Below are 57671 nucleotides of genomic sequence, written 5' to 3'. Positions count from 1 at the left end.
GCCGGCAGCGTTTCCGTGGCCTCGGCGTAGGCCGCGGCTTCCACGCGCACTAACTGACCCTGCGCATCGCGTTGCACGTAGAACATTGAGCATCCCTCAGAAATGGACCAGCGTCATGCTGTCAGCAGCATAGGCCAACTGGAACGCGAGTATGCGGTGCGGCGACGAAATCGTCACCCGGGGGATAGGCGCAAACGTGACGGCCGCCCCATAAGGGCGGCCGTTTTTCGTTGGATCAGCTGTTGTTGTGATCGACTTTGATGGTCGGGTCGCTGCCGGCAATCAGCGAGTGGATATTCGCACTGGACCAGTTGTTGCCGTCCAGTTTGATCGTCACATCCGGCGTCGCGGCTGCCGCATCGCCCGAGTTGAATTTGCCGCTGGAACTGACTTGCAACGACGAAACGCCATCCACCGTGGTGATCTTCAGGAAGTTATCGATGGTGCTGCCGCTTTCGCCTTGCAGCAAGTCGCGCAGGTCGATGCGGTCACCTTCGCTGGCCTTGAAGTCCTTGATCACGTCGTTCCCGGTGTCGCCAGCCTTCCAGACGAAGGTGTCAGCGCCCGAACCGCCAATCAGGATGTCGTTACCCTGACCACCCATCAGCGAATCGTTGCCCGTGCCGCCGAGCAAAATGTCATTGCCTTTGCCGCCGTCGAGCACGTCGTTACCGCCCGAGCCGAAGAGAATGTCATTGCCCGCACCGCCCAACAGCGTGTCATTGCCGTCATGGGCGCCGGACACATCGAACGCGGTGTAGTGCTCGGTGATGAACTGGTGCACGTTGCTGGTGGTGACTTTGCTGACGTCGACGCCGGTCTGCTGCGCGACGAACGCCTGCATCGCCTGGTAACCCTCGCCGGAAATGCCGTTGAAGCTCACCAGGTCGCCGAACAGGATGTCGTTGCCATCGCCACCGCTGACAGTGTCGTTGCCCGGCATCGTCGCTTCGGTGTGGCCGATGATCGAGTTGGCCAGGTCTTTTGGATCGATGTTGGTTTGCGGCGTCTTGTCAGTGTCGTACGGTTTCAGGTCGGAGAGGCTGACGTCCTTGTTCAGGCCGATGGCCTCGACATTCGACAGGTTGCCCAGCAGTGCGAAACTGCTGTTGGCATTGTCGGTGGTATTCGAACCGGAGCTGTTGCCGCTGCCCGCCAGGCTGGACAGCTCGTAGGTACCGTCGCCTTGAGCGTGAACGGTGCCCAGGTTGCTGGAGCTCCAGCCCCACCACGAATTGTAGGTTTGCAGCGTCACGGTGCCCGAACTGTTGATGTTCAGAATGTGCGTGCTGTCGATGTACGTGGAGAACGCATCGCCCGGCTTGTAATTGCTGGTTTTCACCACGTCATCGAGCTTCACGTTGCCGTACAGCGTCGGGTTGGTCTGCTCGCCGCTCTGGTAATAGGTCGGCTGGCCATCGGTGATGAAGTAGGTCAGGTTCTTGGCCCCGGTGTTGGCCACCGCGTCGGCACTCTGGAACCAGTTGGCCGTGGTCTTGAACACGTCCTCGTAGTTGGTACCGCCGCCGGACGACATCGAGTCCAGCACCGACTTGAGCAGGTTCAGCGCATTCGGATCGTTGAGGTTGACCGATACCGATTTGTTGACTTGGGTATCGAAGTCCACCAGGAAAATGTTCACCGTGCCCGAGTTGCCGCCCATGCTTTGCTTGAGCGTGTTGAACACCGAGGTAAGCGAGTCTTTGGCGGCGCTGATCGACGACGAACTCATGCTGCCCGAACTGTCGACCATGAACGCGATGTTGTAGTTGGTGCCCGGCACCACGGTCAGCCCGCCGATGTCGGCGACGATGATGTCGTTGCCGTCAGTGCCGGTGACGGTGTCGTTGGCGGCGGTGGCGGTAATCGCGTTGTAGACCGACGGGTAGACTGTGACCGGGATCGTCGCCGTGCTCAGCGCCGAACCGCCCAGGGCCTCGGTGGAGGTCGAGGTCACCGTCAGATTGAACTGGCCGTTGTAGTACGACGGCGGGGTCACGGTCAGGGTGCCCAGGTTCCAGCCGGTGACGTTGGCTTCGCCGGAGGTCGCCGTCGCGGTGAACGTGTGGCCCGCGCCATCGGTGAGAACCGCACCCGCCGGGATGCCGCCGATCTTCACGCTCAGGCTTTCGGAACCGTCTGTGTCGGTCAGGGCCGTCTTGATCGCGGTCAGGTGAACGCTGGTGCCTTCGGCGCCGGTGTTGAGTTTGTAGCCGTCGTAGTAACCCTCACCGTTGGTGCCGTGCAGGTCGGAGACGGTCACGCCGGAAGCCGCCAGATCCGCCACGCCGGTGTACAGCGGCACGCCGGCACTGCTCAGGTCGACTGCCGCGCCGCCGTTGACCGACAGGTTGACGTCATAGTTGCCCGGGCCGCTCTGGTTGTGGTGGTAGATGTCCAGCGTGTAGTAACCGCTGGTGGTCGGGGTGAACGAGCCGTTCAGGTTGCCGCCCGCGCCCCATGTGATGGCCGCCACGTTTTTGCCGCCGATGGTCACCAGCAGGCTGTCATCGCCGGTGCCGGTAAAGGTGTAAGTCTTGCCTGCTTCGAGGTAGATCAGGCCGGAGGTTTTCGAGGCGGTGCCAACGGCCACGTCGCCATTCGATTGCACGTTGCTGACGGTGCTGCTGGAGTTAGGTGTGCCCGCGCCGTCGATGACACTTTTCAGCGTGCTCGAAGACGCGCCGCTGCCATCGGTGCCGAGACCCGACAGGCCAGTCCAGACCTCTTTGATCAACCCGGTGGATTTTACGCTGTTGTCCGCAACGCTCAGCGATGGCGCGTCGGCCACAGGGGTGATGTCGATTTTGATCGTGCCAGTGTTGCCCAGCGCCGAGCCGTCGGTTGGCTGGAACTTGATCTGCGCATAGTCCGCCAGATTGTTGCCCATGCCCGTGCCGCCGTAACCATTTGCACCGGATTCGTTGGCATCCGGCAGGAAGCGCACTTTACCCGCGTCGATGTCCGCCTTGGTCAAGGTCTGGTTGTTCGTGACATCGGTCCAGGTCGAACCATTCAGGTACTGCAACTTGCCTTCGCCCGGCAGGCCGGTGATTTTCACGCCGAGGCTGGCAGCGGGACTGTCGACGTCACTGACGCCGAAGGTCGACCAGTTGAGGATCAGCGGTGTGTCTTCGGTCCCGGTGACGTTGACCGGTGCGGCGGTCGGCGCATCGTTCACCGCCACCACGTTGACGGTGGTGGTCGCGGTGTTGGAGTAGTTGCTGCCATCGGTCACCGTCACGGTGATGATCCGCGGCACGGTGCTCGGGTCTTCACTGCTGTTGGTGAAGCTGATGTTTTTGATCTGCTGCATGTAGTCGGCCAGCGTCGCGTTGCCGGACAACGTCAGCGTGACGGTGCCGTCCTTGCTGTTGGCATTGATGGTGATGCCGTTGACGCTGTTGCCCAGGTTCAGCGCATCGCCCGGCTGACGGTTGGTCAGCACGATGGTCGCGCCGGTCAGCATGGTGCTGTCGGGGTCGGTGATTTTCAGATCGGTGTCGCCAATCGACACACCTTGGCCCGTGGTGCCTTCGGTGAAAGTCACGTTGTAATTGGCACCGGTGGCACCGCTGGAATTATTGGCGTCCAGGTCGAGAACCGGCGGCGCATCGTTGTCGACGATTGCAGTGCTGATGCTGCCATTGGTCGCGCTGATCGCCAGGTTCTCGAAGTTGCCTCCGGTGGCCGAGTCGATCTTGACCACGAAGTTTTCGGTGCTTTCAGTGATCCTGTCGTCCAGCGTCGCGACGTTGAAATTCGCTGTGCTGGCGCCGGCCGGAATCTTCACGGTGTAAACACCGGTGAAGTCCGAACCGTCGGCCGCAGTGCCGCTGTAGGTGATCTTCAGGGTGACTTCGGTCTGTGCCGGGTTGGTCAGGCTGACGGTGTAGCTGGCGGTCTGGCCTTCAATCACCGAGGTGCTGCCGGTGATGCTGACTTCGGTCTTGTCGAGGGTGTCGGTGACGTTGGTCACTGCCGCAGCCGGGTCTTTTACCAGGTTTTCAAAATTGCCACCCGTGGCGGTGGCGATTGTGGCGCTGACCTTGCCGGCGTCGATATAGGCGTCGTCTTTAGGCGCATCAACGGTCACGGTGCCGGTGGTTTTGCCCGCGTCGATGTGGATCACGGCGCCGTTGCTCAACGTCACGCTCACCGGCGTCCCGGCGGCATTGGTAAGGGTCGCGGTGTAGATGATCGAGCCGCCCTCGGCCACCGAGTTGCTGGCGCTGAGCGACAGGTTGGTGGTGTCGGTGGTATCGGTCACAGTGGTGCTGACCGGAGTTTTGTCGGCGACCAGGTTTTCGTAGTTGCCGCCGCTGACGTTGGTGATCGAGTTGGTCAGTGGGGCGTGACCGGTCAACGCATCGTTCGGCGCCAGGGTGGTGACGAAGCCCGTGGTTTTGCCGATGTCGATGGTGATGGTCTGGCCGTTGGCCAAGGACACGGTCACTGGCGAACCGGTTACGGGTGCACCGACGGTGGCGGTGTAAGTGACGACGCCGCCTTCGGCCGCGCTGCCGGTGGCAGTGAGTTTGACGGTCGAGGTGTCGAGGGTGTCGGTGACGTTGGTCACTGCGGCAGCCGGGTCTTTCACCAGGTTTTCGAAATTGCCGCCGCTCGCTTCCTTGATGGTCGTTTCGACCTTGCCGGCGTCTTTGTAGACGTCATCGGCTGGCGCCTTGACGGTCACGGAGCCGGTCGTCGCGCCAGCGGCGATGTTGATCACCGCGCCGTTGCTTAGGGTGACAGTGACCGGGGTGCCGGCCGCATTGGTCAGGTTCGCGGTGTAGACAATCGAACCGCCTTCGGCCACGGAGTCGGTGGCACTCAGGCTCAGCGTCGTGGTGTCGGTGGTATCGGTCACGGTGGTGCTGACCGGGGTTTTGTCGGCGACCAGGTTCTCGAAGTTACCGCCCGTGGCCTCCTTGATGGTCGTTTCGACCTTGCCGGCGTCTTTGTAGACGTCATCGGCTGGCGCCTTGAAGGTCACCGAGCCGGTCGTCGCGCCGGCAGCGATGTTGATCACCGCGCCGTTGCTCAACGTCACGGTCACCGGCGTGCCGGCGGCGTTTGTCAGGTTCGCGGTGTAGACAATCGAACCACCTTCAGCGACCGAGCCGGTAGCGCTCAGGCTGACCGTTGTGGTGTCGATGGTATCGGTCACGCTGGTGCTGACCGGAGATTTGTCGGCGACCAGGTTTTCGTAGTTGCCGCCACTGACGTTGGTGATCGAGTTGGTCAGTGGTGCATGACCGGTCAACGCATCGTTCGGCGCCAGGGTGGTGATGACACCCGTGGTTTTGCCGATGTCGATGGTGATGGTCTGGCCGTTGGCCAAGGACACGGTCACTGGCGAACCGGTGACAGGCGCACCCACGGTGGCGGTGTAAGTGACGACGCCGCCTTCGGCCGCGCTGCCGGTGGCAGTGAGTTTCACTGTCGAGGTGTCGAGGGTGTCGGTGACGTTGGTCACTGCGGCAACGGTGCTCGGAACCAGGTTCTCAAAGTTGCCGCCCGTGGCGGTGGCGATTGTGGCGCTGACCTTGCCGGCGTCGATGTAGGGGTCGTCTTTAGGCGCATCAACGGTCACGGAGCCGGTGGTTTTGCCCGCCTCAATGTTGATCACGGCGCCGTTGCTCAACGTCACGGTCACCGGAGTGCCGGCGGCATTGGTCAGGTTCGCGGTGTAGACAATCGAACCACCTTCAGCGACCGAGCCGGTAGCGCTCAGGCTGACCGTCGTGGTGTCGATGGTATCGGTCACGGTGGTGCTGACCGGAGTTTTGTCGGCGACCAGATTTTCGTAGTTGCCGCCGCTGACGTTGGTGATCGAGTTGGTCAGTGGTGCATGACCGGTCAACGCATCGTTCGGTGCCAGGGTGGTGATGAAGCCCGTGGTTTTGCCGATGTCGATGGTGATGGTCTGGCCGTTGGCCAAGGACACGGTCACGGGCGAACCGGTGACAGGCGCACCAACGGTGGCGGTGTAAGTGACGACGCCGCCTTCGGCCGCGCTGCCGGTGGCAGTGAGTTTGACGGTCGAGGTGTCGAGGGTGTCGGTGACGTTGGTCACGGCAGCAGCCGGGTCTTTCACCAGGTTTTCGAAATTGCCGCCGCTCGCTTCCTTGATGGTCGCTTCGACCTTGCCGGCGTCTTTGTAGACGTCATCAGCTGGCGCCTTGACGGTCACGGAGCCGGTCGTCGCGCCAGCGGCGATGTTGATCACCGCGCCGTTGCTCAGCGTCACGGTCACCGGTGTGCCGGCCGCATTGGTCAGGTTCGCGGTGTAGACAATCGAACCGCCTTCGGCCACGGAATTGGTCGCACTCAGGCTCAGCGTCGTGGTGTCGACCGTATCGGTCACGGTGGTGCTGACCGGAGTTTTGTCGGCGACCAGGTTCTCGTAGTTGCCGCCGGTTACTTCCTTGATGGAGTTGGTCAACGGCTCGTGGCCGACCAAGGCATCGTTCGGTGCTTTGACGGTGATCGAAGCGGCGCTTTCACCGACCGCAATGGTGATTTTTTCGCCATTAGCCAACGTGACGATTACGTCTTTGCCAGTCACCGGCGCGGTGACGGAGGCGGTGTACACCACGTTGCCGCCTTCGGCCGCGCTGCCGGTGGCAGTGAGTTTGACGGTCGAGGTGTCCAGGGTGTCGGTTACGTTGGTTACCGCCGCAGACGGGTCTTTCACCAGGTTTTCGAAATTGCCGCCGCTCGCTTCCTTGATGGTCGCTTCGACCTTGCCGGCGTCTTTGTAGACGTCATCAGCTGGCGCCTTGACGGTCACGGAGCCGGTCGTCGCGCCGGCAGCGATGTTGATTACCGCGCCGTTGCTCAGGGTCACGGTCACTGGCGTGCCAGCGGCGTTGGTCAGGTTCGCGGTGTAGACAATCGAACCGCCTTCGGCCACGGAGTCGGTGGCGGTGAGGCTCAACGTGGTGGTGTCGGCGACGTCGGTCACTTTGGTAACGACAGCCGAGCGGTCCGTGTCGAGTTTTTCGAAGTTGCCGCCAGTGCTGTCCGCAATCGCTGCCCTGACCGGCGAAGCACCGGTGTAGACGTCATTGGGCACGGTGTACAGCGCCGAACCACTGGACTCGCCAGCCTTGATGTTGATCACCAGGCCGTTGTTCAGGGTGACGGTCATCGCTGTGTCGGCCGGATTGCTCAACGTGGCGGTGTAGGTGATCTGGCCACCTTCGCCGACAGTGCTCACATCGGAACTGAGCTTCAGCGTGGTGGTGTCCACTGTGTCGTTGACAGTAGTGGTGTGCGTTGTGTTGCTGACGTCGAGTTTCTCGAAGTTGCCACCGTCAGTGCTGGCGATGCCAACGGTGATCTTGCTGCCATCCTTGTAGACGTCATCGGCCGGCGCCGGGATGGTGATGGAACCCGACTTGTCGCCAGCCTTTATCACGACGCTTTCGCCGTTGCTCAGTTTGACCGTCATGTCAGTGCCGGCGGCATTGCTGAGGTTGACGGTGTAAGTGATGGTGCCGCCTTCGACCACATAGTCGCTGGCAGTCATGGTCACTTTGGTGGTGTCCGGAGTGTCGCTGATGGCGGTTGAAGTCGGAGTCTTGTCGGCGACCAGATTCTCGTAGTTGCCGCCGGTTACTTCCTTGATGGAGTTGGTCAACGGCTCGTGGCCGACCAAGGCATCGTTCGGTGCTTTGACGGTGATCGAAGCGGCGCTTTCACCGACCGCGATGGTGATTTTTTCGCCATTGGCCAACGTGACGATTACGTCTTTGCCAGTGACCGGCGCGTTGACGGAGGCGGTGTACACCACGTTACCGCCTTCGGCAGCCGTGGGCGTCGCCGTCAGGCTGACGGTCGAAGTGTCGAGGGTGTCGGTAACGCTGGTTACAGCGGCGGCCGGGTCTTTCACCAGGTTTTCAAAGTTGCCACCGGTGGCATCCTTGATGGTCGTTTCGACCTTGCCGGCGTCTTTGTAGACGTCATCGGCTGGGGCTTTTACGGTCACGGAGCCAGTCGTCGCGCCGGCAGCGATGTTGATTACCGCGCCGTTGCTCAGCGTTACGGTTACTGGCGTGCCAGCGGCGTTGGTCAGGTTCGCGGTGTAGACAATCGAACCGCCTTCGGCCACGGAATCGGTGGCGGTCAGGCTAACGGTGGTGGTGTCTTTTACATCGGCCACCGAAGTGACCGCCGGGGTTTGATTCGCCACCAGATTTTCGTAGTTGCCGCCAGTGGTGCCGTCGATCTTCACGCTCAAGGAGCCGCCGCCAGCCAGGGCGTCATTCGGTGCGGTGAAGTTCACATGGCCGCTGCTTGCACCGACCGGAATGGTGATGGTCTGGCCGTTGGACAAGGTCACAACCACCGGCGAGCCGGTGACGGGCGCGTTGACCGATGCGGTGTAAACCACCACGCCGCCTTCGACCGTGCTGGCCGTAGCGGTCAGGGATACGGTGCTGTTGTTGATCGTATCGGTCACGTCGGTGACGGCTGGCGTCTTGTCGGCCACCAGGTTCTCGAAGTTGCCACCAGTGGTTTTGGTGATGCTGGCTTCGACCTTTCCGGCATCTTTGTAGACGTCATCCGATGGCGCGGCGTAGTTCACCGAACCGCTGGTGGCGCCTTTGGCGATGTGGATTACAGCGCCGTTGTTCAGCGTCACGGTCATGGCGCTGCCGGCCGCATTGGTCAGGGTCGCGGTATAGACGATCGAACCGCCCTCGGCGACCGAACCGGTTGCGCTCAGGCTCAGGCCGGTGGTATCGGCAGAGTCGGTGACGGTGGTGACCGCTGGCGAATGATCGGTGACGACTTTCTCGAAGTTGCCGCCACTCTGGCTGGTAATCGTTGCCTGGACTTTGCCGCCATCCACGTAGGGAGTATTCGCCGGGGCGGCGAAGTTGACCGAACCGCTGGAGGCGCCGGCGGCGATGTTGATTACCGCGCCGTTGCTCAGCTTCACGGTCATGGCCGTGTCCGTCGGGTTGCTCAGGGTCGCGGTGTAGGTGATCTGGCCACCTTCGCTCACGGTGTTGCTGGCCGACAGGGACAGGGACGTGCTGTCGATCGTGTCTTTGACAGCGGTGGTCACCGACGTCTTGCTGACGTCGAGATTTTCGAAGTTGCCACCGCTGGCGTCGGTGATCTTCACGGTGAGCTTGCCGGCGTCCTTGTAGACATCGTCGCCCGGCGCCGCGATGGTCACCGAACCGCTGGTCTGGCCGGCGGCAATGGTAATGGTCTCGCCATTGCTCAACTTCACGGTTACCGGCGTCTGCGCGGCGTTGGTCAGGGTCGCGGTGTAGGTGATGTGCGAGCCTTCAAGTACCGATTTGTCGGCGCTGAGGGTCAGGTGTGTGGTGTCGTTGGTGTCGGCCACGTTGGTCACGGCCGGCGCCGGATTCTTCACCAGGTTCTCGAAGTTGCCGCCGGACGTGTCTTTGATGGTGACTTCAACTTTGCCAGCGTCTTTGTAGACGTCGTCCTTCGGCGCATCGACTTTAACCGTGCCGGTGGTTTTACCGGCCTCGATGGTGATGGTCGCGCCGTTGCTCAAAGTGACTGTGACGGGTGTGCCGGCCGGGTTGCTCAAGGTCGCGGTGTAGGTGATCGCTCCGCCCTCGTTGACGTTGCCGGTGGCGGTCAGCGATACGGTGGTGGTGTCGACGGTGTCGGTCACACTGGTGTTGACCGGGGTTTTATCGGCGACCAGATTTTCGTAGTTGCCGCCGCTGACGTTGGTGATCGAGTTGGTCAGTGGTGCGTGACCGCTGAGCACGTCGTTGGAAACAACGGCATTGACCGTGCCGCTGCTTTTGCCAATGTCGATGGTAATGGTCTGACCGTTGGCCAGAGTCACGATGACCGGCGAACCCGTGACGGGTGCGCCCACCGAGGCGGTGTAAACCACAGTGCCGCCCTCGGCCACGCTGCTGGTGGCGGTCAAGGTGACGGTCGAGGTGTCGAGGGTGTCGGTAACGCTGGTTACAGCGGCAGCCGGGTCCTTTACCAGGTTTTCAAAGTTGCCACCGGTGGCATCCTTGATGGTCGCTTCGACCTTGCCGGCGTCTTTGTAGACGTCATCGGCCGGGGCTTTAACGGTGACGGAGCCCGTCGTCGCGCCAGCGGCGATGTTGATTACCGCGCCGTTGCTCAGGGTGACGGTCACCGGGGTGCCAGCGGCGTTGGTCAGGTTCGCGGTGTAGACGATGGAACCGCCTTCGGCCACGGAGTCGGTCGCGCTCAGGCTGACGGTGGTGGTGTCTTGGGTGTCGGTGACCGAGGTAGTGGCCGACTTGCCGTCGACGTCCAGCTTCTCGTAATTACCGCCCTTGGCTTCATCGATCTTGACGCTTAGGGAGCCGCCTCCAGCGAGGGCATCGTTCGGCGCAACGAAATTGACGCTGGCACTGCTGGCACCCACCGGAATGGTGATGGTCTGGCCGTTGGACAGGGTCACCACCACTGGCGAATCGGTGACCGGCGCGGTGACGGACGCGGTGTACACCACGGTGCCGCCTTCGGCGACCGAGGATGTTGCGGTCAGGCTGACGGTCGAGGTGTTGATCGTGTCGGTGACGTCGGTTACAGCCGGAACAGTGCTCGGCACCAGATTTTCAAAGTTGCCACCGCTGGCATCCTTGATGGTCGCTTCGACTTTACCGGCGTCTTTATAGACGTCATCGACTGGGGCTTTTACGGTCACGGAGCCCGTCGTTGCGCCAGCGGCGATGTTGATCACGGCGCCGTTGCTCAGCGTCACGGTCACTGGCGTGCCGGCGGCGTTACTCAGGCTCGCGGTGTAGACGATGGAACCGCCTTCGGCCACGGAGTCGGTCGCGCTCAGGCTGACGGTGGTGGTGTCTTGGGTGTCGGTGACGGAGGTAGTGGCCGACTTGCCGTCAACGTCCAGCTTCTCGTAATTACCGCCCTTGGCATCATCAATCTTGACGCTCAGGGAACCGCCACCGGCCAACGCATCGTTTGGCGCAACGAAATTGACGCTGGCACTGCTGGCGCCAACCGGGATGGTGATGGTCTGGCCGTTGGACAGGGTCACCACCACTGGCGAATCGGTGACCGGCGCAGTGACGGACGCGGTGTACACCACGGTACCGCCTTCGGCGACCGAGGATGTTGCGGTCAGGCTGACGGTCGAGGTGTTGATCGTGTCGGTGACGTCGGTTACAGCCGGAACAGTGCTCGGCACCAGATTTTCAAAGTTGCCACCGCTGGCATCCTTGATGGTCGCTTCGACTTTACCGGCGTCTTTATAGACGTCATCGACTGGGGCTTTTACGGTCACGGAGCCCGTCGTTGCGCCAGCGGCGATGTTGATCACGGCGCCGTTGCTCAGCGTCACGGTCACTGGCGTGCCGGCGGCGTTACTCAGGCTCGCGGTGTAGACGATGGAACCGCCTTCGGCCACGGAGTCGGTCGCGCTCAGGCTGACGGTGGTGGTGTCTTGGGTGTCGGTGACGGAGGTAGTGGCCGACTTGCCGTCAACGTCCAGCTTCTCGTAATTACCGCCCTTGGCATCATCAATCTTGACGCTCAGGGAACCGCCACCGGCCAACGCATCGTTTGGCGCAACGAAATTGACGCTGGCACTGCTGGCGCCAACCGGGATGGTGATGGTCTGGCCGTTGGACAAGGTCACCACCACTGGCGAATCGGTCACCGGCGCCGTGACGGACGCGGTGTACACCACGGTGCCACCTTCGGCGACCGAGGATGTCGCGGTCAGGCTGACGGTCGAGCTGTTGATCGTGTCGGTGACGTCGGTCACGGCTGCTGCCGGGCTGGTGACCAGGTTTTCAAAATTACCGCCGCTGGCATCCTTGATGCTGACTTCCACCTTGCCGGCATCTTTATAGACGTCATCGGCCGGCGCCGGGACGCTCACGCTGCCGGTGGTGGCGCCGGCAGCGATGGTGATCACCGCGCCATTGCTCAGCGTCACGGTGACTGGCGTGCCAGCCGGGTTGGTCAGGCTCGCGGTGTAAACAATCGAACCGCCCTCGGCCACTTCGGTGGACGCCGACAGGCTCAGGCCGGTGTCGTCCTTTGAGTCGGTGATGGTGGTGACCGCCGGCGTAGTGCTCGGCACCAGGTTCTCGAAGTTGCCACCGGTAGCGCCGGTGATCGTGGTGCTGACGGCACTGCCGTTTTGATAAACGTCATTGGCCGGGGTGTCGACGTTCACGGAGCCGGTGGTTTTGCCGGCTTCGATGGTAATGGTCGAACCGTTGGAGAGGGTGACAGTCACCGGCGTCTGCGCCGGATTGGTCAACGTCGCGGTGTAAGTGATCTGGCCGCCTTCGGTGACGCTGGCGCCTGCGCTCAGGGTGACCGTGGTGGTATCGACGGTGTCGGTAACCTGGGTTACGGCCGGAGTCGTCGGCGCAGTCACTACGATGCCATTGCCGCCCGTGGTGCCGGTGACGGTCACGTCGATTTGGGTGGCGTCGTTATAAACAGTGTCGTTTGGCGCGAGCGGGACGTTGACGGTGCCGGTCAACTGGCCGGCCTGGATCACGATCACCGAGCCATTGGACAGGGTGATGCTCAGGTCAGTCAGCGGCGCCTGGCTCAGGGTCGCGGTGTAGACAAGTACGCCGCCAGCCTCGGTGATGGTTGGCGTGGCGCTCAGACTCAAGGTCGACTCACGCGCCGCGTTGGCGTTGGCCGTTTGCCCGCCAGTGGTGTTCTGTGCCGCCTGTGCCGCGGCGTTGAGGCCCGCAGTCGGGAAACCAATGGTCGGGTCCACCCGGCCAGCGGTTGCATCCAGCATCACAAAACTGTGGCCACCACCGACTGCACCGCCCGTGCCGGCGGCCGCTGGGCCCGCTGCTGTGGCTTCGAGGTCGGTAGTCGGGTCGGCGCCCGCCGCGATGGCTTGCTGCAATTCTTCAACGGAGGGTGCGGCCTGCGCTGTGGCTTGTGCCAGGTCAGCGCTGGAGTCCGGGCTGCTGGCGCTCCACTGAGTGTCGCGGCCCAGGTCCAGGGTTCGGCCATCAGCCAGTTCGAGCGTCACGGCGCCTGCCGCGCCAGTGTCTACCTGATCGCCGACAAACAACCGGTCGCCTTCAACGAGTACGCGACGAACGCCTTCTGGGGACACCGCGAAAACCTGACCAACAATGCTTTTGACGATGGCAACAACACTGCTCATTGAAGACTCTCCGGGTGTCACGTTCAGTTGACTTCCATGGACCTGATGGCGCACTCGCCAAAACTGTCTGGACGTACTTTCAAAATATTCGAGGCGTAACGTTGACGCGTTTGGTCGTCAAACATTTGGCTATGCTTTTTCGCTATTAACTATATGCCAAAGTATTGACCTTGCACTTCTCATCCTAAACACTCGCTCCCGTAATGTCACATTGATATTGAAGTGGCTATCTGCCCCGCAGAAGGCAGCTCGGTTACAAGTTCAACATTTCCGACATACGGTAATCACGATGACAATCATCCGATGCAGCGGCACGTTCTGCAGTGATTCAAGACAAGTAATTCCGGGAAATTCCAACCATGCGTTTGCAGCTGCTCAAGGCTTTACCTTTCGCCATAACCGCCGGTTTTGTTCAGGCGCAGTCACTTCCGGAGGCCATGCAACAGGCGTTGGACGTCCATCCCGAAATTCAGGCAGGTGTTAACAGTCGATTGGCGGCGGATTATCAATTAAAGGCAGCAAAAGGTGGATACCTGCCACGGGTCGATCTGCTGGGCGGTTATGGTCGCGAGGGAGCGGACAACGTCAATACGCGGTCTGCCGGCAATAATAATCACTGGGAAACTTTGAACCGAGGCGAGTCAAGTTTGCGGTTGTCGCAAATGGTTTTTGACGGTTTTGCGACGTCCAGTGAAGTGGGGCGTCAACAAGCCACCGTTAACTCCCGGGCTTATTCTTTATTGGGCACCTCGGAACGCACTGCACTGACCGTTGCACAGGTCTATCTCGATGTCCTGACCCGTCGCGAGTTCGTTCGTCTGGCCACCGACAACTTGAAGAGTCACGAGCGGATTTTTGACCAGATCAAGTTACGCACCCAGCGTGGCGTGGGCAGCGGCGCCGACCTCGATCAGGCAGAAGCGCGCATGGCCCAGGCCCGCAACAACTTGATCACCGAACAGACCAACCTGGCGGATGCCGAGACCAACTTTCTCAGTGCTGTGGGCCAGATGCCCGATCAACTGGAGCGCCCAGCCGAATTCCTCGCGCTGTTGCCGGCCAACTTGAATGAAGCCCGCGCGCAGATGCTGGAAAACAGCCCGATCCTGCGTTCCGCCGAGTCCGATATCGCCGCTGCCGAAAAGCAATACGACACCGCCAAATCGTCCTTCTACCCGCGCTTCGATGCCGAACTGGGTCGCACCGCCGACAACGATCTCGACGGGCAGAACGGTCACACCAACGAATGGCAAGCCATGCTGCGCATGCGCTTTAACCTGTATGCCGGTGGCAGTAACAAGGCTGATCTGGAGTCCAAGTCCTACCTGTCGAACCAGGCCCTGGATATCCGCAATAATGCCCTGCGCGTATTAAATGAAGAGTTGGGCCTGGCCTGGAATGCGCTGAACAATGCCAACGCCCAAGTGCCGATCGCCCAGCAATATGTTGATCACAGCACCAGTGTGCGCACTGCGTATCAGCGGCAGTTCAGCCTGGGCGAACGCACTTTGCTCGACTTGCTCGACAGTGAAAACGAACTGTTCACCGCTTCCCGTCGCCTGGCGGAGATCAAGAACATTCAGTTATTTACTCAATATCGAATCAAGGCGACCATGGGCGAGTTACTCAAAAGCCAGGGAGTGGTCGCACCGTTGGCATCCGTTGTGCAGAACGATGTGAAGCCCAGGGTCCTGCTACCCGGGATGAATTGAGTCTTCCTTATTCAACTGTTTGCCAAGAGTGCCGAGCGTGGAATCAGAAGTCAGTCGAGTTCAACTCATTCATGATCCACGCGCGCTGCACGACGATCCGTTACTGGATGGTTTGCTGGCCCTGTGCACGTTGCATCAGAAGCCAGCCAGCGCCGCGATGTTGACCACCGGCTTGCCATTACCCAAGCAACGCCTGAGCGTGGAACTGCTGCCCCGCGCGGCAGCCCGCGCCGGCCTGCAAGGGCGGGTGCTGCAACGCAAGCTTGAGCAGATCCCAACGATTGCCATGCCGGCACTGCTGCTGCTCAAGGACGGTCGAAGTGCCGTCCTGCTCGGTTGGCAAGGTGAGGATCAGGCCCGCGTATTGCTCAGCGAAAGCGACGGCGGTGAAAGCGTGGTCAGTCGCGAACTGTTGGCCGACGACTACATCGGCAAAGTGTTCTTCGCCCAGCCCCAACACAAATTCGACGTCAATCACGGCACGCTGATCCCGCGTGCGCGCTCGTGGTTCCGCGACACCCTCAAGCGATCGCGCTGGCTGTACGCCGATGCCATTGCCGCCAGTTTCCTGATCAACATCATCGCCATGGCCGCGCCGCTGTTCGTGATGAACGTCTACGACCGCGTTGTGCCGAACCAGGCCGAATCGACTCTCTGGGTGCTGGCCATCGGCATCACGGGCGCCTACCTGTTCGACCTGATCCTCAAAAGCCTGCGCAGCTTGTGCCTGGATCTGGCCGGCAAGAAAACCGACCTGATCATCTCGGCCACGTTGTTCGAGCGCATTGTCGGCATGGCCATGAAGTATCGCCCGGCCCGGGTCGGCAGCTTTGCCCAGAACATCCATGAGTTTCAGAGCCTGCGCGACTTCCTCGCCTCGCTGACCCTGACCAGCCTGATCGACCTGCCGTTTACGCTGCTGATCTTTTTGGTCATCGCGATCCTCGGCGGTCACCTTGTGTGGATCCCAGTGCTGGCGTTCCCGATTGCGTTGCTGATCGGTTATGCCTTGCAGAAGCCGTTGGTGGCGACCATGGAACGAACCATGGCCCTGGGCGCCGAGCGTCAATCGAGCCTGATCGAAACCCTCGCCGGCCTCGACGCGGTGAAGGTCAACAACGCTGAAAGCGAACGTCAGTACCAGTGGGAACAAACTATCGGCACCCTCAGCCGCCTCGAACTGCGGGTGAAAATGCTTTCCGGCCTGGCGATGAACATCACCTTGCTGATCCAGCAATTGGCTGGCGTGATCATGATCGTATTCGGCGTGTACCAGATCATCGACGGGCACCTGAGCATGGGCGGTTTGATCGCCTGTTATATGCTCAGTGGCCGCGCGCTCAGCCCGCTGGCTTCGTTGTCGGGCCTGTTGACCCGCTACCAGCAAGCGCGGGTGACCATGACCTCGGTCGATCAAATGATGGAGTTGCCGCAAGAGCGCAATTTCGATGAACGTCCGTTGAGCCGCAAGGTGCTGCAAGGCGCTATCGAATGCCGGCAGCTGAACTTCACCTACCCGAATCAGCAAAACGCGGCGCTGAAAAACATCAACCTGATCATCAAGCCTGGCGAGAAGATCGGCATCATCGGTCGCAGCGGCTCGGGCAAAAGCTCGCTGGCCAAACTGCTGGTCGGTCTCTATCAACCGGACGACGGCGCACTGTTGGTGGATGGCGTCGATATTCGCCAGATCGATGTCAGTGAATTGCGCTACAACATCGGTTATGTGGCGCAGGACATCCAGTTGCTGGCCGGCACGTTGCGCGACAACCTGGTGTCAGGCGCGCGCTATGTCGAAGACGAAATGGTCCTGCAAGCGGCCGAGCTGGCCGGAGTACACGAGTTCGCCCGTCTGCACCCGCAAGGCTATGAGCTGCAAGTCGGTGAGCGCGGGCAGAACCTGTCCGGCGGTCAGCGCCAGAACGTCGCCCTGGCCCGGGCGTTGCTGCTCAACCCGCCGATCCTGCTGCTCGATGAACCCACCAGCGCCATGGATAACACCGGTGAAGAGCGTCTCAAACAACGTCTCGCCGCCGTCGTCGAGAGCAAAACCGTGGTGCTGGTCACGCACCGGGCGTCGCTGTTGTCGCTGGTGGATCGCTTGATCGTTATCGACCGTGGACAGATTCTCGCCGATGGCCCGAAAGCCGCCGTGATGGAAGCGTTGAAAAAGGGGCAGATCAGTGTTGCTTAAGTCCGGGGTCAAGAACTCCATTCGCCGTTACTTCAAAGGCTCCGAGTCGCTGCATGGCCAGCCACTGCCCGAGGTCAATAAAGCGCTGATCGAAGACGCCCCACGTGTGGTGCGGCTGACGATCTGGGCGATCATCGGTTTCTTCGTGTTCCTGATGCTCTGGGCCAACTACGCGGTGATCGACGAAGTCACCAAGGGCGACGGCAAGGCTATTCCGTCGTCGAAGATCCAGAAAATCCAGAACCTCGAAGGCGGTATCGTCTCCGAGCTGTTCGTCACCGAAGGGCAGATCGTCGAAGCGGGCGCACCGTTGATTCGCCTGGACGACACCCGTTTCGCCTCCAACGTGGGCGAAACCGAAGCCGATCGACTGTCGATGCTGCTGCGCGTGGAGCGGCTGAGCGCTGAAGTCGATGATCGTCCGTTGAATTTCCCCGCCGATGTGCTCAAGGCTGTTCCTGGCCAGGCTGCCAGCGAGGAGTCGCTGTACATCAGCCGCCGCCAGCAACTGCACGATGAAATCGGAGGGTTGCAGGAGCAGTTGATCCAGCGTCAGCAGGAGCTGCGCGAATTTACTTCCAAGCAGTCGCAGTACCGCAACGGACTGTCGTTACAACGTCAGGAAATCGCCATGTCCGAGCCGCTGGTGGCTCAGGGCGCGGTGTCGCCGGTTGAAGTGCTGCGGCTCAAGCGCGCCGAGGTCGAAACCCGTGGCCAGCTGGACGCCACGACGCTGGCGATCCCTCGCGCCGAATCGGCGATCAAGGAAGTGCAGCGCAAGATCGACGAGACGCGCGGCAAGTTCCGCAGCGAGGCGCTGACGCAACTCAACGAAGCGCGCACGGACCTGAACAAGGCCCAGGCCACCGGCAAAGCGTTGGAAGACCGTGTCAGCCGGACGCTGGTCACTTCGCCGGTACGGGGCATCGTCAACAAGTTGCTGGTGAACACCATCGGCGGTGTGATCCAGCCGGGCAGTGATCTGGTGGAAATCGTGCCGCTGGACGACACCTTGCTGGTGGAGGCGAAGATTCGTCCGCAGGACATTGCGTTCCTGCATCCGGGGCAAGAAGCGACGGTGAAATTCACGGCGTACGACTACACCATTTATGGTGGGCTCAAGGCCAAGCTGGAGCAGATCGGTGCCGACACCATCACCGATGAAGACAAGAAGACCACGTACTACATCATCAAGCTGCGCACGGAGCGCAGCCACCTGGGGACAGATGAGAAACCGTTGCTGATCATTCCGGGGATGGTGGCTTCGGTGGATATCATCACTGGCAAGAAAACTATTCTGAGCTACCTGCTCAAACCGATCATTCGGGCGCGGGCAGAGGCGTTGCACGAGCGGTAAATCTTCTTTGCGGCTTAGGGCCTCTTCGCGAGCAAGCCCGCTCCCACATTGGTTATGTGATCGACACAAATCCAATGTGGGGGCGGGCTTGCCCGCGATGGCGGCCTCAAGAGCGGCACAACCCAAAAGCCATATCGTTATTCGCTAACGGTATTTAAATTTCAGTTCTTATATCTATAAAGTCACTTTCCTGCGTACCTGCCGACCAATCGGCGCGCCGCACGACACGAACCAACACGGGACCTCCGTGAGTTTCTTGATCGACGTGCGCGCCCATGAGCGTGCCGTGCGTGGGAGTGATTTTTATGTCAGCCGTCTCTGCGTCACCCGCAATCGCGCCACAAACCTTCGACATCCGCCCGTTCAGCGGCGCCGTCGGTGCCGAGATCATCGGCCTCGATCTGTCCCGACCGATCAACGATCAGGACTTCGCCCGCATCCACCGCGCGCACCTTGACCATCACGTCGTGGTGTTCCGCGACCAGCGCATTACCCCCGAGCAGCAGATCGCCTTCAGTCGCCGATTCGGCGTGTTGCAGATCCATGTGCTCAAGCAATTCCTGCTGGCCGGGCATCCGGAAATCCTCATCGTTTCCAACATCATCGAAAACGGCCAATCCATCGGCCTCGGTGACGCCGGCAAGTTCTGGCACTCCGACCTTTCCTATAAAGAACTGCCCAGCCTGGGCTCGATGCTGCACGCCCAGGAGCTGCCATCCGAAGGTGGCGACACGCTGTTCGCCGACATGCATAAAGCCTGGGACAACCTGCCCGAGGCGCTGCGCAAGGCTGTCGAAGGTCGCTCGGCTGCGCACTCATATACGGCGCGCTACAGCGAGACCAAATTCGAAGGCAACTGGCGTCCGACGCTGACGCCGGAGCAATTGGCTCAGGTCGCCGAAGTCATCCATCCGATCGTCCGTACGCACCCGGAAAACGGTCGCAAGGCGTTGTTCGTCAGCGAGGGTTTCACTACCCGCATCGTCGGTTTGCCGGAAGACGAGAGCAAGCAACTGCTCGCCGAGCTCTATGCCCACAGCGTGCTGCCGCAAAACATTTATCGCCACCAATGGCAGGCCCACGACCTGGTGTTCTGGGACAACCGCTCGCTGATCCACCTTGCCGCCGGATGCCCAAGTCATCTGCGCCGCAAGTTGTATCGAACCACCATCCAGGGCGACGCGCCTTACTGATTCCGTCGGAGATCGATCATGTCCAAACGTCTTCCATTCGCACCGCTGGCAGCTGCCATCGGTTTGGGTTTCAGCCTGATCGCCGGCAGCCTGGTGGCGCCGACCGTGGCCCATGCTGAAGGTGAAATCCGCATTGCCGAGCAGTTCGGTATTGTCTATTTGTTGCTCAACGTGGTGCGCGATCAGAACCTGATCGAGAAGTACGGCAAGCAGGAAGGCATCGACATCAAGGTCGACTGGACTCAGTTGTCCGGTGGCGCAGCGGTCAACGATGCGTTGCTCTCCGGTTCCATTGATATCGCCGGTGCCGGCGTCGGACCGCTGCTGACGATTTGGGACCGCACCCACGGCAAGCAGAACGTCAAGGCCGTGGCTTCCCTGGGCAACTTTCCGTACTACCTGGTGAGCAACAATCCCAAGGTCAAGACCATCGCTGACTTCACCGAAAAGGATCGCATTGCGGTGCCGGCGGTGGGCGTCTCGGTGCAGTCGCGTTTCTTGCAATACGCGGCGGCCAAACAGTGGGGGGACAAGGAATTCAATCGTCTCGACAAGTACACCATTGCGGTTCCGCACCCGGATGCCACAGCTGCATTGGTTGCTGGAGGCACCGAGTTGTCCGGGCACTTTTCCAATCCGCCGTTCCAGGACCAGGAACTGGCCAATCCTAATGTGCACGTGGTCTTGAATTCCTATGACGTCCTCGGCCCGAACTCGCCGACCGTGCTGTTTGCCACCGAAAAATTCCGCGATGAAAACCCGAAAACATATAAAGCCTTCGTCGAAGCGCTGACTGAAGCGGCCGAGTTCGCTCAGAAAGACAAAGGCGCCGCCGCCGACACTTACATCCGTGTCACCAAGGCGAAAATCGACCGCGCCGACTTGTTGAAAATCATCGACAACCCGCAATTCGAGTTCAGCGTCACGCCGAAAAATACTTACCCGTTGGCCGAATTCCTCTACCGCGTCGGCGCGATCAAAAACAAACCGGATTCGTGGAAGGACTACTTCTTCCAGGACGCCAAACCACTGCAAGGGAGCTGATTGCCATGAACGCCCCTTTGCAAGGCCACACGGTCAGCAAACCGAACGACACCGCCCAGGCGCTGCTGTCGGTCGGCAATGTCAGCCTCGAATATCGCACGCCACAACGAGTGGTTCGGGCGACGCATCAAGTCAGTTTTGAAATCGATCCGGCGGACCGTTTTGTGCTCCTGGGGCCGTCAGGTTGCGGCAAGTCGACGTTGCTCAAGGCGGTTGCCGGGTTTATCCGGCCCTGCGAGGGCGAGATCCGTCTTCAAGGGCAAACCGTCGATGCGCCAGGGCCGGACCGGATCGTGGTGTTCCAGGAGTTCGACCAACTGCCGCCATGGAAAACCGTCAAACAGAATGTGATGTTTCCGCTGCTCGCCTCGAAAACCCTCAAACGCAAAGAGGCCGAGGAGCGGGCGCTGCACTACCTGGACAAGGTCGGTCTGGCGGCGTTTGCCGATGCCTACCCGCACACCTTGTCCGGTGGCATGAAGGCGCGCGTGGCGATCGCCCGGGCGTTGGCGATGCAACCGAAAATCCTCTTGATGGACGAACCCTTCGCCGCCCTTGATGCGCTCACGCGCCGCAAGATGCAGGAGGAATTGCTGCTGCTTTGGGAGGAAGTGCGTTTCACGCTGCTGTTCGTCACTCACTCCATCGAAGAAGCGCTGGTGGTGGGCAATCGCATCCTGTTGCTGTCGCCACATCCGGGGCGTGTAAGGGCAGAAGTCCACAGCCATCAATACGATCTGCACAGCCTTGGCGGCGTGGCGTTTCAGGAGTCTGCGCGGCGCATTCACCGATTGTTGTTCGATGAAGGCCAGTCACCGGAAACCGAACGTGAGCTGGATTTCACTGATATCCGCATCGCTTATTGAGCCATTGAGAGGAGTGCCCGATGAGCCATTTATCATCCCCGCGTGAAGAATTCGAAACCGTTCTGCAGCCGCTCACGAGCGTGCCGCTGGAGCGTGAACTACCGCTCGGTCAGCGCCTGTGGCAGCAAGGCTGGATTCGTAAAAGCCTGATCCTGATTCTGCTTGCGGTGCTGTGGGAAGTGGTTGCCCGCGTGCAGAACAACGACCTGCTGCTGCCCAGTTTTTTACAAACCGCCAGTGCGCTGTATGACGGTTTGCTCAGCGGTGAGTTGCTCGGCAAGGTCTGGATTTCCCTGGTGGTGTTGCTCAAGGGTTACCTGATCGGCATTGTGCTGGCGTTTGCCCTGACCACGCTGGCGGTGTCGACGCAGTTTGGGCGCGACCTGCTGAGCACCTTGACCTCGATGTTCAATCCGCTGCCGGCCATTGCGCTGTTGCCGCTGGCGCTGTTGTGGTTCGGTCTGGGGCAGAACAGCCTGATTTTCGTGCTGGTGCATTCGGTGCTCTGGGCGCTTGCGTTGAATACCTATGCCGGATTTCTCGGGGTCTCGGAAACCTTGCGCATGGCCGGGCGTAATTACGGTCTCAAGGGCATGCGTTTCGTGTTGTTCATTCTGATTCCGGCGGCACTGCCGTCGATCCTCGCCGGATTGAAAATCGGCTGGGCCTTCGCCTGGCGTACGTTGATCGCCGCTGAACTGGTGTTCGGCGCCACCAGCGGCAAAGGCGGGTTGGGCTGGTATATCTTCCAGAATCGCAATGAGCTTTACACCGACAAAGTATTTGCCGGGTTGGCGGTGGTGATCTTGATCGGGTTGCTGGTGGAGAACCTGGTGTTTGATTCGCTGGAGCGGGTGACCGTCAAGCGTTGGGGGATGCAGCGCTGAGTTTTGTGGTGTCCGGGCTGATGCCATCGCGAGCAGGCTCGCTCCCACAGGTTTATGTGTTGAATACAAAGTCTGCATCCACTGGAAATCCCTGTGGGAGCGGGCTTGCCCGCGAAGGGGCCAGACCTGCCACCACATAAGTCAGGAGAATGTTTGTTAGCATTGCGTCTGAGTCAATCCACCTCAGATACGAGTGCTCACGATGCAACTCCCGGACATGAATCTTCTGGTCGCCCTCGACGCTCTGCTCGACGAGGGCAGCGTAGTCGGCGCGGCGCGGCGTATGAACCTCAGTCCGCCAGCAATGAGCCGCACCCTGACGCGGATCCGTGAGGCCATTGGCGATCCGATTCTGGTGCGCGCCGGTCGTGGCCTGGTGCCAACGCCCAAGGCGTTGGCGTTGCGCGAGCAGGTGCGCGATCTGGTCGAGCAGGCCGCGCGGCTGTTCCGCTCTGCCGATGACGTGGACTTGGGCAGTTTGCGTCGCCGATTCAGTATTCGGGCCAACGATTTTTTCGTTGGTGTTTACGGGGGCAAGCTTTTCGACACGATGGAGCGCCAGGCCCCGCACTGCGAATTGCGCTTCGTGCCCGAGGGCGATGGCGATGACGAGGCCTTGCGTGAGGGGCGAATCGACTTAAGCGTCAGCAACAATCGTCCGGTCATGCCGGAAGTGAAGGTGCAGAACTTGTTTTCCACGCACTTTGTCGGCTTGGTGCGTGAAGATCACCCCTTGTTTGCGCAGGAGATCACGGCTGAACGCTATGCCGGGTTCTCCCATATCAGCATGTCCCGCCGCGGGATCGCTCGCGGGCCGATCGATACGGCACTCAGCGCGTTGGGACTGGAACGGCGGGTGGCGGTGATTGCGCCGAGTTTCCATGCGGCAATGTTTGCGCTGCCGGATTCCGATTTGATCCTGCCGGTTCCTCAGGAAGCCATTTTGAGCGTGCGACGCCTGGGCTTGAAACTACGCTCCTTTACCCTGCCTGTGCCCTTGCCAACCCTGATGCTGACCCAGGCCTGGCACCCACGCTACGACAATGATCCAGCCCATCGCTGGCTGCGTGAAACACTCAAGGCCTGTTGCGACGAGACGTGGCTGGCCGCGCAACCCTCCGCAAGCTGATCACTGACTTGCTGTGGGAGCGGGCTTGCTCGCGAAGGGGCCATCACCTTCAACATCAATGGCGACTGATACGCCGCTTTCGCGAGCAAGCCCGCTCCCACACGTTCTTCATTGCTGCGTCCAGTGCACTTATAAGCTGCCGATAAGTCAATTTTCGTAATGTCCTGCACTTCTTAAAATGCCCCGGTGTTCAAACCCCGGAGCTTGCAGCAATGACTTCGCTTACGGTCACGGCACCGCTCGCCGTGGCCAGTCCGGCTGCCGCCGCGCCCCCGGCCTTCGGCCCACGAATCATCATCGGCCTGGTGGGCGTGTTGCTGGCGGTGCTGGTGTCGGGCCTTAATGAGATGGTGACCAAAGTCGCGCTGGCCGACATCCGTGGCGCGTTGGCCATCGGCTACGACGAAGGCACTTGGTTGGTCGCCAGTTACACGGCGACGTCGGTGGCCGCGATGGCCTTCGCGCCATGGTGCGCGGTGACGTTCTCGTTGCGGCGCTTCACCCTCTGCGCCATCAGCGCCTTTACCGTATTGGGCGTCTTGTGCCCGTTCGCGCCGAACTACGAAAGCCTGCTGCTCATGCGCACGTTGCAAGGCCTGGCCGGCGGCGCGCTGCCGCCGATGCTGATGACCGTCGCGCTGCGATTTTTACCGGCCAACGTGAAGCTTTACGGTCTGGCAGGTTATGCGCTGACGGCCACTTTCGGCCCAGGCCTCGGCACGCCGTTGGCGGGTTTGTGGACCGAGTATGTCGGCTGGCAGTGGACCTTCTGGCAAGTCATCGCGCCGTGTCTGATTGCCATGGCGGCGGTCGCCTACGGCTTGCCGCAGGATCCGCTGCGTCTGGAGCGTTTCAAGCAATTTAACTGGCGCGGATTACTCCTGGGTTTTCCGGCGATTTGCATGCTGGTGATCGGCATCCTGCAGGGCAATCGGCTGGATTGGTTGGAGTCGAACCTGATCTGCGGATTGCTCGGCGGTGGTCTGTTGCTGCTGGTGCTGTTCCTGACCAATGAATGGTCGCAGCCGATCCCGTTTTTCAAGATGCAAATGCTCGGCATCCGCAACCTGTCGTTCGCCTTGCTGACCCTGGCGGGCGTGCTGGTGGTGCTGTTGGCGGTGATCATCATTCCGTCCAGCTACCTGGCGCAGGTGCAGGGTTATCGCCCTGTCCAGACCGCGCCGATCATGCTGCTGGCGGCGTTGCCACAGTTGATCGCGCTGCCGTTGGTGGCGACGTTGTGCAACTTGCGTTGGGTCGATTGTCGCTGGGTACTGGGGATCGGTCTGAGCCTGTTGGCGCTGTCTTGCATCGGTGGTTCGCACCTGACGTCGGTGTGGATTCGCGACGATTTCTACGTCCTGCAATGGCTGCAAATCCTCGGTCAGCCGATGGCGGTGCTGCCGCTGCTGATGCTTTCTACCGGCAGCATCACGCCAATGGAAGGCCCCTATGCCTCGGCCTGGTTCAACACCGTGAAAGGCCTTTCGGCGGTGGTTGCCACCGGGGTGATCGAAGTGTTGACCACCACGCGTCTGCATTTTCACTCGACCATGCTGGTGGACAACCTCGGTAACTCGCCGCTGGCTGACAGAGACAATGCGGGCCTTGCTCATCGCCTGCATGAACAAGCCGTCGTGCTGACGGCATCCGATCTTTATCTGTGCATGGCGGGCGTCGCCGTGACGCTGATCCTGCTGATTTTCTGGTTGCCGACGCGGATTTATCCACCGCGCGCACCGACATGAACGTTTCACTGAGACAGAAGGTTTTTATGACGACTCAAGCAAAGCAAAAAATGGCGGTCAGCATCGTCGCTGTGGTGGCGGTCGGCGTGCTGGTTTACCTGCTGGCGCCAGGTTTTTTGGGCAAACGCACACAACAGAGCACCAACGATGCCTTCGTCTCGGCGGACTTCACCCTGGTGGTGCCTCGCGTGGCGGGTTTCATCAAGGAAGTGCTGGTGGAAGACAACCAACAGGTCAAGGCTGGTCAGTTGCTGGCGCTGATCGATGATCGGGATCTGCGTGCCGCCGCCCAAGCCGCCGACGCCGAAACGCTGGTGGCCAGGGCGCAATTGCAAAACGCGCGGGCCACCCTTGAGCGCCAGACATCGGTGATTGCTCAAGCGCAGGCGTCAGTGGTGTCGGCCAAGGCTGAAATGGACTTTGCCGCACACGAGTTGAATCGCTACAACCACTTGGCCGGCGTGGGTGCGGGTACGGTGCAGAACGCTCAGCAAGCGCGCACACGCATTGATCAGGCCACTGCTCGATTGGCCAACGTGACCGCAGTGCTGGCGGCGGAACGCAAGCAAGTGGAGATCCTCACCGCTCAGCGCGACGCGGCCGAAGGTGGACTGAAGCGAGCGCAAGCGGCGCTGGAAATGGCCAGCTACGAGCTGTCTTACACGCGCATCGTTGCGCCGCAGGACGGCATGGTTGGCGAGCGCGCAGTGCGGGTTGGCGCTTACGTGACGCCGGGCAGCAAAATGCTGGCGGTGGTGCCGCTGGCCCAGGCTTACGTGGTGGCCAATTTTCAGGAAACCCAACTGACTGATGTGAAACCGGGTCAGGGCGTGCAAGTGCGTGTCGACAGCCTTGGCAGCGAAGTCCTGAACGGTCGCGTCGAGAGCATCGCCCCGGCCACCGGCGTGACGTTCGCGTCGGTGAAACCGGACAACGCCACTGGCAACTTCACCAAGGTGGTGCAGCGGATTCCGGTGAAGATTGTGCTGGAACCGGGGCAGGCATTGGCCGAGCGGTTGCGGGTGGGGATGTCGGTCGAAGCGAGGATCGATACGGCGAGCACCGCCTTGCGTGAGGTAGCTCAGCAATGAAGACCTTTGTTGACTGGACTGACGCCTTCGCGGGCAAGCCCGCTCCCACAGTTGACCGAATTTCAATGTGGGAGCGGGCTTGCCCGCGAAGAGGCCGGTGGCCTCAACTCACCTTTGGCACCCTGCTGGTCATGAGCCTTTGCGCTTGCACCGTCGGCCCCGACTTCCACAAGCCTCAAGCGCAGCAAATCACTGAATGGTCAAAACCAGTAAAAGCCGCTGCCAGCCAAACCGTCACAGAGACCATGGATGAGCGCTGGTGGGAAGTCTTCAACGACCCGAAACTTTCCGCCCTGAGCCAACGAGCCCTGACGGACAACCTCGACCTGAAACTCGCCAGCAGCCGCCTGCAACAAAGCCGTGCCGTGCGCCAGGTGGTTACCGCCGAGCGTTACCCCAACACCGCCGCCACGGGCAGTTACGGACGTAAACGCAACAGCGGCGAAGGATTGATGGACCCGTCCGGCCACAACGGCGACTCGGCGTTCAATCTGTGGGACGCAGGTTTCTCCGCATCCTGGGAGCTGGATTTATGGGGCCGTGTGCGTCGCGAAACCGAAGCTGCGGATGCGACCCTTGAAGTCGCGGAAAACGATCGTCGCGGCGTGCTGCTGTCGGTGCTCGCCGAAACGGCTCAGGACTACATTCAATTGCGCGGCGTACAAAGCACTCGTGCCGTCACTGAGCAAAACCTCGACGTCGCCCGCCACAGCTTGAAACTGTCGCAACTGCGTCTGGCCGACGGCGTTGCCACCGACCTGGACGTCGCCGAAGCGGCGGCTCAAGTCGCCGCCATCGAATCGCGCTTGCCCGCGCTTGAACAGCGTCAGTCGCAACTGATCAACGCCCTCAGCCTGTTGATGGGTGAACGACCGCAAGCGCTGTTCGCCGAGTTATCCACAGACGCCCCCGTGCCGCCAACCCCGCGTCAGGTCGCCATCGGCCTGCCGTCGCAATTGGCCGAACGCCGTCCGGATATCCGCCAGGCCGAAGCTCGCCTGCATGCCGCTACAGCGAGCATCGGCGTGGCCAAGGGCGATTTCTATCCACGGATTACCTTGTCCGGCAGCCTCGGTTCGCAAGCCCTGCAGCTCAGTGATTTCGGCACCTGGGGCTCGCGCTCCTTTGGCATCGGCCCACAACTGAGCTTGCCGCTGTTCGATGGTGGACGGTCGCGCGGCGTTCTGAACTTGCGCGAGGCACAGCAACAGGAGGCCGCTATCGCCTACCAGCAAACCGTACTACGTGCGTGGCATGAAATAGATGATCAACTGACCGCCTACAACGCCAGCCAACTGCGCCGCGACAGCCTCGCCGAAGCCGTGCGCCAGAACCAGATCGCCCTGCGCACCGCGCAGCAGCAATACGTGGAAGGGGTGGTGGATTTCGTCAACGTGCTGACTGTTCAAGGCGCGTTGCTGGCGACTCAGGAACAATTCGTGGAGAGCTCGACCGCGGTCTCGCTGGCGATGGTGGGTTTGTATAAAGCGTTGGGTGGGGGATGGGAGTCGGTGTATCCATTGGCCAATGCCGTTACCAATAATCCGGCTTGATTGCCGGCGTTTTACGGGTAGGCACGCGATCCGGGAACTGGTGTGATTGCAGCTCTTCTGCGGAGATGACTCGACGCATCCAATGGGAGTGTTCCTTTAGCGAACCTGGTGAAGGACAGTTCGATTCAGCTCGATGAGGAAGAATGACCCCGATAGTTATGTCAGGAAAATCTTCGCGAATAGCTTTAAGGGCTGGAGTCATGTCTGTGTCGCTGGAAACCAGTACGAGCTGTTCAATGCGGTCATGCACTTCTAGAGCCGCTTGCCTGGTAGCCGTGCGGTACATGCTGATTGCGATGTGAACATCCGTTTCTTTCTCTTCAAGCTTCCAAATGTCGACCTTATCTTGACGGGAAGCCCCTGTTTTCCTGTCTATGAAGCGCGGAGCTTTTGCCGGTTCGAGCGAATGTCGGCCGTAGTGCACTGCTACTTCGGTCGCTTTCAGTGCTCGCACATACGAGTCTTGAGCCTCTTTCGAGATTCTGCCCCGAGTGGCAAGTATCGGTTTGACGGAAGAAGTGAAGTAATCAACGGAGATGATTGAGCTTTGCGGGTTTTCGATATGTGCGACATGGGCCAGCAGGCCTTTGAGGTTGAGCCACTTATGGGGAGTGCCCGCGAGCAACCGGTAAAACAGATTGTAGCCATCAACAAAAAAAGCGGTGCGCACGAACTTAATCCTCAAAAACGAAAAAACCGGCCTAGGCCGGTTTCTTCACCCCAACTGCCAGAGAACTGAATCTCTGCGTACGGGGTTGAGTTGGAGCAATCCTAAGTCGTGCTCGCCACGCACGTCAATCACCGATTGACCAGGTGCTACACGACGGCATTCACTCCAGCGCCGGCGAGTCAGTTTTGATCACCGGCCTAGCTGATGGTCAAGGCGTTATTGGCTTGAGTTATTAGTGATTGCTACAGGAAGAGGGTTGAGGTGCTACGTTTCTATAAAAGTTTGAAGTGTCGACCGCCGCTCTCCGTATCGATTGAATGTATGTTCCCAATTTTATGTGGGATTTATTACTGAGAGGTTCCGAAGGAAAGCCTAAGTATCCGGGCTGAGTCATTTGGCTAATTTGAAACATCACATTTCCAACCAATAACAACCATCCACTTGACGCACACCCACCCTGTCATAGACTCCGCTCATCCGTCAGGGAGATACGGTTATGCAGCGTGTTCGTGGTTGGGTTATTGGATTGACCTTGGTGACATGCGCAGTTCAGGCGCAAACGCCCGTTCCAGACGATCCGTTGTTGGAAAACAGTGCCACTGGCAGCAGCACAACGGCCAGCAGTGAGGCTCGCGGCGTGTTGCGAGCCAGGGATCAAGCGGTGCTTGCCAGTGAGTTGTCCGGGCGCATTGTCGAGTTGCCGTTCAGTGAGGGCGAGTCGTTCAAGAAGGGCGATACGCTGGCGCGTTTTGATTGCTCGGCGTATCAGGCCCAACTCAATGCCGCTCAAGCAGCCAACCGTGGCGCGGGTGAAGAGCTGGCGCACAATAAACAGCTGGCGGCGTTGAATTCGGTCGGGCGCTTTGAAGTGGCGCGTGCCGAGGCCAAGGTCAGCGAAACACAAGCGCAGTCCCAGGTTTATCAGGTTCAGGTCAAACGCTGCAGCGTGTTGGCGCCGTTCGATGGGCAAGTGGTCGAGCGCAAGGTCAAGCGCTATGAAAGTGTTGCCGCTGGTGCCCCCTTACTGGACGTGGTCGACAACCGTACCCTGGAAATTCATTTGCTGGTGCCGTCGCGCTGGATGGCCCGGCTCAAACCCGGCCAGACCTTCAGTTTTGTTCCCGATGAAACCGGCCAACCACTGGATGCCACGGTCAAGCGCCTCGGTGCGCGGATCGATGAAGGTAGCCAGACTTTGCTGCTGGTCGCGACGCTTCCCAATGCCAACGGTTTGCTGGCGGGCATGAGCGGCACGGCGCGATTCGCGGAGCTTAAATGAACGCGCCGGTTGCCGGCGGCGCCGAACAAGTCTTCGCCAGGTTTCTTGATCTCGAGCGTCTGACCCGCGCGGCGCGCACGCCTTCGCAGCTGGCCTACAGCCTGGTCAATGACGGGCAGGCGTTGTTCGGCTTTCGCCACGCGGCGCTGTTGATCGCCGGCAAGGTGCAAGCGGTGACGGGCGTCAGCACGGTGGAGCCGAATGCGCCGTTCGTGGCGTTCGTCGAACAGGCCGTGGCTCAATTATTCAAGGCCGATCTGCTGAAACTGGCCCGGGTGATCCCGGCGAATGTGCTCAGTGAATCGATCCAGGCCGATTGGCAAAGTCTTTCGGCGGCCCATGTGTTCTGGCTGCCGCTGATCGATCACGAGGGTGAGGTGTTCGGAGGTCTGTGGCTGGCGCGGGATCTGCCGTGGAATCCTTCCGAACAGGTGCTGCTGTCGCAACTGGGCGACACCTACAGCCATGCCTGGCTGGCGCTGCAACCGCGCAAGCCGTGGCGACTGCGCTGGACCCGAAAACGCCAGGTGGCGTTGCTTGCCCTGGTGTTGCTCGCGTTGCTGATCCCGGTACGCCAATCGGTGCTGGCGCCCGCCGAAGTGGTTCCGTTGGGCGGTCGCGTGGTGGCTGCGCCGCTGGACGGGGTGATCACCGAGTTCCTGGTCAAGCCCAATCAGACGGTAAAAACCGGCGAGCTGTTGCTGCGCTTCGAAAGCACCACGCTCAAGGCTCAGGCCGATGTGGCTGAACGAGCGTTGGGCGTTGCCGAAGCGGAACTCAAGGCCAATTCCCAACGCTCGTTCGCTGATGCTGAATCAAGTTCGAAGATCGATCTGTTGGCCGCGCGAGTCGAGCAAAAACGCGCCGAACGGGACTACGCCCGCGAACTGCTCAAACGCAGCGAAGTGCGCGCCGAGCGCGACGGTATCGCAGTGTTCGCCGACGCGGAGCGCTGGACAGGAAAACCGGTGCAGACCGGCGAGCGGCTGATGGAAATAGCCGACCCGAATCAGGCCGAGTTGCGTATCGAACTGGCGGTGGGCGACGCCATTGCTCTGGCGCCCGGCGCGCAAGTCGCGCTGTTTCTCGACAGCGATCCGCTGCACCGGCATTTGGCAACACTTGAACGGTCGGCCTATGAGGCGCAACCCACGGCAGCCGGGCAACTGGCTTATCGTCTGGATGCGAATTTTGCGGGGGCGCCGCCGCGTATCGGCCTGCGCGGAACCGCCAAGATCTTCGGCGACCGTGCACCGTTGGCGTTGTACTTGTTACGTCGACCGCTGGCCGGATTGCGCCAGAGTGTGGGCCTTTAGATGAGCCTGCCGAACCTGCGCGCCGACTTGCAGCTGACGCCCGCTACTCCGGCGCTTGATGGCTCGCCGCGCTGGACCTTGGCCGACCCGGTGCGCGGCCGCTATTTCAAACTCGGCGCGACGGCGATGCGTTTGCTGCGTCATTGGTCCCTGGGCGATCCAGAACAAGTACTGCGTGCCGCCAACCGCGAACCCGGCTTGCCACTTGATGGCGCGGAGCTGGAGCAGTTGCTGGGCTTTTTGCGCAGCCACGATCTGATCAGTGCACTCGATCCGCAACAGCGCGCCAGTTACAGCCCCAAAGCCGCCGCCCAGCGCCAGACGTTGTGGCAAGTGCTGTTACACCAATACCTGTTCTTCCGTATTCCGCTGTGGCGCCCGGACGCTTTTCTCAATCGTGCCTGGCCTTGGCTTGAGCGCTTCGGCCCGCGAGCGCTGCGCTACGGATTCCCGGTCATCCTGGGGCTCGGGGTATTTCTGGTGTCCCGGGACTGGCAACGTTTTATCGCCACCTTCCCGCATTTGTTCAGCCTCGGCGGCGCGCTGGCGTTCGGCGTGGCGCTGTTCTTCGCCAAGCTCTGTCATGAGTTCGGTCACGCGTTCATGGCCAAGCGCGCGGGCTGTCGGGTGCAGAGCATGGGCGTGGCGTTCATGGTCTTGCTGCCGATGTTTTACACCGACGTCAGCGACGCCTGGCGGGTCAATGATCGCCGCGCACGGTTGCTGATCGGTGCCGGCGGTGTGCTGGCGGAACTGCTGCTGGCCTGCATCGCGCTCCTCATCTGGTCACTGCTGCCCGAGGGGCCCGGACGCACGGCGGCGTTCATGCTCGCCAGTGCCACCTGGATCACCACGCTGATGATCAATCTCAATCCGTTCATGCGTTTTGATGGCTACTTTTTGCTCAGCGACTTCTGGGAGGTGGATAACCTGCAAGGGCGAGCATTTGCCTTGTGCCGTTGGCGGCTACGAGAGTTTTTGTTTGGTTATGGCGCGGCGGCGCCGGAGCCTTGGTCGCCGAAGATGCAGCGCCGGTTGCTGATTTGGGGCTACGGCTCGTGGCTGTGGCGCGCGGCGTTGTTTTTCGGGATCGCCCTGGCGGTTTATCACCTGTTCTTCAAAGTGTTGGGGATTTTCCTGATGCTGGTGGAGCTGGTGTGGTTCATCTTCTTGCCCGTTTTGAGCGAGTGGCGGCAATGGTGGAGCCGAAGGGAACAGGCGTATGCCCCACGAGTTCTGCTCAGCGGCCTGGCGTTGCTTGGGCTGCTCCTGGCGCTGGGATTGCCGTGGCGCAGCGCGGTGGAGTTGCCGACGATGCTTGAGGCCGGACGCGCCAGTGCGCTGCATGCGCCGGTTGCGTCACGGGTCAAAACGGTGAATGTGCACGACGGCCAGGTGGTTGCACAGGACGAGGTGCTGATTGAACTGGAATCGCCGGACCTGGATTCGCGCCAGGCCATCGTCCGTCGCGAAATCCAGATCCAGCAATTGCAGATGCGCCGTCAGGCCAGTCGCAGCGAAACCGCTGCCGATGCCGGTATTGTCGAGCAACGTCTGGCAGAGGCCGTGGCTGAATATCGCGGATTGGCTGCCCAACGTGAACGTCTGCTGCTGCGCGCCCCTCACGCCGGCGCCGTGCGCGATCTGTTGCCACAACTGACGGTCGGTCGCTGGCTGTCGACCAAGGACCCCTTGGCACGCGTCGTTGAAGACGGAGCTCGGTTGCGTGGCTATCTGGCCGAAGCCGAACTGTGGCGCGTTGCCCCGGGTGCCACCGGACGGTTCATTGCCGATGATCCGATGCACCCGGCGATCGCGGTCAAACTGACCGAAATCGACACCAATGGCGCGGCTTATGTCGATCAGGAGGCGCTGACGTCCGATCATCACGGGCCGATCGCGGTGCGTCGTGACCCGCATCAACGGGCCGAACCGGTACAGGGACAATACGGAGCCAGGTTGAGCACCCTCGAAGAGGTGCCGACGCCGATGCAACCCTTGCGCGGCGTGGTGGTGTTGCAAGGACGCGGCGAGTCATTGCTGGGCGTTGCCTGGCGACGCATGGCGGCACTGGGTGTCAGGGAAAGCGGTTTCTAAGAGCAAACGACGCCGGACACTAGAAACATCCCGGCTCCGGCAATTCCAGCGAGCAAAAACCTTCGACTAACTCTGTGGAGCCCAAGCTCCAAAAATTTCTGTGGCCGGGTCACGCCGCGCCACAGCCTGGTTGATCCGCCTGATTGCCGAATGTCGTTGGTCGTAAAGCCAGCATCGACGACGGTACTGTCGCTGCCCTACAGTGAGCGCACGATCCAGTATTTGTCAGTGGCAATCTTGAGGGGAGCAATGGAAGTACGTAGAGAAACGCCGGTTGACGGCACCCAGGGCCCGCATGCTGCACCCCGCCCCTGGGCGCATGTTCAGCGTTTGCTGCGGTGGGTACGCGAGCATTGGCTGTTACCGATCCTGATTTTGGCCACGGCAGTGCGTTTCTACGACCTGACGGCGGCGGCTATTTGGGGCGACGAAGGTTCCAGTCTGCTATTGAGCCAGTATTCGTTAAGCGGGATCTGGCAGCACGCCGCCCACGATGTACACCCGCCGCTGTATTTCATGATCCTGCACGGCTGGATCGAGTTGTTCGGCGATGGCATTTTCTCGATCCGATGTCTCAGCGCATTACCCGGAATCGCCACGGTATGGCTCGGCGTATGGCTGATGGACTTGATCGCCACTCGGCGTGCCGCGCTGCTGACCGGTGTCCTGCTGGCGCTGCTGCCCACGGCGGTGCGCTACAGCCAGGAAGTGCGGATGTACTCGCTGCTGGGCCTGTGGTTGATCGGCGCGACGATTGCCTTGGTCTACTGGATCAGATACCCCCGGCGCACGCGTTATCTGGTCGCCTACGCCCTGCTGATGACGGCCGCGTTCTACACCCATTACTTCACGGCCCTGTGCGTTCTTTGCCACTGGCTGTACCTGGGGGTGATTCGTTTACAGCCAGGCTATCGATTGCGGCACATTCAGCGCCCTGGCTGGTGGCTGGCGAACGGGGCCATCGTGCTGTTGTACCTGCCGTGGGTGCCGAGCCTGATCGATCTGATCCAGCACATGGATCAGCTCAAAGCCAATGGTGATGTCGGGTGGGAAGATCCCGTCACGATCAGCTCCTTGCCTTCGATGATCTGGTCGTTCCTGATCCAGGACGATGGCGAAAAGCTTTCGACGCCGCTATTTATCGCCATGCCCCTGGCATTGCTGGCCTTGATGTGGGTGGCACTGGCCCGCGATCGCAGTGTTTTTCGTGGCAGTGCTTTGGTGACGATCTATAGCGTTGTACCGCTGCTGCTGGTGTTTGGGGTGTCCTATATTTCGCCGGTGTTCATCGAGCGTTACGTCACTGCGTACGCCCTCGGGCTGCCGATGATCGCTGCGCTGGCCATTGATCGCCTGTATTCGGGTTTTCGGGTGATTGCGCTGGTGGCACTGGTGCTGTTTGTCGGTGTCGAACTGGTGGGAGTGAAAAACAACGCCACGGTGGATACCAATGACCAGATCAGTGTCATGGTCGAATACGTCAACCAGCACTTCGTTGCCGGGGACCGGATCGTCACCAGCGACATGCTCTGGTACCTCAGCTATGTCTATTACAACCGCACCGACACCAAGCCGTTGCTATATACGCCCCCATTGCCCAATGGCACTTCGAGCCGGCCGAATGCCTACGGTTTCGGCACGCTGGTCACCCAGGACGTTTATCTCGACAGCCTTGGCAGCCTGCCCAAAGGCACCAGCCGCGTATGGTTGATCGGAACCGCCGAGGGGCCGGACGAATTTGCACCATTGCCAGCAGGGTGGCAGGGCGTTAGCAAAACCCAGGCGGGAGGCGCCAATGCGCGCTTGTTCGTGATGCATTGAGTCAGAAACAAAAATTACATTTTTAAAGGATTTAGCTTCGATTTGATATCAAAACACCACTACTTGTAAGGCCATTCTTCGTCTACGCTGCTCATACGTAAAGGACTTATGTGCAGGTGAACGGATGCAACAGTTCCATTTCATTTCAGGCTTGCCGCGGTCGGGTTCGACCCTGCTGTCGGCAATCCTGTTGCAGAACCCGCGTTTTCACGCAGGCATGACCAGCCCCGTTGGCACGCTCTTTACCAGTGTCCTCGAACAATGCAGCGCCGGTAGCGAGTTCGGTGCGGTGATCGACACGCCGTTGCGTCGGCGTCTGTTGCGCGGATTGTTCGACTCCTACTATGCCTATCAGGCCGACAAGCCGGTCATCTTCGATACCAATCGACAGTGGTGCTCGCGTTTGCCGGCGTTGCAGGATCTGTTTCCCAAGGCCAAAACCATTGCCTGCGTGCGCAACGTCGCCTGGGTGATGGACAGCCTTGAGCGTCTTTATCGCGCCAACCCGTTCGAGAACACCAAGCTGTTCAACGACGAAGTCGAGCGCAACACCGTCTACAGCCGTTGTGAAACCCTGGCCCAGCGCAATCGCCTGGTGGGTTTTGCCTGGACTGCGCTCAAAGAAGCTTATTACGGTGAAAACGCCGACTCGTTGCTGATCGTCGATTACGACCTGCTCAGCCAGGCGCCGGAGCGAGTTTTGCGGCTGGTCTACGAATTTATCGGCGAGCCGTGGTTCGAGCATGACTTCAACAACCTCATCTATGACGCGCCGGAGTTTGACCAGGCACTGGGCGTTTCGGGGCTGCATCGAGTCAAACGCCAAGTGGCGCTGGAATCACGGCGCACGATCCTGCCGCCGGACCTGTTCGACAAATATGCAGAACTGTCCTTTTGGCACGATGGGTCCTCCAGCGCCGCCAATGTCATTCGTATGAAATCCGAAGCCGCGATCAATTAATTGATCGCGGTTTTTTCCTGGCCGTCATAAAAGTTCGAGTTCGGGTGAGCAGCATGTGGTGGAACAACGGCAAATCGCAAAAGGTCCAGGGCGCGCCAGCACTGGCATCGCCGATGATCATGTCCCTGGAGCCGCGCATGCTGTTCGACGGCGCGGTCGCGGCCACGGTGGCCGACGCCGCCCAGCCCGACAGCCACCCCACGGCTGATGCTGCCAAGGCGCCGACGGTCGATCACCCGGCTGCCAGCAAAGACACCCATGGCCAGGCGGACAACGCTTCGGCTGCGACTCCCGCACCGGCGGCAACCCCCACTGCCGTACCCGGCCAAAGCGTGGTGTTCGTCGACTCGCGAATCAAGGATACCGACAGCCTGCTCACAGGTGTGGCACCAGGCACCCAAGTGGTGACGCTGGACGCCACCAAGGACGGCTTGCAGCAGATTGCCGCTTACCTGGACACCCATCAGGGTGTCAGTTCGGTGCAGATCATCGCCCACGGCAACGCCGGCGACCTGTGGCTCGGCAACAGCTACCTGTCGGCTGACAATGTCGCCGCCCGCAGCGAAGTGCTGGCCCAGATCGGCAAGGACATGAACGTCGGTGGCGATATCCTGATCTATGCCTGTAATACTGGTGCCGGGGAACGCGGCGTCAGCTTTGTCGATTCCCTGGCGCAACTCACCGGCCGCGATATAGCCGCGTCCACCAACCGTACCGGTGTGGGCGGTGACTGGGATCTGGAAATCGCCACCGGCAGTATCGAAAGCCGCAACGTGCTGTCATCCGCCTCCATGGCCGGCTACCAGTACAGCCTGGCGACACTGACCGTGCTCAATAACGGCGACTCGGGCGTGGGCTCTTTGCGCCAGGCCCTGTCCGATGCCGTGGCCGGTGACACAGTTACCTTCAACAGCAGCATGATTGTCGGGCTGAACTCGCAGCTGACCATCACCAAGAACGTAACCCTTGATGGTGACCTGAATAACGACGGCATTGCCGATGTCACCCTTAACGGCCAGTACAAAACCCGCGTGGTGCAGGTGACTTCCGGCGTCACTGCGACCTTTGACGGCCTGATCATCAAGCAAGGCATGGTGGCCGGTGCGGGCGCGGCGGCAGGGACGGACGGCGCAGGAGCGATGGGCGGCGGTATTTTCAACTCCGGTAACCTGACCCTTAAAAACGTTACCGTGACCGATAACGCGGCCTCGGGCGGCGGTGGCGGTGGCGGTGTGACCTCACCTTATGTCGGCGGCGCGGTGGGCGGCGGCGGCGGTGGTGGCGGCGCGCTGGGTGGTCAACTCGGTGGTCATGGCGGCACTTCGGGGTTCGGCACTGGCGTTTATGGCGGTACAAGTGGCTCGGCCGGTCATGGCGGCAATGGCGGGGGATACAACCCTAACTACATGGGCGGTCGAGGTGGCGGGACCGCTGGCGGTGCGGGAGGTGCTGGCGCTGCCAACTACAGTAACGGCGGCAACGGTGGCACAGCGAACAACGGCACGGTTTCCATCGGTGGTGGTGGCGGTGGCTCCGGTTGGGACAAGCCCGGCCGGGCCGGCGCTTCGGCGTCTGGCGGTATCTACAACGCCTCGAGTGGCACCCTGACGGTTGTGGGTACGTCCGTTATCTCCAACAACGTCGCGGCTGGCGGTGGCGGTGGTGGTGGCGGTGGTCTCGGCGGCTCTGCCGACCCTGGTGGTGCGGGCGGCAAGGGCGTTGGCGCGATCTGGAACAAAGGCACCCTGCTGATGACGGCGGCCAACTTCGGCGCAATGGCCGGCAATGTCGGCGGCAGCGGTTCGGGCGGACCCGCCATGGGCGGTGGCGCAACGGGCACCTCCCCGGCCGCAGTGAACAACATTTTCAATGATGGCGGTACGGTCAATACCAACTACGCACCGGACGTGACCCCGCCCACCGTGTCGAGCATCGTGGTCGGCACCACAAACCTGAACTCCGGCGGCACGTCGCAGGTGACCATCACCTTCAGTGAAGCCGTGACCGGCTTCACCACGGCCGACCTGACCGTGGCCAACGGCTCGGTCAGCGGGCTCAGCAGCGGCGACGGCGGCGTCACCTGGACTGCGACCCTGACCGCCGCGGGCAATATCAATGCACCGACCAACGCAATCACCCTAAACACCTCGGGGGTGCAGGATTTGGCGGGTAACGTCGGCACCGGTTCCGGCACCTCCAACAATTACGTGATCCACGACACCGTGGCGCCGACGTCGACTATCGTGGTGGCGGATACCGCGCTGAACATCGGTGAATCCTCGCTGGTGACGATCACCTTCAGCGAGGCCGTGACCGGTTTCACCAACGCCGACTTGACCGTCGTCAACGGCACGTTGACGGCCGTGACCAGCAGCGACGGCGGCATCACCTGGACGGCGACCTTCACCCCGACCGCCGGCCTGACTGACAGCACCAACATCATCACTCTGGACAAGACCGGCGTACAGGACCTGTCCGGCAACGCCGGGGTCGGCGTGACCAGTTCGAACAACTACGCCATCGACACCCAACGCCCGACGGCGACCATCGTGGTGGCGGACAACGCGCTGAAAATTGGCGAAACCTCGTTGGTGACCTTCACTTTCAGCGAGGCCGTGACCGGTTTCACCAATGCCGACCTGACCATCACCAACGGCACGCTCACCGCAGTGAGTACCAGCGACGGCGGCATCACCTGGACGGCTACCTTCACGCCAACCGCCAGCATCACTGACACGACCAACCTGATCACGCTGGATAACACCGGGATCGTGGACCTGGCCGGCAACGCTGGCTCGGGCACCACCGATTCCAACAACTACGCCATCGACACCGTGCGCCCGACCGCGACCATCGTCGTGGCTGACACCGCACTGAGCATCGGCGAAACCTCGCTGGTGACCATTACCTTCAGCGAAGCGGTGACCGGCTTCACCACGGCGGACCTGACGGTGGCCAACGGTTCGGTCACCGGGCTCAGCAGCGCCGACGGTGGTATCACCTGGACTGCAACGCTGAGCCCAAGCACGAGCATCAGTGACACCACCAACCTGATCACTCTGGACAACACGGGCGTGCAGGATCTGTCCGGCAATGCGGGGGCCGGTTCTACCAACTCGAACAACTACGTCATCGATACCGTGCGCCCGACGGCGACCATCGTGGTGGCCGACAATGCGCTGAAAATCGGCGAAACCTCCTTGGTGACCTTTACCTTCAGCGAGGCTGTCACCGGTTTCACCAACGCCGACCTGACCATCGCCAACGGCACGCTCACCGCAGTGAGTACCAGCGACGGCGGCATCACCTGGACGGCCACCTTCACGCCAACCGCCAGCATCACTGACACGACCAACCTGATCACTCTGGACAACACGGGCGTGCAGGATCTGTCCGGCAATGCCGGGGCCGGTTCTACCAACTCGAACAACTACGCCATTGATACTGTGCGCCCGACGGCGACCATCGTGGTGGCCGACAATGCACTGATCATCGGCGAGACCTCGCTGGTGACCATCACCTTCAGCGAGGCGGTGAGCGGTTTCACCAACGCCGACCTGACTATCGCCAACGGCACCCTCACCGCAGTGAGCAGCAGCGACGGCGGCATTACCTGGACAGCCACCTTCACCCCGAGTGCGAGCATCAACGACACGACCAACCTGATCACCCTGGACAACACCGGGATCGCCGACCTTGCGGGCAATGCCGGGAGCGGCACCACCGACTCCAACAACTACGTCATCGATACCATGCGTCCTACCGCCACGATTGTAATGGCAGACAGCACCCTGACAGCGGGGGAAACCTCGCTGGTGACCATCACGTTCTCCGAGGCGGTCAGCGGTTTCACCAACGCGGATTTGACCATTGCCAACGGCACGCTGACGGCGGTGAGCAGCAGCGACGGCGGCATCACCTGGACCGCCACCTTCACGCCGACGGTTGGCGTGAATGATTCGACCAACGTCATCACCCTGGCCAATGCTGGTGTCGCCGATCTGTCCGGAAACGCGGGCAGCGGCACCACCAATTCCGGCAACTACACGATCGACACCGTGCTGCCGACGGCCACCATTGTGGTCGCCGACAATGCGCTGAAAATCGGTGAAACGTCCCTCGTGACGATCACCTTCAGCGAAGCCGTGACCGGTTTCACCAACGCCGACCTGACCATCGCCAACGGTACGCTCACCGGAGTGAGCAGCTCCGATGGCGGCATCACCTGGACAGCGACCTTCACGCCGACCACCAGCATCACCGACGCCACCAACCTGATCACGCTGATCAATAGCGGCGTGCAAAACGGCTCGGGCAACGCTGGCAGCGGCACCACCGATTCCAACAACTACGCCATCGACACCCAGCGTCCAACCGCGACCATCGTCGTGGCTGACTCAGCTCTGGGCGTGGGTCAGACCAGTCTTGTGACCATCACCTTCAGCGAGGCAGTGAGCGGATTTACCAACGCGGATTTGACAATCGACAACGGCACCCTGAGCAATGTCAGCAGCAGCGATGGCGGCATCACCTGGACCGCCACTTTGACCCCTGTGGCCGGCATTACCGCCACCAGCAACATCATTAACCTGGACAACTCCGGCGTTCAGGATCTGGCCGGGAACACAGGCAGCGGCACCACCGACTCCAACAACTACGTCATCGACAGCCAACGCCCGACCGCGACCATCGTGTTAAGCGATGCGACCCTGAAGCCGGGCGAAACCGCGTTGGTGACCATCACCTTCAGCGAGGCTGTCAGCGGCTTCGACAACAGTGACCTGACCATCGCCAACGGTACCTTGAGTGCGTTGAGCAGCAGCGACGGCGGTATCACCTGGACCGCAACCTTTACCCCGACTATCGGTGTGACGGACGCCACTAACGTGATCACCCTGAACAATACCGGTGTCAGCGATCTGGCTGGCAACACCGGGACAGGGGTTACCAATTCGGCCAATTACGTCGTTGAAACCCAAGTGCCGACCGCGACCATCGTGATCGCCGACAACGCCCTCAAGGTCGGTGAAACGTCGGGGGTAACCATCACCTTCAGTGAAGCTGTGAGCGGTTTCAGTAACGCTGACCTGACCATCGCCAACGGCGCGTTGAGCAACGTCAGCAGCAGCGACGGCGGCGTCACCTGGACTGCGACCTTCACGCCTTCTGCCAATGTGACGGACACCACTAACCTGATCAGTCTGGACAACAGCGGCGTGATCAACGCTTCTGGCAACGCCGGCGTGGGCGTGACCGATTCCAACAATTACGCAATCGACACGGCGCGTCCTGCTGCGACCATTGTGGTGGCAGACAACCGCCTCGGCATCGGCAAGACCACCACGGTGACCATCACCTTCAGCGAAGCGGTGTCCGGTTTCGACCTGTCGGACCTCAGCGTGGCCAATGGCGTGCTGTCCAACCTGGTCAGCAGTGACGGCGGCATGACCTGGACCGCGACCCTGACGCCGACGGAAAACATCAACGATGCCACCAACCTGATCCTGCTCGACACCGGCAACGTGGCCGATGCCGCCGGCAACGCCGGTGCCTCGATTGCCATCTCCAACAACTACGCCCTCGACGCCACCCGCCCGACCGCCACCATCGTGGTCGCCAACCCGCATTTGGGCATTGGCCAGACGACACTGGTGACGATCACCTTCAGCGAGGTGGTGAGCGATTTCGATCTGTCTGATTTGAGCGTAACCAACGGCGAACTGAGCAACCTCACCAGCAGCGACGGCGGCAAAACCTGGACCGCGACCTTCACGCCGACCGCGAACATGTCCGACCCGAGCAACTTCATCGCCCTCGACACCAACAACGTCTCCGATCAGGCAGGCAACACTGGCAACAGCGTCGCGGTGTCGAACAATTACGCCATCGACGGCGAGCGGCCGACCGCCACCATTGTCATCGCCAACCCGAACCTGGGCGCCGGCCAGACGTCGCTGGTGACGTTCACCTTCAATGAAGCCGTCAGCGGGTTCGACCTGTCTGACATCAGTGTGGCCAACGGCACATTGTCCAACCTGTCGAGCAGCGACGGCGGCATCACCTGGACAGCGGTGCTGACGCCGAGCGCCAACGTCAATACGGCCAATAACGCCATCAGCGTGAACACCTCGGGTGTCAGCGATGCGTCCGGCAATGCCGGCGTGGGTCTCAGCAGCTCTAACAGCTACGCCGTCAACACGGTAGCAACAACCTCGCCGCTGGTGATTGTGCCGGCGGATCCGGAATTCCGCATCACGCAACCGGTGACCGTGCCTGATCAACCCAACGTGCCATTGCAGCCGATTATCTTCAGCCCACCGAGCGGCACTCTCGGCTCGCCGCTGACGTTTGCGCCGTTGTTCGAAGACCGGGTGATCGGCAACGGCATCCGGCCGCTGGGCGACATTTTCATGAATCACGGCGCGTTGACGCCAAGCTTCATTGCACAGGTATTCAGCAGCAGCGAGAGCGGTGGTGATGGCACGGGCCACGGTTTCCTCGGTTTTGGCGGCGGCGATGGCGGGGTGTTCAGCACCAGCACTTTGTCGAGTCTGTTCAATCAGGACACCGCCAGTGAACGGGATTCGCTGAACACTTTTGGCAGTCATTCGATCAAGGGCGGGGATGCTTCCGAGGGACTGCGCGGTGTGTTTGGCGCGTTGACCCTGAACCAGCAATTGCAACAGCTCAAAGACACCGAGCAACAGCAGGTCGACCGCTTGGCGGCGGCGTTGAAACAGGTCGGCATCAGCGAAATGCAGGCCTGAACAGTTTTAAAAACAATGCGCAATCCAGGGGCAGTCAAGGATGAATAGAAGTCAGAAGTTATTCGGCGCCAGCCTGCTGGCGCTGGCGATCAGCGGATGTGCGGTCAAAAGTGAACCGATCGAGCGTAGCGTCAGCGAACAGCGCGCCAAGAGTGATCTACAAACGATGTACACCGGTCAGGAGCCCCTCAATGGTCCGCTGACTCTGCACCAGGCAATGGCCCGCGCGGTGAAATACAACCTCGAAGGCCGGCTCAAGATCATGGAAGAAGCGTTGGCCAAGCGCCAACTCGACCTCGCCAGCTTCGACATGCTGCCGCGCATGGCTCTCGACGCAGGCTATGTCGGGCGCAACAACCAGGGTGCCTCCAGCAGCCAGAGCGTGCTGACCGGCACCCAATCCCTGGAACCTTCGACCTCCCAGGACCGTGACCGCCGAGTGGCCGACCTGACCATGGTGTGGAACGTCCTCGATTTCGGCGTCAGTTACATCAGTGCCAAGCAGCAGGGTGACCAGCGCCTGATCGTGCAGGAACGTCGGCGCAAGGTGATCAACACCATCGTCCAGGACGTGCGCTCGGCCTATTGGCGCGCAGTGGCCGCCGAACGTCTGCTGACTCAGATCGACAGCCTGATGGCCCGGGTCGATACGGCGCGCAGCAACAGCCAGAGCATGAGCACACAACGCATCGGCGATCCGGTCGTGGCGTTGGGGTACCAGCGCTCGCTGATCGAGGCGACACGCCAGTTGCAAGAGCAGCGCCGCGCCTTGTCGTTGGCCAAAACCGAACTGGCGACGCTGATCAACCTGCCGATGGGCACCGATGTGAAACTGGCGACCCCGGATGACTACTCGATTCCGCAATTGAAGGTCGGCATGGCCAGCCTGGAACACGAAGCCCTGGCCAGCCGACCGGAACTGCGTGAACAGGATTACCAAACCCGAATCAGCACCGCCGAAACCCGTAAAGCCATGCTGCGGCTGTTGCCGGGGCTGGAGTTTTCGGCCGGCGGGCATTACGACAGCAACTCGTTTCTGGTCAATGACAAGTGGGCCGACTACGGCGTGAAGCTGACCTGGAACCTGTTCAACGTGATTTCCGCACCAGCCGCGATCAACGTGGCCAAGGCGGGCGAAGAAGTCGCCAAGGCGCGCCGCCAGGCCATGTCCATCGCCGTGCTGGCCCAGCTCTACGTGGCCAACGCCAACTATCAGGAGGCGCTGCATCAGTTCCAGACCAATCAGGAGTTGTCGAGCATCGACGGGCAGATTCTTGGGCAGTTGCGTAACCGTCATCAGGCGGCGGGCCTCGGTGAACTGGACCTGATCCAGGGTGAACTGAATACGTTGCAGGCGGATTTGCGCCGTGACCTGTCCTATGCTGATCTGCGTAACGCCTACGGTCAGATTTTCGCCAGTGCCGGCCTCGATCCGATGCCGGACGAGGTCCAATCCACCGAAGTCCAGTCCATTGCCACCGCGTTGGCCAACCGCGAGGCGGCATGGGCGTCGGGCGATATCAGCATGCAGGTGACCCATGCCCCCGTCCAATAATCTGCGCGCGCCGACAGCGAGCATCAGCCGCGAACAGCGTGAGGTGCGTAATGGTCATCACGGCACGGCGATTCTGCTGACCGGTTTGCCGGCGGCGGGCAAGTCGACGCTGGCGCAGGCGTTGCACGCCAAACTGTTCGAGAGCGGCGTGCAGAGCCTGGTGCTCGATGGCGACGGACTGCGGGTCGGGCTCAATCGCGACCTGGGTTTTACCGACAGTGATCGTCTGGAGAACATTCGCCGAGCCAGTGAAGTGGCGGCGCTGTTGGTGGAGAACGGGCAGATCGTCATCCTCGCCATGATCGCTCCGCTGGTTGAGCTACGCGCGGTGTTCGCCAGGCGACTGGGCGAGGACTACCGCGAAGTCTGGTGCAGCGCTTCGTTGGTGGTGTGCGAGCAGCGCGATCCCAAAGGTCACTATGCCCGGGCACGTCGCGGTGACCTGGCGGGATTTACCGGCGTTTCCGCGCCCTATGAAACACCGCCGTCGGCTGCCTTGGTGCTCGACACCGGCGTGCTATCGGTTGAGGCGTGCCTCGACCGCTTGCTGACCTGGCTCGGCGAATGCGCGGTGCTGCCGAGGCGATGAGTCGAGCGGCCTGCGCGCGCTTGAACGAGAGTGCGGCAGTTGCCAAGCCATGTATCGACTGTACTGAAGCCATCGCGAGCAGGCTCGCTCCCACATTGATTTTTGGTCGTACACCAAGGCTGTGTTCGCTGAAAATCAATTGTGGGAGCGAGCCTGCTCGCGATGACGGTGGTCAATTCACCACCAATCTACCCGGCTAAACCTTGGTTTGAGCCTTCTCCATCTGCAACGCCTCCCAATGATCCAGCGCTCGCTCGACAAGCAATTGCACACCATCAGCCATGCGGCTAAGCGCCAGGGCTACTGAACGCCGCGTGCCGTCGACATCGTCCGCCAGATCGGCCGCAATGGCGCTGATCGACAGCAGGTCTTCGGACGCGTTGGCCAGTAGGGATTCGGTGTCGATGTCGGCAGAGACAGTGAAGAGATGACCTTTGCGCCGCTTGGCTGGTTTTTCGGCGGTCGGGGGGAAGTAGTGGGCGAAGGCGCGGTCGGCGGCTTCTTTGAGTTTTTCGGCTTCGAGAGATTCTTCAGAATCGGTGCCAGGGTCAGCTGGCGGATTCGGAGTTACTTTGATCATATAAAACACCCTAAACAGTAAGTTGGAGCCGTCACCGTTCGCTTGCACGCGAATGGGGTGGCGGCCGTGCGCAGGTGTGCAAGACCGGGACTGTTTAGGACACCCAGCAGATCCGAGGATCTCCTGCGCGCAGCCGCCATAAAGCAGTGAGCCTGTAAAAACTCATTGAGAGATAGGGCAATTGCGACCTAAACAGTTTCGTCGGACTTGCACGTCCGTGTCACCGTTTATTCAGTGACAAGGCCAGACTAGACCCGGCTTTGGGCGGTAACAACTTCACCAACACCACTACAACTTGAAGGAAATCTCCGACGCAGCTACCGGACGTTGGTGTTCGCGCGGAAAGTCAGGATTTACCCGACAAATCCGCCATCCCCTTGAGCAGCTCGATCGGCAGCGGAAAGACAATGGTCGAACTCTTGTCCCCGGCTATCGAACTCAGCGTCTGCATGTAACGCAACTGCATCGCCCCCGGCTGGCGGCCGAGCATTTCTGCCGCCTGCATGAGTTTTTCCGAGGCCTGCAATTCACCTTCGGCGTGAATCACCTTGGCCCGGCGTTCCCGTTCGGCCTCGGCCTGTTTGGCGATGGCGCGGATCATCGATTCGTTGAGGTCAACGTGCTTGATCTCGACGTTCGCGACCTTGATGCCCCAGGCGTCAGTCTGGGCGTCGAGCACTTGCTGGATGTCGATGTTCAGGCGTTCGCGTTCGGCCAGCAGTTCATCAAGTTCATGTTTACCGAGCACGGCCCGCAACGTGGTCTGCGCCAGTTGGCTGGTGGCCATGAGGAAGTCTTCGACCTGGATGATGGCTTTCTGTGGATCAAGCACACGGAAATACAGCACGGCGTTGACCTTGACCGAAACGTTGTCGCGGGTAATCACGTCTTGTGGCGGTACGTCGAGCACGATTGTCCGCAGGTCGACCCGGACCATTTGCTGGACCACCGGAATCAGCAGAATCAGACCAGGGCCTTTGACCTGCCAGAAGCGTCCGAGCTGGAACACCACGCCGCGTTCGTATTCGCGCAGGATGCGAAAGGTCGATCCCGCCAGCGCGATCAGCAGTAACAGCAGCGCGGCAAAACCCAATTGCAGGCCCATGTTTATTCTCCACCCGGCGCCGCGTCAGCCGCGGCCACTTGCAGCAGTAATCCCTTGCGGCCCACCACCCGGACCTTTTGCCCGGGTTGCAGCGGGGTGGCGCTGAATACTTGCCACTGTTCTCCTTGCAGATGCACCCAACCGTTGCAGGCGCTGTCGGCCTGCAGCGATGTGACTGCGGTCACGCTGCCCAACAGCTCGGCATCGCCTGTGACGGCGTGGCGCGGCCGGGTTTTCAAGGCGCGGATCAGCAGGTAAATCAGCAGCAGCGCACTGATCAATCCCAAGCCGATCACCAACGGCACAGGCACTTCGGTGTTGGTCAGAATGATTGCGCCAATCACAAACATCGCGATGCCGCCCAGACCGATCACTCCGTAATTGGGTAGCGCTGCTTCGGCGATCAGAAATGCAATGCCGAACGTGATCAGCCAGATCCCGATGGGGTTGGGAACCAGCAGCACGACGGTGTCGGCGGCGAAAACCGATCCGCTCAAGGCCAGCAGCAGCGCAACTAAACAGCAGCGAGTGTTCACGTGACCCTCCGGGAGAGTCAGGGTGTTCTGTGGTGTTCTGTATACAGTCTAGCTGAGCGGTTGGCTGTACGATTTTTGATCAGATGTCGACGTCTGCCGACGAGCAGATTTCCCACCGGATAGCCCCGGCGGGCCTAAACTTTTAAGGGTGTAAAAGGGTTAATCACTGTCCGCCAAAGGTTGTTGCGGACACCGAGGTGCATCATGCGTATGGCAAGAACCGTGCAGAGCAGCCTGGACAAGGCGCGCTGCGAATATGACATCGTTTCCCACCCTCACTCGGCCAGCAGCCTTGAAACTGCACGGCTGGCCGGCATTCCTGCCGAACGGGTGGCCAAGTCGGTGATCCTCGACGACAAACACGGGCATTACTTGATGGCCGTGCTGCCGGCCAGTCGTCATCTGGACTTGAGTAAAGTGCGCAGCAGTGGCGAATGGCAGGTCTCCCGGGAAAGCAATCTGCCGCACCTGTTTGAGGATTGTGAACGCGGCGCCGTGCCTGCCTTGGGCGAAGCCTATGGGCTTGATGTGGTCATCGACCCGTTGTTGACCCGTCAGAAAGACATTTACCTGGAAGCCGGCAACCACACCAATCTGCTGCACATGGACATGCCGCAGTTCCTGAAAATGGTGCCCCATGCCGAGGTGCGTGAGTTGAGCCAATGATTTTGCGGCATCAGTGATACCGTCATCGCGAGCAGGCTCGCTCCCACAGGGAAACGCGATCAACTGTGGGAGCGAGCCTGCTCGCGATTGACTGCAAAGCAGTCATCCATCATTTGCCATAAAAAGGAGCCAACCATGGAATCCCCAACCCACAGCCTTCCCTCGCTGTTCAAACAACTCGGCCTGGACAACGACCCAGTCAGCATCGACCAATTCATCGCCACCCATTCACCGCTCAAGCCTGAATTGCATCTGGCGGACGCGTTTTTCTGGACCCAGAGTCAGGCGGACTTTTTGCGCGACGAGATTCTCGATGACGCGGATTGGGCGGAGGTGGTGGATCAACTGGATGTGATGTTGAGGAAGGGGCGGGGGGGTGTGAATATTTGAACATAAAACCTTGTTACAGCTTTTCTAAAAGACATTTCCTCAGCTGAAGTAGCTTTCATGGCTTGGAGTACGACTATGAGAACGAGTCATGCAACGTGTTTTGGCAGAAAGAGTCATCAGCTTCTCTGAGTTCGCGAAAAACGTGAATGCGACAGCACGTGAAGCGCAAGACGGACCTATTGCGGTGGTGGAAAGCAATAAGATCAAGGCCTATCTGGTTTCGGCAGATTTTTACGAAGATATGTTGGCGCGCCTGGGTGATTTCAGTCTGGCTCCTAAATCTCCGCATGCTTAAGAATTGTTTCAAAACTTGACCAGCTTTCCCCTCCAATGCCATATTGATAGTTAGCAAACTAACAGTGTGTGTTTCCCCTCGTGCCGAAAACCCTCGACGCTCTCCAGATGAACATCAGCAGCTCCATGGTGGTGGCCGCCAGGCATTGGCGCAAAATCTGCCAGACCACGCTGGTCAACTATGGAATTTCCGAAGCCTGCGCCGTCCCGTTGCTGATGATCGGGCGTTTGGGCGAGGGCGTTCGGCAGGTGACGGTGGCGCAAGCGGCGGGGATGGAGAGTCCGTCGCTGGTGCGTCTGCTCGATCAGTTGTGTCATGCCGGCTATGTCTGCCGCACCGAAGACGTCCATGACCGGCGCGCCAAGTGCCTGAGCCTGACGCAAACCGGCCGGGAGTTGGTGCAAGCGGTTGAAGTGGAGCTGGTACGCCTGCGTCATGAAGTGCTTGAAGGGATCGACCAGAGTGATCTGGAAGCGACGCTGCGCGTGTTGAAAGCGTTTGAAGCGGCCAACGCGCCGTCGGTGGCCAACCCTTGAGCGGATTTTTCACTGGCGTTCCTCCAGCACGGGACTGGTTCTACGGGGTACGCACGTTCGCCGCTTCGATGATCGCGCTCTACATCGCCATGCTCATGCAAATGCCGCGTCCATATTGGGCGATGGCGACCGTGTACATCGTCTCCAGCCCGTTTGTCGGTCCTACCAGTTCCAAGGCGCTATACCGTGCCGTCGGCACTTTTCTCGGTGCGGCGGCAGCGGTTTTTTTCGTGCCGATGTTCGTCCAGAGCCCGTATGTGCTGGTGGTGGTGATCGCGCTGTGGACCGGGACGTTGTTGTTCCTGTCCCTGCACCTGCGCACGGCCAACAGTTACGCGCTGATGCTCGCCGGCTACACCTTGCCGCTGATCGCCTTGCCGGTGGTGGATAACCCGTTGGCGGTGTGGGACGTGGCCGAAGCGCGAACTGAAGAAATCTTCCTCGGCATCGCGGTAGCAGCGGTGGTCGGCGCGATGTTCTGGCCTCGACGGCTGGCGCCGGTGTTCAACGATTCGGTGAGCAAGTGGTTCGCCGACGCCTCGACTTACAGCCAGCGTTTCCTCAGCCGCAACGTACAACCGGACGAAGTCAGTGCCTTGCGCTCGGCGATGGTCGCGACCTTCAACAGCCTGGAATTGATGATCGGTCAGCTGCCCCACGAGGGCGCGCGGCCGCAGACGGTGCGCAATACCAAGGAACTGCGCGGGCGAATGATTCACTTGCTGCCTGTGATCGACGCCCTTGATGACGCGTTGTATGCCCTCGAACGACGCACCCCCGAACTTGTGGATAAGTTCGCGCCGGTGCTGGCCGCGACCACCGAATGGCTCGACCACAAGGATGCGGACATCGGCCGATGGCAGGCGTTGAAAGACCGGCTCGAGGCGCTGCAACCGTCCGCCGAAGCGTTGGATGATCGCAAGCAACTGCTGTTTTCCAACGCGCTGTATCGCCTCGGCGAGTGGATCGACGTGTGGCAAGACTGCCGCAGCCTGCAACAGGCGATTCAGTGCGAAAGCCAGGACAGCTGGCGTGCGGTGTATCGGCATTGGCGCCTGGGTCGCCTGTCGCCGTTTCTCGACCGTGGATTGATGCTCTATTCGGCGGCGTCCACGGTGACTGCGATCATCGTCGCCTCGGTGTTGTGGATTCTGCTCGGCTGGACCGACGGCGGCGCCGCGGTAATTCTGGCGGCGGTGGCGTGCAGCTTCTTCGCTTCGATGGACGACCCGGCGCCGCAGATTTTCCGGTTCTTTTTCTGGACCGCGATGTCGGTGCTGTTCGCCAGCCTGTATCTGTTTCTGGTGCTGCCCAACCTGCATGACTTCCCGATGCTGGTGCTGGCGTTTTCGGTGCCGTTCATTTGCATCGGCACGCTGACGGTCAAGCCGCAATTCTATCTGGGCATGCTGCTGACCCTCGTCAACACCTCGTCCTTCATCAGTATTCAGGGCGCCTACGACGCGGATTTCCTCAGCTTCGCCAACTCCAACCTGGCCGGCCCGGTCGGCTTGCTGTTCGCGTTCGTCTGGACCTTGATCGCCCGGCCGTTCGGGGCGGAACTGGCGGCCAAGCGCCTGACGCGTTTCAGCTGGCGCGACATCGTCAGCCTCAGCGAACCGGCGTCGCTGGCCGAACACCGGCACCTTGGCGTGCAGATGCTCGATCGGCTGATGCAGCATCTACCGCGCCTGGCGATGACCGGGCAAGACACCGGTATTGCGTTGCGGGAAGTGCGTGTGGCTTTGAACGTGCTCGACTTGCTCGCTTACACGCCGCGAGTGGTCGGTACGCCGCAAGCGTTGCTGCATCAAGTGGTGGCCGAGGTCGGCGAGTACTTCAAGGCGTGTCTGAAGGCTGGCGAACGATTGCCCGCCCCGAGTCCTCTGCTGATGACGCTGGATCGCGCCCGCCGCTCGTTAAATACCGACTGCGATGACGGCGCGCGCCTGCACTTGCTGCACGCGTTGAGCGGATTGCGTCTGGCCTTGCTGCCCGGTGTTGAATTCGTCAGCGCCGGTGAACTCGAAGAACCGCTTCCCCATGGCATTGATGGAGCGCCTTTATGATCGGTGACCTGGATATCAGCGGGGTCTTCCTGCCCACGCTGCTGGTGCTGATGGGCATTACGTATCTGTTGTTCCTGTTGGTGCACGGGTTGCTGACACGCCTGCACTTTTACCGTCTGGTCTGGCACCGGGCATTGTTCAACGTGGCCCTCTACGCCTTGCTGCTCGGCGCCGTGGACTCACTCAGTCGATACCTGATGACATGAAAAAACCTTTTTTGACCCTGGGTCGCGTAGTCCTGACCCTGCTGATCGTGAGCTTCGCCGTCGTCGTGGTCTGGCGCATGGTGATGTATTACATGTTCGCCCCGTGGACGCGGGACGGGCACATCCGTGCCGATATCGTGCAGATCGCCCCGGACGTATCCGGGCTGATCCAGCAAGTGGAGGTGCGCGACAACCAACTGGTGAAGCGCGGCCAGGTGCTGTTCAGCATCGATCAGGACCGTTTCAAACTGGCGTTGCGCCAAGCCAAAGCCGCCGTGGCCGACCGTCAGGAAACCCTGGCCCAAGCGCAACGCGAAGCCAAGCGTAACCGTGGTCTGGGCAATCTGGTGCCCGGCGAGCAACTGGAAGAGAGCCAGTCGCGGGTGGCCCGCGCCGAAGTGGCGTTGATGGAAGCCCAAGTGGCGGTGGACAGCGCCCAGCTCAACCTCGACCGCTCGACCATCCGCAGCCCGGTGGACGGTTACGTCAACGACCGTGCGCCGCGCGCGCAGGAATTCGTCACGGCCGGACGCCCGGTGTTGTCGGTGGTGGACAGCAATTCGTTTCACATCGACGGCTATTTCGAAGAAACCAAACTGGACGGCATTCACGTCGGCCAGAGCGTCGACATTCGAGTGATCGGCGACCGCGCACGCCTGCGCGGCCACGTGGAAAGCATCGTCGCCGGCATCGAGGACCGTGACCGCAGCAGCGGCAGCAATCTGCTACCCAACGTCAATCCGGCCTTCAGTTGGGTGCGACTGGCCCAGCGGATTCCGGTGCGGATCGCCTTCGACGACGTGCCGGCGGATTTCCGCATGATCGCCGGCCGAACCGCCACCGTATCGATCATGGATGACCAGCCGCAGGAGCCCGCGAAATGAGCAGGGCCTCAGGTTTGGCGGTCGCCGGATTAGGTTTGTTGCTGTCGGCCTGTCAGGTGGTCGGGCCGGATTATCATTTGCCGGATGAGGCCGCCATCCACCGAGAAGATTTGCAGGGCGACCTGGCGGTCGACGGCAAAAATGTCGTTTCCGCCCCGGTGCCCGCCGATTGGTGGCGCTTGTATCAGGATCCGCGCCTGGACCAATTGGTCCAGCAGGCGATGGCCACCAACACTGATCTACGCGTGGCGGCGGCGAGCCTTTCCCGGGCCCGCGCTCAGGTCGATGAGGCGCAAGCCGCCGGTGGCTGGAGCGGCGGCGTGAAGATGGGTGCCCAGCGTCTGCAGGAATCCGGCGAAGCCTTTTTGATACCGGAGAAAGTGCCGGTGGCCAACGTCGGCGACATCGGCATTACCACCTCGTATCAATTCGACCTGTTTGGCACGCTGCAACGCGGTATTGAAGCCGCCAAAGCCAATGCCGATGCGTCACAAGCGGCTGCCGATACGGCGCGAATTACTTTGGTGGCCGATGTGGTCCGGGCCTACACCCAGGTGTGTGCGGCCAACGAAGAGCGGGAAATTGCCCAGCATTCCCTCGACCTGCAAGCCCAGGGCACCACGCTGATCCAGCGTCTGCGTGATGCCGGGCGCGGCGATGAAACCCAGGTCACTCGCTCGCAAACCCAATTCAAATCCTTGCGCGCCGACATGCCGCGTTATGAGGCCGCGCGTCAGGCCGGGTTGTTCCGCTTGTCGATGCTGTTGGCCAAACCGGTCGACCAATTGCCAGCCGGCACCGCCACCTGCGCCGAATTGCCGAAAATTACTCAATTGTTGCCGGTCGGTGACGGCGCCACTTTGCTCAAACGCCGCCCTGACGTGCGTCAGGCCGAACGTCGATTGGCCGCCGCGACCGCCGGCATCGGTATCGCCACGGGCGAGTTGTATCCCGACATCAGCATCGGCGCGACGGTCGGTACCGTCGGCATTCTGGATAACCTCGGCAAACCGTCGACCAATCGCTGGGGCTTCGGGCCGTTGCTGAGCTGGACCGTACCGTCCAACGGCTCTCGGGCGCGAATCCGTGAGGCGGAAGCGACGACCCAGGGCACGCTGGCGCATTTCGACGGCGTGGTGCTTAACGCCATCCGCGAGACCCAGACCAGCCTGGCGCAGTATTCCGCGCTGTTGCAGCGTCGCGATGCGTTGGCCGACGCCGAACAGTCGGCGCAATTGGCCGCCGACCAGACCCACCGTTTCTTCCAGGCCGGCCGTGCGTCGTTTCTGGCCGACCTGCAAGCGACCCGCACCTACACCGATGTGCGGGCGCAACTGGCTTCCGCCAACACCCAAGTAGCGATGAGCCAGATCGACTTGTTCCTCGCCTTGGGCGGCGGCTGGGAAAGCGGACGAACGCAAGGCACGAACGCCAGCAAACCCTGAGGCCGTTGCTATGCTTTGACTTGATGGAGTCGCGCGTCGACTTCATCGATCAAGGCTCGCGTTGGTCATGGGGATCTAATAATGAAAAACCCTTATGCTCCCGGCTTCTGGTGCGCTATCACGGCATTGGTTTTGCTGTCGGCCACCTATTTCTACGGCGTCATGCTGTCTCACCAGATCGACAAGGCTCTGGTGTTTCTCGACAGCGCATCCGCACTGATTGCCGCGATGGCAATCGTCGTGGTCGCCTGGGCTTCCGTCCAGGGGCAGCGCATCAAAAAAAGACAACTCGAACAAGGCAAGACGCTGGTGCTGATCTGGGACACCAAGGTGGCTTTGCGTCGGGTCGAAACGGTGTTTGACCGGTATTTCTGGGGCAGCTACTGGCAACCGGGGCGCACGTTCCAGGAAGTCATGGGTGAACTCACCGGCACGCCGCTGGAAAAAAGCCTCGAGACCTTGAAAAAACAATGCCTTGAACTGGACAAGCAGGTTTCCGACGATGGCTGGCACTGGCTCAATAATGCCCGTGAACTTTCCGACGTGGCGGCCGCCATGGCCCGTGAACGCTATCAGCTGGACTTCTGCGATCCTCGCGCGGAAGTCACGGGCGGGGCGGTGATCAATCGGGATTTTGAAGTGCTGGTGTATACGTGGACGGCGCGGCTGAAAAGTTTTGATCATCAGCTGGATGAGATTGAGGTCCAATATTCCTGAATTGAATTCGCCTGAACCGACGCTATCGCGGGCAAGCCCGCTCCCACAGGGATTTCACCGAACCTGTGGGAGCGGGCTGGCCCGCGATAGCGATTTCCTGTGCGCTGAAACTCTCAACCCTTGCGAACGGTCCATAGACACTCTTTAACCTTTAATCATTGGGTCGCCCAACGCGCCTGATGCTAATCTGCTTCGCACTTTTCGCGCAGTCGTGACCGCAACCCGACATGGGTTCAGGGAAGACGACACACTCTTAACAACGGACATTGACTGGGTAATACATGAATAAATCAGCAGGCGTGCTTCTTGGAATCGTCGTTGCCATCGGTGCAATCAGCGCCGGTGGTGCCTGGTACACCGGCACCAAAATCGAAGGCGTGCTCAACTCCTCGATCGCCGACGCCAACAAAGAGCTGAACGCCGCGCTGGTGGGGTCCAATGGCACGGCGTCGCTGGAGCTGGTTTCGCTGGAGCGTCATGTGTTCAGCAGCACCGCGCACTATCGCCTCAAAGGTGAGGGTGAAATGTTCGGCGAGACCCCGGTCGAATTGCTCTTCGTCGATCACATCGAGCACGGCCCGCTGCCGTTTTCGCGCCTGGTGTCGCTGAAATGGCTGCCGGTCATGGCCACCAGTCACTACGAACTTGAAAAAACCGCCGCCACGGAAAAATGGTTTGCTGCAGCCAAGAACCAGTCGCCGCTCAAAGGCCTGGTCAATATCGGCTACGACAACTCCACTAACGGCACGCTTGAATTGCTGCCGCTGGACGTAGCGCTGGATGCCAAGTCCAACCTGAAGTTTTCTGGCTTGAACCTCGACGTCGCTGCCAGCGCCCAGGCTCAAAAAATCAAGGCCAACGGTTACATGGACAGCATGACGCTGACCACCGTGGCTGAAGACCAGACACCGGTGAAGGTTGAACTGAGCGGTCTGACCGTGGCCAGCAACCTGATAAAAAGCACCTACGGTTACTACACCGGCGAGAACACCCTGGAGCTGACCGACAGCAAAACCACCTTCGGCGCCAAGCAATCCGTCCTGGGCTTGAAGAAATTCGAGATGAAAAACCAGACGGAAGAGTCGGGCACCAGCGCTTCGGGGCGTGCTGATTACAAAGTTGACGAAGTCTCCCTGAACGGCAAGGCGTTCGGTTCTGCGCAGTTGGCCATGAGCCTGAAGAACCTCGACATTCCGGCGACCATGTCGCTGATGCAGATCTACCAGACCAAACTGCAGCCGTACGAGAAAGCCGCCGCCGAAGCCGCTGCCGCTGGCGAGCCGGCTCCAGAGCTGGTCTTGACTCCGGAAGAAGACGCACAGGTCAAATCCGGCCTGGAAAAACTGCTCGCCGCCGGCCCGCAGGTTGCTTTGGAGAATCTGTCGTTCAAATCCACCAATGGTGAAAGCCGCGCCAATCTGGTGCTCGACTTGACCAAGCCACAGTCCATGGACTTGCCGTCGGAGCAACTGATCCAACAGTTGATCGCGTTGCTCGATGTCAATGTGCAAGTGTCCAAGCCTATGCTCGTTGACTTGCTCACCGTGCAGTCGCAAATCGACGGCCAGACCGACGCCAAGCTGATTGCCGACCAGGCGACTGCGACCTCGGATATGTTCAGCAGCATGGCGGTCGGCACGCAGTTGGCCAAACTGGATGGCAACAATATCGTCAGCAAATTGCACTACGCCAACAACAAGGTGGAATTCAATGGCCAGAAAATGACCTTTGAAGAGTTTGTCAGCTTCATGATGAGCAAATTCGCCGGCGAGCCACAGGTTCAATAAACCGCTGGCTTCAACAAAACGCCCGGCCTCTGCGCAATGCAGACGCCGGGCGTTTTGCTGTCCGGGTGTTTTTGAAGACTAATCCTCGTCCCGAATCAGCCGCCACGCCTCATCCACCGGCAACGGTTGTTTCATGCGCTCAGCCAGCATCGCCATCGCCCGCTCCTGATCGCAGGCCACCGCGGCGGCCACCACGCCGTTCTTGCTGAACAGGCCGATAAAGGGCGGATGGTTGGGATCGCCCTTGAACTCGACCTCGTCCCAGGATTCGGCGTGGCCGAGGTAGTCGTAGTTTTTCCCGAAGTGCCAGGTCCAGAAATACGGCACGTCCAGGTAATGCTCGTCGCCACCCAGCATGTTCGACGCGGCGATGCGTGCCTGCTGCTGGGCCAGGCGCCAGTGTTCGATCCGTTGCGGCTGACCGTTGAGCGGGAAAGTCGCGATATCCCCGACGGCCCAGAGCCCATCAGTCACACGCATGCCGCCATCGACCTGCAGCGACTGATCCTTTGCCTTGGGCAGATCGGCAAACGCCTCGGTCGCGGGTGTCACGCCAATGCCGACCAGCACCAGGTCCGCGGGCAATCGTTGGCCGTTGTCCAGATGCACCGCTTCGACCTTGTCCGTTCCTTCGATGCGCACGACCTCGCCATCGGTGTGAAACACCACGCCATGAGCCTGATGCCGGGCGCGAATTGCCTTGCCCACGGTTTCGCCGAACTGCTTGGCGAACGGTACTGCGTGGCGAGCCAGGACCGTGACGTCCAACCCGTATTCACGCAGGGCTGACGCGGATTCCATGGCAATAAAACTGTCGCCAACGATGAGCGCTTTCTGACCGGGTTTTGCCGCGTCCAGAATCCGCCGGGCCTGATCCCTGGAGCGCAGCAGGAAGACTTGCGGCAGTTCGGCGCCTGGCACGGCCAGTGGTTTTGGCGTACCGCCGGTTGCCAGCAACGCCGCGTCGTAACTTAGCGATTGTCCGTCAACAAAGTGCAAAGTCTTGTTGGCGCAATCCAGACGTGCCACTTCGCCGTGCAGCTGCTCAATACGCTGCGTTTGGTAAAAGCTCGCATCACGCAGCGGCGGGACTTCTTGTGGCGGCATTTCACCGGCAATCACGAATTTGCTCAACACCGTGCGGTCGTACCCGGCTTCGGGTTCCCGATCGATCAGGACGATGCGACCGCCGAAGCCCTTTTCACGCAAGGCCGCCGCACAGGCTGTACCTGCAGCGCCGGCACCGACGATGGCGAACGTGCGCTCATCGTCCGCGGGCGGCGTGTGAGCGTCGCTCATCGGCTGATCGTCGACCCAGACCTCACCTTCGCGCACTTCAAGCGGATAACGCTTGAGGCTGTCCAGCGACGGAGGTTCGCATAACGCGCCGTCTTCGATCCGATACGCTGCCTTGTGCCAAGGACAGATCAGGCGCCCATGGCACAGTGCCCCTTCGGCCAG

The 57671-nt window shown here is 60.6% G+C and carries 36 protein-coding genes (2 of these 36 cut by a window edge); 29 read left to right on the top strand and 7 right to left on the bottom strand.

Annotated elements, in window-relative coordinates; translation table 11 throughout:
* Window positions 1–86, bottom strand: partial view of a tryptophan synthase subunit beta gene (locus tag HNR03_RS28735; protein WP_259157489.1) — the beginning only. The gene continues 253 nt to the left of window position 1, outside the view; only the first 86 of its 339 coding nucleotides appear in the window; the start codon lies at window positions 84–86; its stop codon lies beyond the left edge, outside the window.
* Between the two features lie 149 nt (window positions 87–235).
* Window positions 236–13165 (bottom strand): retention module-containing protein, encoded by a 12930-nt coding sequence (locus HNR03_RS28730; RefSeq protein WP_259157488.1) that lies wholly within the window; start codon window positions 13163–13165, stop codon window positions 236–238.
* A 359-nt stretch (window positions 13166–13524) separates the two neighbouring features.
* On the opposite strand from HNR03_RS28730, the gene HNR03_RS28725 reads away from it, so the two are divergent.
* From HNR03_RS28725 to HNR03_RS28675, 11 genes are all read left to right on the top strand, one after another.
* Window positions 13525–14877 (top strand): TolC family outer membrane protein, encoded by a 1353-nt coding sequence (locus HNR03_RS28725; RefSeq protein ID WP_259157487.1) that lies wholly within the window; start codon window positions 13525–13527, stop codon window positions 14875–14877.
* Window positions 14878–14914: 37 nt separating this feature from the next.
* Entirely contained in the window at window positions 14915–17071 is a 2157-nt protein-coding gene (locus HNR03_RS28720; protein WP_259157486.1) for a type I secretion system permease/ATPase, read from the top strand.
* Window positions 17061–18428: an HlyD family type I secretion periplasmic adaptor subunit gene (locus tag HNR03_RS28715; RefSeq protein ID WP_222589254.1), complete on the top strand. Its 1368-nt coding sequence runs from the start codon at window positions 17061–17063 to the stop codon at window positions 18426–18428. The genes HNR03_RS28720 and HNR03_RS28715 overlap by 11 nt, the downstream gene beginning before the upstream one ends.
* Before the next feature lie 305 nt (window positions 18429–18733).
* Complete coding sequence (locus tag HNR03_RS28710; RefSeq protein WP_259157485.1) at window positions 18734–19621, top strand: TauD/TfdA family dioxygenase; 888 nt, start codon at window positions 18734–18736, stop codon at window positions 19619–19621.
* Between the two features lie 18 nt (window positions 19622–19639).
* The gene (locus HNR03_RS28705) at window positions 19640–20665 is read left to right on the top strand and encodes an ABC transporter substrate-binding protein (protein ID WP_259157482.1); all 1026 of its coding nucleotides are present in this window, start codon (window positions 19640–19642) and stop codon (window positions 20663–20665) included.
* Between the two features lie 5 nt (window positions 20666–20670).
* Entirely contained in the window at window positions 20671–21531 is an 861-nt protein-coding gene (locus tag HNR03_RS28700) for an ABC transporter ATP-binding protein (protein ID WP_259157481.1), read from the top strand.
* Window positions 21532–21551: 20 nt separating this feature from the next.
* Window positions 21552–22418 (top strand): ABC transporter permease, encoded by an 867-nt coding sequence (locus tag HNR03_RS28695; protein ID WP_259157480.1) that lies wholly within the window; start codon window positions 21552–21554, stop codon window positions 22416–22418.
* A 202-nt stretch (window positions 22419–22620) separates the two neighbouring features.
* Window positions 22621–23547 (top strand): LysR family transcriptional regulator, encoded by a 927-nt coding sequence (locus tag HNR03_RS28690; protein ID WP_259157479.1) that lies wholly within the window; start codon window positions 22621–22623, stop codon window positions 23545–23547.
* Between the two features lie 212 nt (window positions 23548–23759).
* A complete protein-coding gene (locus HNR03_RS28685; protein ID WP_259157478.1) occupies window positions 23760–25295 on the top strand; it encodes an MFS transporter in 1536 nt (511 codons plus the stop codon).
* A gap of 26 nt (window positions 25296–25321) precedes the next feature.
* A complete protein-coding gene (locus tag HNR03_RS28680) occupies window positions 25322–26386 on the top strand; it encodes an HlyD family secretion protein (RefSeq protein ID WP_259157477.1) in 1065 nt (354 codons plus the stop codon).
* Complete coding sequence (locus tag HNR03_RS28675) at window positions 26383–27939, top strand: efflux transporter outer membrane subunit (protein ID WP_259157475.1); 1557 nt, start codon at window positions 26383–26385, stop codon at window positions 27937–27939. Before HNR03_RS28680 ends, HNR03_RS28675 begins: the two co-directional genes overlap by 4 nt.
* Here HNR03_RS28675 and HNR03_RS28670 read toward each other — a convergent pair.
* Window positions 27920–28609 (bottom strand): NYN domain-containing protein, encoded by a 690-nt coding sequence (locus HNR03_RS28670; protein WP_259157474.1) that lies wholly within the window; start codon window positions 28607–28609, stop codon window positions 27920–27922. The two genes, HNR03_RS28675 and HNR03_RS28670, sit on opposite strands and share 20 nt — an antisense overlap.
* Window positions 28610–29105: 496 nt before the next feature.
* Here HNR03_RS28670 and HNR03_RS28665 point away from each other — a divergent pair, with 496 nt between their 5' ends.
* From HNR03_RS28665 to cysC, 8 genes are all read left to right on the top strand, one after another.
* On the top strand, window positions 29106–29888 hold the full coding sequence (locus tag HNR03_RS28665) for an efflux RND transporter periplasmic adaptor subunit (protein ID WP_259157473.1): 783 nt from the start codon (window positions 29106–29108) through the stop codon (window positions 29886–29888).
* Window positions 29885–31204 (top strand): efflux RND transporter periplasmic adaptor subunit, encoded by a 1320-nt coding sequence (locus HNR03_RS28660; RefSeq protein WP_259157472.1) that lies wholly within the window; start codon window positions 29885–29887, stop codon window positions 31202–31204. The genes HNR03_RS28665 and HNR03_RS28660 overlap by 4 nt, the downstream gene beginning before the upstream one ends.
* Window positions 31205–33301, top strand: a complete 2097-nt coding sequence (locus HNR03_RS28655; protein ID WP_259157471.1) for an HlyD family efflux transporter periplasmic adaptor subunit — start codon at window positions 31205–31207, stop codon at window positions 33299–33301.
* A 249-nt stretch (window positions 33302–33550) separates the two neighbouring features.
* Window positions 33551–35122, top strand: a complete 1572-nt coding sequence (locus HNR03_RS28650) for a glycosyltransferase family 39 protein (protein WP_259157470.1) — start codon at window positions 33551–33553, stop codon at window positions 35120–35122.
* 124 nt (window positions 35123–35246) lie between these two features.
* On the top strand, window positions 35247–36083 hold the full coding sequence (locus HNR03_RS28645; protein WP_259157469.1) for a sulfotransferase: 837 nt from the start codon (window positions 35247–35249) through the stop codon (window positions 36081–36083).
* Between the two features lie 53 nt (window positions 36084–36136).
* Entirely contained in the window at window positions 36137–42850 is a 6714-nt protein-coding gene (locus HNR03_RS28640; RefSeq protein ID WP_259157468.1) for an Ig-like domain-containing protein, read from the top strand.
* A 40-nt stretch (window positions 42851–42890) separates the two neighbouring features.
* A complete protein-coding gene (locus HNR03_RS28635; protein ID WP_259157467.1) occupies window positions 42891–44405 on the top strand; it encodes a TolC family protein in 1515 nt (504 codons plus the stop codon).
* A complete protein-coding gene (gene cysC / locus HNR03_RS28630; protein WP_259157465.1) occupies window positions 44389–44994 on the top strand; it encodes an adenylyl-sulfate kinase in 606 nt (201 codons plus the stop codon). The genes HNR03_RS28635 and cysC overlap by 17 nt, the downstream gene beginning before the upstream one ends.
* Window positions 44995–45190: 196 nt before the next feature.
* Here the strand turns inward: cysC and HNR03_RS28625 are convergent, their stop codons facing one another.
* The 3 genes from HNR03_RS28625 to HNR03_RS28615 form a co-directional block, all read right to left on the bottom strand.
* A complete protein-coding gene (locus HNR03_RS28625; RefSeq protein WP_259157463.1) occupies window positions 45191–45574 on the bottom strand; it encodes a DUF6124 family protein in 384 nt (127 codons plus the stop codon).
* A 346-nt stretch (window positions 45575–45920) separates the two neighbouring features.
* Entirely contained in the window at window positions 45921–46679 is a 759-nt protein-coding gene (locus HNR03_RS28620) for a slipin family protein (protein WP_208670610.1), read from the bottom strand.
* Window positions 46680–46681: 2 nt separating this feature from the next.
* Window positions 46682–47215, bottom strand: coding sequence for an NfeD family protein (locus tag HNR03_RS28615; protein WP_259157462.1), 534 nt, complete (start codon window positions 47213–47215; stop codon window positions 46682–46684).
* Between the two features lie 204 nt (window positions 47216–47419).
* On the opposite strand from HNR03_RS28615, the gene HNR03_RS28610 reads away from it, so the two are divergent.
* The 10 genes from HNR03_RS28610 to HNR03_RS28565 all read left to right on the top strand — a co-directional run bounded on the left by HNR03_RS28610 (window position 47420) and on the right by HNR03_RS28565 (window position 56210).
* Window positions 47420–47881, top strand: a complete 462-nt coding sequence (locus HNR03_RS28610) for an aminoacyl-tRNA deacylase (protein ID WP_222589273.1) — start codon at window positions 47420–47422, stop codon at window positions 47879–47881.
* Window positions 47882–48016: 135 nt separating this feature from the next.
* Window positions 48017–48271 carry a DUF2789 domain-containing protein gene (locus tag HNR03_RS28605; protein ID WP_259157461.1) on the top strand — a complete coding sequence of 85 codons (255 nt, stop codon included), beginning with the start codon at window positions 48017–48019 and terminating at the stop codon, window positions 48269–48271.
* Window positions 48272–48359: 88 nt separating this feature from the next.
* A complete protein-coding gene (locus HNR03_RS28600; RefSeq protein ID WP_259157460.1) occupies window positions 48360–48566 on the top strand; it encodes an antitoxin in 207 nt (68 codons plus the stop codon).
* A 107-nt stretch (window positions 48567–48673) separates the two neighbouring features.
* Window positions 48674–49102, top strand: coding sequence for a MarR family winged helix-turn-helix transcriptional regulator (locus tag HNR03_RS28595; RefSeq protein WP_222589274.1), 429 nt, complete (start codon window positions 48674–48676; stop codon window positions 49100–49102).
* Window positions 49099–51171: an FUSC family protein gene (locus tag HNR03_RS28590; RefSeq protein WP_222589275.1), complete on the top strand. Its 2073-nt coding sequence runs from the start codon at window positions 49099–49101 to the stop codon at window positions 51169–51171. Before HNR03_RS28595 ends, HNR03_RS28590 begins: the two co-directional genes overlap by 4 nt.
* Window positions 51168–51377, top strand: a complete 210-nt coding sequence (locus HNR03_RS28585; protein WP_010464893.1) for a DUF1656 domain-containing protein — start codon at window positions 51168–51170, stop codon at window positions 51375–51377. The genes HNR03_RS28590 and HNR03_RS28585 overlap by 4 nt, the downstream gene beginning before the upstream one ends.
* On the top strand, window positions 51374–52261 hold the full coding sequence (locus HNR03_RS28580; RefSeq protein ID WP_222589276.1) for an HlyD family secretion protein: 888 nt from the start codon (window positions 51374–51376) through the stop codon (window positions 52259–52261). Before HNR03_RS28585 ends, HNR03_RS28580 begins: the two co-directional genes overlap by 4 nt.
* Window positions 52258–53706 (top strand): efflux transporter outer membrane subunit, encoded by a 1449-nt coding sequence (locus tag HNR03_RS28575; RefSeq protein WP_259157459.1) that lies wholly within the window; start codon window positions 52258–52260, stop codon window positions 53704–53706. Before HNR03_RS28580 ends, HNR03_RS28575 begins: the two co-directional genes overlap by 4 nt.
* Window positions 53707–53787: 81 nt before the next feature.
* Complete coding sequence (locus HNR03_RS28570; RefSeq protein WP_259157458.1) at window positions 53788–54423, top strand: NADH:ubiquinone oxidoreductase subunit N; 636 nt, start codon at window positions 53788–53790, stop codon at window positions 54421–54423.
* A gap of 281 nt (window positions 54424–54704) precedes the next feature.
* Window positions 54705–56210 carry a YdgA family protein gene (locus HNR03_RS28565; protein WP_222589279.1) on the top strand — a complete coding sequence of 502 codons (1506 nt, stop codon included), beginning with the start codon at window positions 54705–54707 and terminating at the stop codon, window positions 56208–56210.
* A 78-nt stretch (window positions 56211–56288) separates the two neighbouring features.
* Here HNR03_RS28565 and HNR03_RS28560 read toward each other — a convergent pair whose 3' ends face one another.
* Window positions 56289–57671, bottom strand: partial view of an apoptosis inducing factor family protein gene (locus HNR03_RS28560; RefSeq protein WP_259157457.1) — the 3' portion only. The gene runs 147 nt beyond the window's last position; only the last 1383 of its 1530 coding nucleotides appear in the window; the start codon falls outside the window, past its right edge — the gene reads right to left on this strand; the stop codon is at window positions 56289–56291.

The sequence above is a fragment of the Pseudomonas sp. JAI111 genome (genome assembly GCF_024809425.1).
In the GTDB taxonomy this organism is placed as follows: domain Bacteria; phylum Pseudomonadota; class Gammaproteobacteria; order Pseudomonadales; family Pseudomonadaceae; genus Aquipseudomonas.
This window is presented reverse-complemented; position numbering and strand designations above follow the sequence as displayed.

Excerpts from the sequence above, each read along its gene's own strand:
- HNR03_RS28730 (WP_259157488.1), bottom strand. The coding sequence starts at position 13,165 with ATGAGCAGTGTTGTTGCCATCGTCAAAAGCATTGTTGGTCAGGTTTTC.
- HNR03_RS28725 (WP_259157487.1), top strand. The coding sequence starts at position 13,525 with ATGCGTTTGCAGCTGCTCAAGGCTTTACCTTTCGCCATAACCGCCGGT.
- HNR03_RS28710 (WP_259157485.1), top strand. The coding sequence starts at position 18,734 with ATGTCAGCCGTCTCTGCGTCACCCGCAATCGCGCCACAAACCTTCGAC.
- HNR03_RS28705 (WP_259157482.1), top strand. The coding sequence starts at position 19,640 with ATGTCCAAACGTCTTCCATTCGCACCGCTGGCAGCTGCCATCGGTTTG.
- HNR03_RS28700 (WP_259157481.1), top strand. The coding sequence starts at position 20,671 with ATGAACGCCCCTTTGCAAGGCCACACGGTCAGCAAACCGAACGACACC.
- HNR03_RS28695 (WP_259157480.1), top strand. The coding sequence starts at position 21,552 with ATGAGCCATTTATCATCCCCGCGTGAAGAATTCGAAACCGTTCTGCAG.
- HNR03_RS28690 (WP_259157479.1), top strand. The coding sequence starts at position 22,621 with ATGCAACTCCCGGACATGAATCTTCTGGTCGCCCTCGACGCTCTGCTC.
- HNR03_RS28685 (WP_259157478.1), top strand. The coding sequence starts at position 23,760 with ATGACTTCGCTTACGGTCACGGCACCGCTCGCCGTGGCCAGTCCGGCT.
- HNR03_RS28680 (WP_259157477.1), top strand. The coding sequence starts at position 25,322 with ATGACGACTCAAGCAAAGCAAAAAATGGCGGTCAGCATCGTCGCTGTG.
- HNR03_RS28675 (WP_259157475.1), top strand. The coding sequence starts at position 26,383 with ATGAAGACCTTTGTTGACTGGACTGACGCCTTCGCGGGCAAGCCCGCT.
- HNR03_RS28665 (WP_259157473.1), top strand. The coding sequence starts at position 29,106 with ATGCAGCGTGTTCGTGGTTGGGTTATTGGATTGACCTTGGTGACATGC.
- HNR03_RS28660 (WP_259157472.1), top strand. The coding sequence starts at position 29,885 with ATGAACGCGCCGGTTGCCGGCGGCGCCGAACAAGTCTTCGCCAGGTTT.
- HNR03_RS28655 (WP_259157471.1), top strand. The coding sequence starts at position 31,205 with ATGAGCCTGCCGAACCTGCGCGCCGACTTGCAGCTGACGCCCGCTACT.
- HNR03_RS28650 (WP_259157470.1), top strand. The coding sequence starts at position 33,551 with ATGGAAGTACGTAGAGAAACGCCGGTTGACGGCACCCAGGGCCCGCAT.
- HNR03_RS28645 (WP_259157469.1), top strand. The coding sequence starts at position 35,247 with ATGCAACAGTTCCATTTCATTTCAGGCTTGCCGCGGTCGGGTTCGACC.
- HNR03_RS28640 (WP_259157468.1), top strand. The coding sequence starts at position 36,137 with ATGTGGTGGAACAACGGCAAATCGCAAAAGGTCCAGGGCGCGCCAGCA.
- HNR03_RS28635 (WP_259157467.1), top strand. The coding sequence starts at position 42,891 with ATGAATAGAAGTCAGAAGTTATTCGGCGCCAGCCTGCTGGCGCTGGCG.
- cysC (WP_259157465.1), top strand. The coding sequence starts at position 44,389 with ATGCCCCCGTCCAATAATCTGCGCGCGCCGACAGCGAGCATCAGCCGC.
- HNR03_RS28625 (WP_259157463.1), bottom strand. The coding sequence starts at position 45,574 with ATGATCAAAGTAACTCCGAATCCGCCAGCTGACCCTGGCACCGATTCT.
- HNR03_RS28620 (WP_208670610.1), bottom strand. The coding sequence starts at position 46,679 with ATGGGCCTGCAATTGGGTTTTGCCGCGCTGCTGTTACTGCTGATCGCG.
- HNR03_RS28610 (WP_222589273.1), top strand. The coding sequence starts at position 47,420 with ATGCGTATGGCAAGAACCGTGCAGAGCAGCCTGGACAAGGCGCGCTGC.
- HNR03_RS28605 (WP_259157461.1), top strand. The coding sequence starts at position 48,017 with ATGGAATCCCCAACCCACAGCCTTCCCTCGCTGTTCAAACAACTCGGC.
- HNR03_RS28600 (WP_259157460.1), top strand. The coding sequence starts at position 48,360 with ATGCAACGTGTTTTGGCAGAAAGAGTCATCAGCTTCTCTGAGTTCGCG.
- HNR03_RS28595 (WP_222589274.1), top strand. The coding sequence starts at position 48,674 with ATGAACATCAGCAGCTCCATGGTGGTGGCCGCCAGGCATTGGCGCAAA.
- HNR03_RS28585 (WP_010464893.1), top strand. The coding sequence starts at position 51,168 with ATGATCGGTGACCTGGATATCAGCGGGGTCTTCCTGCCCACGCTGCTG.
- HNR03_RS28580 (WP_222589276.1), top strand. The coding sequence starts at position 51,374 with ATGAAAAAACCTTTTTTGACCCTGGGTCGCGTAGTCCTGACCCTGCTG.
- HNR03_RS28575 (WP_259157459.1), top strand. The coding sequence starts at position 52,258 with ATGAGCAGGGCCTCAGGTTTGGCGGTCGCCGGATTAGGTTTGTTGCTG.
- HNR03_RS28570 (WP_259157458.1), top strand. The coding sequence starts at position 53,788 with ATGAAAAACCCTTATGCTCCCGGCTTCTGGTGCGCTATCACGGCATTG.
- HNR03_RS28565 (WP_222589279.1), top strand. The coding sequence starts at position 54,705 with ATGAATAAATCAGCAGGCGTGCTTCTTGGAATCGTCGTTGCCATCGGT.